52 protein-coding genes and 1 tRNA gene (2 of these 53 cut by a window edge) are annotated in these 55,983 nt (G+C 60.3%); 23 read left to right on the top strand and 30 right to left on the bottom strand.

Features of this window, described 5'->3' with window-relative positions; translation table 11 throughout:
* The 3 genes from pilB to L0Y14_RS16730 form a co-directional block, all read right to left on the bottom strand.
* Positions 1-148: the 5' end (the start) of a type IV-A pilus assembly ATPase PilB gene (pilB, locus tag L0Y14_RS14230; RefSeq protein ID WP_005960806.1), read on the bottom strand. Its footprint begins 1,565 nt before the window's first position; 148 of the gene's 1,713 nt are visible here — the first part of the coding sequence; it begins with the start codon at positions 146-148; its stop codon lies off the left edge, out of view.
* A 202-nt stretch (positions 149-350) separates the two neighbouring features.
* The gene (locus tag L0Y14_RS16410; RefSeq protein ID WP_006474484.1) at positions 351-788 is read right to left on the bottom strand and encodes a type IV pilin protein; all 438 of its coding nucleotides are present in this window, start codon (positions 786-788) and stop codon (positions 351-353) included.
* Between the two features lie 161 nt (positions 789-949).
* Positions 950-1,423: a prepilin-type N-terminal cleavage/methylation domain-containing protein gene (locus tag L0Y14_RS16730; protein WP_006474483.1), complete on the bottom strand. Its 474-nt coding sequence runs from the start codon at positions 1,421-1,423 to the stop codon at positions 950-952.
* Between the two features lie 476 nt (positions 1,424-1,899).
* Here L0Y14_RS16730 and L0Y14_RS14215 point away from each other — a divergent pair, with 476 nt between their 5' ends.
* On the top strand, positions 1,900-4,065 hold the full coding sequence (locus L0Y14_RS14215; protein WP_139042075.1) for a sulfatase-like hydrolase/transferase: 2,166 nt from the start codon (positions 1,900-1,902) through the stop codon (positions 4,063-4,065).
* A gap of 27 nt (positions 4,066-4,092) precedes the next feature.
* Here L0Y14_RS14215 and L0Y14_RS14210 read toward each other — a convergent pair whose 3' ends face one another.
* The 3 genes from L0Y14_RS14210 to L0Y14_RS14200 are packed head-to-tail and all read right to left on the bottom strand — an operon-like array spanning position 4,093 to position 7,335.
* Positions 4,093-5,439, bottom strand: coding sequence for a sigma-54-dependent transcriptional regulator (locus L0Y14_RS14210; protein WP_005960802.1), 1,347 nt, complete (start codon positions 5,437-5,439; stop codon positions 4,093-4,095).
* Complete coding sequence (locus tag L0Y14_RS14205; RefSeq protein ID WP_005960801.1) at positions 5,440-7,080, bottom strand: sensor histidine kinase; 1,641 nt, start codon at positions 7,078-7,080, stop codon at positions 5,440-5,442.
* 21 nt (positions 7,081-7,101) lie between these two features.
* The gene (locus L0Y14_RS14200) at positions 7,102-7,335 is read right to left on the bottom strand and encodes a PP0621 family protein (protein WP_005960800.1); all 234 of its coding nucleotides are present in this window, start codon (positions 7,333-7,335) and stop codon (positions 7,102-7,104) included.
* 102 nt (positions 7,336-7,437) lie between these two features.
* On the opposite strand from L0Y14_RS14200, the gene L0Y14_RS14195 reads away from it, so the two are divergent.
* Both L0Y14_RS14195 and L0Y14_RS14190 read left to right on the top strand, forming a co-directional pair.
* A complete protein-coding gene (locus L0Y14_RS14195; protein WP_240991623.1) occupies positions 7,438-9,066 on the top strand; it encodes an NAD+ synthase in 1,629 nt (542 codons plus the stop codon).
* Between the two features lie 94 nt (positions 9,067-9,160).
* The gene (locus L0Y14_RS14190) at positions 9,161-9,499 is read left to right on the top strand and encodes a P-II family nitrogen regulator (protein WP_005960798.1); all 339 of its coding nucleotides are present in this window, start codon (positions 9,161-9,163) and stop codon (positions 9,497-9,499) included.
* 46 nt (positions 9,500-9,545) lie between these two features.
* Here L0Y14_RS14190 and L0Y14_RS14185 read toward each other — a convergent pair whose 3' ends face one another.
* Positions 9,546-10,361 carry an outer membrane protein assembly factor BamD gene (locus tag L0Y14_RS14185; RefSeq protein WP_005960797.1) on the bottom strand — a complete coding sequence of 272 codons (816 nt, stop codon included), beginning with the start codon at positions 10,359-10,361 and terminating at the stop codon, positions 9,546-9,548.
* Between the two features lie 97 nt (positions 10,362-10,458).
* Between L0Y14_RS14185 and rluD the strand changes: the two genes are divergently transcribed.
* From rluD to L0Y14_RS14150, 7 genes are all read left to right on the top strand, one after another.
* A complete protein-coding gene (rluD, locus tag L0Y14_RS14180) occupies positions 10,459-11,415 on the top strand; it encodes a 23S rRNA pseudouridine(1911/1915/1917) synthase RluD (RefSeq protein ID WP_006474478.1) in 957 nt (318 codons plus the stop codon).
* On the top strand, positions 11,412-12,158 hold the full coding sequence (gene pgeF, locus L0Y14_RS14175; protein WP_005960795.1) for a peptidoglycan editing factor PgeF: 747 nt from the start codon (positions 11,412-11,414) through the stop codon (positions 12,156-12,158). Before rluD ends, pgeF begins: the two co-directional genes overlap by 4 nt.
* Complete coding sequence (locus tag L0Y14_RS14170) at positions 12,158-12,670, top strand: glycine cleavage system transcriptional repressor (protein ID WP_005960794.1); 513 nt, start codon at positions 12,158-12,160, stop codon at positions 12,668-12,670. Before pgeF ends, L0Y14_RS14170 begins: the two co-directional genes overlap by 1 nt.
* 3 nt (positions 12,671-12,673) lie before the next feature.
* On the top strand, positions 12,674-13,204 hold the full coding sequence (def, locus tag L0Y14_RS14165) for a peptide deformylase (RefSeq protein ID WP_005960793.1): 531 nt from the start codon (positions 12,674-12,676) through the stop codon (positions 13,202-13,204).
* A 36-nt stretch (positions 13,205-13,240) separates the two neighbouring features.
* Positions 13,241-13,921: a lysophospholipid acyltransferase family protein gene (locus tag L0Y14_RS14160; protein ID WP_005960792.1), complete on the top strand. Its 681-nt coding sequence runs from the start codon at positions 13,241-13,243 to the stop codon at positions 13,919-13,921.
* Positions 13,922-14,123: 202 nt separating this feature from the next.
* Positions 14,124-15,005, top strand: a complete 882-nt coding sequence (locus L0Y14_RS14155; RefSeq protein WP_040819369.1) for an Ig-like domain-containing protein — start codon at positions 14,124-14,126, stop codon at positions 15,003-15,005.
* Complete coding sequence (locus L0Y14_RS14150) at positions 14,915-16,636, top strand: Ig-like domain-containing protein (protein ID WP_240991622.1); 1,722 nt, start codon at positions 14,915-14,917, stop codon at positions 16,634-16,636. Before L0Y14_RS14155 ends, L0Y14_RS14150 begins: the two co-directional genes overlap by 91 nt.
* A 250-nt stretch (positions 16,637-16,886) precedes the next feature.
* Here L0Y14_RS14150 and L0Y14_RS14145 read toward each other — a convergent pair whose 3' ends face one another.
* The 3 genes from L0Y14_RS14145 to ispB form a co-directional block, all read right to left on the bottom strand.
* Positions 16,887-18,209 (bottom strand): glycoside hydrolase family 16 protein, encoded by a 1,323-nt coding sequence (locus tag L0Y14_RS14145; protein WP_006474472.1) that lies wholly within the window; start codon positions 18,207-18,209, stop codon positions 16,887-16,889.
* 583 nt (positions 18,210-18,792) lie between these two features.
* Positions 18,793-18,869: transfer RNA gene (locus tag L0Y14_RS14140), tRNA-Pro, on the bottom strand.
* 90 nt (positions 18,870-18,959) lie between these two features.
* Positions 18,960-19,928 (bottom strand): octaprenyl diphosphate synthase, encoded by a 969-nt coding sequence (gene ispB / locus L0Y14_RS14135; protein ID WP_005960787.1) that lies wholly within the window; start codon positions 19,926-19,928, stop codon positions 18,960-18,962.
* A 329-nt stretch (positions 19,929-20,257) separates the two neighbouring features.
* On the opposite strand from ispB, the gene L0Y14_RS14130 reads away from it, so the two are divergent.
* Positions 20,258-21,991 carry a hypothetical protein gene (locus L0Y14_RS14130; protein ID WP_006474471.1) on the top strand — a complete coding sequence of 578 codons (1,734 nt, stop codon included), beginning with the start codon at positions 20,258-20,260 and terminating at the stop codon, positions 21,989-21,991.
* Between the two features lie 272 nt (positions 21,992-22,263).
* Here L0Y14_RS14130 and mutM read toward each other — a convergent pair whose 3' ends face one another.
* The 5 genes from mutM to L0Y14_RS14105 are packed head-to-tail and all read right to left on the bottom strand — an operon-like array spanning position 22,264 to position 26,515.
* Entirely contained in the window at positions 22,264-23,076 is an 813-nt protein-coding gene (gene mutM, locus L0Y14_RS14125) for a bifunctional DNA-formamidopyrimidine glycosylase/DNA-(apurinic or apyrimidinic site) lyase (RefSeq protein ID WP_006474470.1), read from the bottom strand.
* A gap of 2 nt (positions 23,077-23,078) precedes the next feature.
* Positions 23,079-23,549, bottom strand: a complete 471-nt coding sequence (locus L0Y14_RS14120; protein ID WP_006474469.1) for a hypothetical protein — start codon at positions 23,547-23,549, stop codon at positions 23,079-23,081.
* Between the two features lies 1 nt (position 23,550).
* Positions 23,551-24,873 carry a GldG family protein gene (locus L0Y14_RS14115; protein ID WP_006474468.1) on the bottom strand — a complete coding sequence of 441 codons (1,323 nt, stop codon included), beginning with the start codon at positions 24,871-24,873 and terminating at the stop codon, positions 23,551-23,553.
* Between the two features lie 2 nt (positions 24,874-24,875).
* Entirely contained in the window at positions 24,876-25,592 is a 717-nt protein-coding gene (locus L0Y14_RS14110; protein WP_006474467.1) for an ABC transporter permease, read from the bottom strand.
* Positions 25,589-26,515 (bottom strand): ABC transporter ATP-binding protein, encoded by a 927-nt coding sequence (locus L0Y14_RS14105; RefSeq protein WP_039959709.1) that lies wholly within the window; start codon positions 26,513-26,515, stop codon positions 25,589-25,591. Before L0Y14_RS14105 ends, L0Y14_RS14110 begins: the two co-directional genes overlap by 4 nt.
* A gap of 110 nt (positions 26,516-26,625) precedes the next feature.
* Between L0Y14_RS14105 and L0Y14_RS14100 the strand changes: the two genes are divergently transcribed.
* Positions 26,626-28,590: a hydantoinase/oxoprolinase family protein gene (locus tag L0Y14_RS14100; RefSeq protein WP_251859303.1), complete on the top strand. Its 1,965-nt coding sequence runs from the start codon at positions 26,626-26,628 to the stop codon at positions 28,588-28,590.
* Between the two features lie 8 nt (positions 28,591-28,598).
* Here L0Y14_RS14100 and L0Y14_RS14095 read toward each other — a convergent pair whose 3' ends face one another.
* From L0Y14_RS14095 to radC, 4 genes are all read right to left on the bottom strand, one after another.
* Positions 28,599-29,819: an EAL and HDOD domain-containing protein gene (locus tag L0Y14_RS14095; protein ID WP_006474735.1), complete on the bottom strand. Its 1,221-nt coding sequence runs from the start codon at positions 29,817-29,819 to the stop codon at positions 28,599-28,601.
* Between the two features lie 175 nt (positions 29,820-29,994).
* On the bottom strand, positions 29,995-30,150 hold the full coding sequence (gene rpmG / locus L0Y14_RS14090; RefSeq protein WP_005959882.1) for a 50S ribosomal protein L33: 156 nt from the start codon (positions 30,148-30,150) through the stop codon (positions 29,995-29,997).
* Between the two features lie 14 nt (positions 30,151-30,164).
* Complete coding sequence (gene rpmB, locus L0Y14_RS14085) at positions 30,165-30,401, bottom strand: 50S ribosomal protein L28 (RefSeq protein ID WP_005959883.1); 237 nt, start codon at positions 30,399-30,401, stop codon at positions 30,165-30,167.
* A gap of 101 nt (positions 30,402-30,502) precedes the next feature.
* Positions 30,503-31,177 (bottom strand): RadC family protein, encoded by a 675-nt coding sequence (gene radC, locus L0Y14_RS14080; RefSeq protein WP_005959884.1) that lies wholly within the window; start codon positions 31,175-31,177, stop codon positions 30,503-30,505.
* 172 nt (positions 31,178-31,349) lie between these two features.
* Here radC and coaBC point away from each other — a divergent pair, with 172 nt between their 5' ends.
* From coaBC to slmA, 4 genes are all read left to right on the top strand, one after another.
* A complete protein-coding gene (gene coaBC, locus L0Y14_RS14075) occupies positions 31,350-32,567 on the top strand; it encodes a bifunctional phosphopantothenoylcysteine decarboxylase/phosphopantothenate--cysteine ligase CoaBC (RefSeq protein WP_005959885.1) in 1,218 nt (405 codons plus the stop codon).
* Positions 32,568-32,682: 115 nt separating this feature from the next.
* Positions 32,683-35,229, top strand: a complete 2,547-nt coding sequence (locus L0Y14_RS14070; RefSeq protein WP_005959886.1) for a phosphomannomutase/phosphoglucomutase — start codon at positions 32,683-32,685, stop codon at positions 35,227-35,229.
* A gap of 48 nt (positions 35,230-35,277) precedes the next feature.
* Entirely contained in the window at positions 35,278-36,174 is an 897-nt protein-coding gene (gene argB / locus L0Y14_RS14065; protein WP_005959887.1) for an acetylglutamate kinase, read from the top strand.
* Positions 36,174-36,767: a nucleoid occlusion factor SlmA gene (gene slmA, locus L0Y14_RS14060; RefSeq protein WP_005959888.1), complete on the top strand. Its 594-nt coding sequence runs from the start codon at positions 36,174-36,176 to the stop codon at positions 36,765-36,767. The genes argB and slmA overlap by 1 nt, the downstream gene beginning before the upstream one ends.
* Positions 36,768-36,802: 35 nt before the next feature.
* Here slmA and L0Y14_RS14055 read toward each other — a convergent pair whose 3' ends face one another.
* Entirely contained in the window at positions 36,803-37,789 is a 987-nt protein-coding gene (locus L0Y14_RS14055) for a DUF4124 domain-containing protein (protein ID WP_240991643.1), read from the bottom strand.
* 211 nt (positions 37,790-38,000) lie between these two features.
* Between L0Y14_RS14055 and L0Y14_RS14050 the strand changes: the two genes are divergently transcribed.
* Positions 38,001-38,747: a sulfite exporter TauE/SafE family protein gene (locus tag L0Y14_RS14050; protein WP_005959890.1), complete on the top strand. Its 747-nt coding sequence runs from the start codon at positions 38,001-38,003 to the stop codon at positions 38,745-38,747.
* Positions 38,748-38,763: 16 nt separating this feature from the next.
* Here the strand turns inward: L0Y14_RS14050 and pyrE are convergent, their stop codons facing one another.
* A complete protein-coding gene (gene pyrE, locus L0Y14_RS14045; protein ID WP_005959891.1) occupies positions 38,764-39,405 on the bottom strand; it encodes an orotate phosphoribosyltransferase in 642 nt (213 codons plus the stop codon).
* Positions 39,406-39,552: 147 nt separating this feature from the next.
* Between pyrE and L0Y14_RS14040 the strand changes: the two genes are divergently transcribed.
* Together L0Y14_RS14040 and L0Y14_RS14035 are read left to right on the top strand one after the other, a co-directional pair.
* On the top strand, positions 39,553-40,947 hold the full coding sequence (locus L0Y14_RS14040) for an AmpG family muropeptide MFS transporter (protein ID WP_005959892.1): 1,395 nt from the start codon (positions 39,553-39,555) through the stop codon (positions 40,945-40,947).
* Complete coding sequence (locus L0Y14_RS14035; RefSeq protein ID WP_006474737.1) at positions 40,940-41,620, top strand: sulfite exporter TauE/SafE family protein; 681 nt, start codon at positions 40,940-40,942, stop codon at positions 41,618-41,620. Before L0Y14_RS14040 ends, L0Y14_RS14035 begins: the two co-directional genes overlap by 8 nt.
* Before the next feature lie 24 nt (positions 41,621-41,644).
* On the opposite strand, the gene L0Y14_RS14030 is transcribed toward L0Y14_RS14035, so the two are convergent.
* The 6 genes from L0Y14_RS14030 to L0Y14_RS14005 all read right to left on the bottom strand — a co-directional run bounded on the left by L0Y14_RS14030 (position 41,645) and on the right by L0Y14_RS14005 (position 46,794).
* A complete protein-coding gene (locus tag L0Y14_RS14030; protein WP_005959894.1) occupies positions 41,645-42,088 on the bottom strand; it encodes a DUF4426 domain-containing protein in 444 nt (147 codons plus the stop codon).
* A 125-nt stretch (positions 42,089-42,213) separates the two neighbouring features.
* Positions 42,214-44,193 (bottom strand): dynamin family protein, encoded by a 1,980-nt coding sequence (locus L0Y14_RS14025; RefSeq protein ID WP_006474738.1) that lies wholly within the window; start codon positions 44,191-44,193, stop codon positions 42,214-42,216.
* A 104-nt stretch (positions 44,194-44,297) separates the two neighbouring features.
* A complete protein-coding gene (locus tag L0Y14_RS14020; RefSeq protein ID WP_005959896.1) occupies positions 44,298-44,588 on the bottom strand; it encodes a DUF167 family protein in 291 nt (96 codons plus the stop codon).
* Positions 44,588-45,163, bottom strand: coding sequence for a YggT family protein (locus tag L0Y14_RS14015; RefSeq protein ID WP_240991652.1), 576 nt, complete (start codon positions 45,161-45,163; stop codon positions 44,588-44,590). Before L0Y14_RS14015 ends, L0Y14_RS14020 begins: the two co-directional genes overlap by 1 nt.
* On the bottom strand, positions 45,163-45,990 hold the full coding sequence (proC, locus tag L0Y14_RS14010; protein ID WP_039959707.1) for a pyrroline-5-carboxylate reductase: 828 nt from the start codon (positions 45,988-45,990) through the stop codon (positions 45,163-45,165). Before proC ends, L0Y14_RS14015 begins: the two co-directional genes overlap by 1 nt.
* Before the next feature lie 114 nt (positions 45,991-46,104).
* Complete coding sequence (locus L0Y14_RS14005; RefSeq protein ID WP_005959899.1) at positions 46,105-46,794, bottom strand: YggS family pyridoxal phosphate-dependent enzyme; 690 nt, start codon at positions 46,792-46,794, stop codon at positions 46,105-46,107.
* Positions 46,795-46,957: 163 nt separating this feature from the next.
* Here L0Y14_RS14005 and L0Y14_RS14000 point away from each other — a divergent pair, with 163 nt between their 5' ends.
* The gene (locus tag L0Y14_RS14000; RefSeq protein WP_005959900.1) at positions 46,958-47,992 is read left to right on the top strand and encodes a type IV pilus twitching motility protein PilT; all 1,035 of its coding nucleotides are present in this window, start codon (positions 46,958-46,960) and stop codon (positions 47,990-47,992) included.
* A gap of 100 nt (positions 47,993-48,092) precedes the next feature.
* Complete coding sequence (locus L0Y14_RS13995) at positions 48,093-49,220, top strand: PilT/PilU family type 4a pilus ATPase (RefSeq protein ID WP_006474740.1); 1,128 nt, start codon at positions 48,093-48,095, stop codon at positions 49,218-49,220.
* Between the two features lie 16 nt (positions 49,221-49,236).
* Here the strand turns inward: L0Y14_RS13995 and L0Y14_RS13990 are convergent, their stop codons facing one another.
* The 3 genes from L0Y14_RS13990 to L0Y14_RS13980 all read right to left on the bottom strand — a co-directional run bounded on the left by L0Y14_RS13990 (position 49,237) and on the right by L0Y14_RS13980 (position 50,779).
* Positions 49,237-49,695: a hypothetical protein gene (locus L0Y14_RS13990; RefSeq protein WP_006474741.1), complete on the bottom strand. Its 459-nt coding sequence runs from the start codon at positions 49,693-49,695 to the stop codon at positions 49,237-49,239.
* Between the two features lie 105 nt (positions 49,696-49,800).
* A complete protein-coding gene (locus L0Y14_RS13985; protein WP_006474742.1) occupies positions 49,801-50,358 on the bottom strand; it encodes an ankyrin repeat domain-containing protein in 558 nt (185 codons plus the stop codon).
* A 91-nt stretch (positions 50,359-50,449) separates the two neighbouring features.
* On the bottom strand, positions 50,450-50,779 hold the full coding sequence (locus L0Y14_RS13980) for a DUF1820 family protein (protein ID WP_006474743.1): 330 nt from the start codon (positions 50,777-50,779) through the stop codon (positions 50,450-50,452).
* Between the two features lie 96 nt (positions 50,780-50,875).
* Between L0Y14_RS13980 and recC the strand changes: the two genes are divergently transcribed.
* Positions 50,876-54,109 carry an exodeoxyribonuclease V subunit gamma gene (gene recC / locus L0Y14_RS13975; RefSeq protein WP_251859218.1) on the top strand — a complete coding sequence of 1,078 codons (3,234 nt, stop codon included), beginning with the start codon at positions 50,876-50,878 and terminating at the stop codon, positions 54,107-54,109.
* Position 54,110: 1 nt separating this feature from the next.
* Positions 54,111-55,983: the 5' portion of an exodeoxyribonuclease V subunit beta gene (gene recB, locus L0Y14_RS13970; protein ID WP_006474746.1), read on the top strand. 1,664 nt of this gene lie beyond the right edge of the window; the window shows 1,873 of its 3,537 coding nt (coding positions 1-1,873); the start codon lies at positions 54,111-54,113; its stop codon lies off the right edge, out of view.

Here is a 55,983-nt window from a genome sequence, read left to right as displayed (position 1 = left end):
GGTTTTCGACCAGGTAAGTGGCAAATGGGATGCTCTGAGAGAGGGCATCCTCAAATGCGGCGGAGGCATTTTCCTCGGAAATCAGGTTGTCCTGGATAATACAACGGGCCAGGCCGCTGAGGTTTGCTTTGGGTTTGGTGCTGGCCATCCTGTCGATATCTTCCGCGCTGGTGGAGAGGTTGGGGGCGGTCGGGCCAGTTCAACCCATGAGGCGGGCTGAGTTTGGAAATGGTGTTCAATAACCGCCGCAACCAACTGATCTTATTGCCCCAATATAGCCCCTGCCGGGGGTGATATCAATTTGCCCAGGGTGTGCGCCATCACGCTTTTTAGCGTCGAATGGGTGGAAGTCAGCTGCCGGTGTTTGTTGCACACCTAAAGGTGCCTGCGGTCTGGTTCCGGGTGCATTGGATGCTGGCTTCAGCGTAGTTGATGTCGGTGACGGTCAGGATGTAGCCGGTTGCGATGTCGGCGTTGAGCGCGGCCACCGAGTAGTTGTAATTGTTGCCGTCACCATCGGGGTGCCAGGCGAGGTTACCTGTCTGCAGGTCTATTGGGTTGCCATCCGCTTCCCAACTGCCAGCGATGTAGGTGTTGTTCTCCAGGAAGTAGTCTTCCAGAGCCAGGCGTAGAGGTTCGGCGTTCATGCGCGCGGCGCTGAAGCGGGCCTCTTCGATGTAGCCGTTGTAGGCGGGAATGGCGATGGCTGAGATGATGGTGATGATGGCGATGGTGATCATCAGTTCGATAAGGGAAAAGCCGTTGGAGTGGCATACCTTGGTTTTCATGTCGTTCACCGCTATTTAAAGGTACCTGGGAAGGCGTTGGAAACAGCTCAGCCATTGTTGGTCTGAGAGTAATATCACCGGATCACTCTCGCAAAAACGGGGAAGCTGGCCGTTTATGCCAGCTTCCCCAATCCCAATTTTAGCCGATCCGATGGCAGGGGTTAACTGCCTGTACGCACCGGATTGTAACTAATGGCGCCGTTGACGGTGATGGTTGCAATCTCTTGCGCTACGCCGGTGCCGTCACCTGCCGGGTCGTAGGCGGGGCGAGTCAACGTTAGGTCACTTGCGTCCGTGCCATTGCCGCCGACGACGATGACATCGCCTGCCCCATTGGCTGCCTGGGCAAACGCTGCGTCGCCACTGGGAGCGGTGCCGCCGCTGTTGTTGAGTGCGGTGATCCACTCAGCTGTTGTGTCGGTAGGAAAAGTACCGCCACGGGCGACCACAGATTGGCGTCGGGACATCTCGGAGCGAACAAAGTTGATGCCCTCTTCATAGGCGGTATTCACTCGTGTGACGTTCGCTTCAGTAATGTAGCCGTTATAGGCCGGGATGGCGATAGCGGCCAGGATGGCGATGATCGCAACTACGATCATCAGTTCGATAAGTGTGAAACCAGATTGGTTTTTCATTGCTGCATTCTCCTCAAAATACCTGTTGGGCGGTGAAGGGCTGCCCAAAACCCGGAGCGTTTGGCCGGTGGCCGTCACTGGTGATGTCTACGCAGTTTCTGTGCCACGAGGATGGAATGGCGCTTATGTTCTGATGTAATTCAAATATTTCAATTGGTTATGCACTGCGTTCAGCTCTAAGATCAGGGCGGATTACACCGGAACGCATACAAGGAATTAAAGTGAGGGCCTCAAGTGTCACTAAGTGACATTTTTTGTCACCTGTGGCTGAGGGTTCTCAGTGAATGCCAGCAAGAAAAACTGCAGAGAGCGGTCTCGCGTGACGATAACTGTGGAGATCGCGGTCGGCATGGATCTCGCTAGTGTGGTGACAGACCGATTGGGATCATAAAAGTGGAACCTAAATCCTGGCTGCTGGTTGGCTTCCCAGCCAGAATTAGGTGTTGAATGGTCACACAAACAGGCAGGGTAGAGCGTTGAAGGCAGGGGTTTCGCAAGTCAATGAGATGATGGGGCCGGACCGGAAAAGTGCGCGGCGGCTCCTTGTGTTGCTGACATCGCTGACGCTTTTCTGGATGCTTTCCCTGTTTTTGATAAGGACGGTGGGTTTTTTTGTTCGCCGTGCCGACTCCAAGGTCTTCCACTCGCTGTCGGTTGAGGAACTGCTGGCGGGAGGTCTGGGGGGTGACCTGCTGCTGTTTGCTACAGCATTGATCGGACTCTACCTGTTGGTGGGGGGCGTGGTCTGGTGGGTAACAACGCTGATTGCCCGCAAGCACCATTTGAATGGTCAAGTCTACTTGCTTGCCGGGCTATCGTTCTGGCTGCTCAGTGTGTTCTGGCTGCTGTTGTCAAACGGCCTGGAGTTTCCCCGTTCGCGTTATACCTTCATCGTGAGAGGATTGACCGGGACAGGCTATGCCGAATCTGTCTCGCTTCTGGCCGGTACACTGATTCTGGGGTTGGTGGTTTATGCTGCCCTGTTGCAGTTGCGTGGTTGGTTGCCAGCAGTGCGGAAACGCCCGACTCGAATCGGTGCGGTGGCAGTGGGGTTGGCACTGTTGCTGGCAATCCCCCTGTTTTTTCCCGCGGTGCCCCTGTCTGAGGCTGGTGCATCCAATCGTCCCAATATCATTGTGATTGGCGTCGATTCCCTGCGTCTGGATCATGTCGGATATTTCACGGCTGGAGAGGGATCGACCCCGGCAATTGATGATTTTCTAAACTTCGCTGCTGTTTTTCCTGAAACGATTACGCCATTGGCCCGGACTTTCCCAGCCTGGAGCAGCATTTTGTCCGGGCGTTATCCGAAGAGTACCGGGGCAAGATATAACCTGATCGACCCGACCCGAGTTGAGATGGATGAAAATCTGGCCTGGACACTCAAGAAGATCGATTATCAAACTATCATCGCGATGGATGAGAGGCGCTTTGCCAACTTCGATGCCAGCTATGGTTTTGAGCAGGAGGTGGGGCCGAAGATTGGCGTAGGGGATTTTGTGCTTGCCAGCATCAACGATACGCCGTTGACCAACCGTCTGCTCGATACCTGGTTGGGCCGGCTGCTTTTTCCCTACAATTATCTGAATCGAGGAGTCAGTGAGACCTATCAGCCAAAATCTTTCCTTGACCGGCTGAAGTACGTGATCACTCAGCGCGATCGGCACAAGCCGCTGTTTCTGGTCACCCATTTCTGCCTGCCTCATTGGCCCTACTACTGGTCGCAGACTTCACTTGATGCCAGCCAAACAGGTGATACGCTTTCGAACCGGATGTTCTTCTACCGGAGCGCGGTGGCCGAGGTTGATGCGCAATTCAATGATCTGATGAACGCCCTGCGGGAACAGGGTGTGTTGGAGAATGCGATTGTGGTGTTGTTGTCTGATCATGGCGAATCGCATGGTGAGACGCTGCAGGCCTATACCGAGGTTGGCGCTGGCGGGGCATCAACTAGGCAGGGTTTTGATCCGTTACGGATGATGGTTGAGCGGGAAGACTGGGGGCACGGAACCAATATCTTGAGGCGTGAACAGCATGCAGTGGTTTTGGGGATAAAAGGTTTCGGGCAACACCAATTTCCCCCTGGGAGACGCTCACAACGGGCTTCGCTGATCGATATCGCGCCCACTCTCTATTCACTGGTCGGGATTAAGCGGGGGCAAGTTGAATTTGACGGGCGCTCGCTGGTTGCTTCTTTGGAGACTCCTTCAAGAGAACCTATAGAGCGTTCTTTCTATCTTGAATCAGGTTTCTCTGTGCCAGCTATCATTTCGATCAAGCCTGACATGGAGGTCGTTATGGCGCAGGGGCTGCGCCACTATGCCGTGAATCGTGATAATGGACGCCTTGAAGTCAGCAAAAAATCGCATCACCACATCATTGAGAGCAAACAGCGCGGTGTGCTGATCGGGGATTGGCTGATGTTTGCAGTGAAAGGCAAGGGAGAGGACGACTCGCAACTGGTCGGTCTGCTCAATGAGAAAACCCGGGAGTGGACCACAGCCTTGGACTCAGAGTTTGCCCGGAAGGCCCCGCTGCGGCGTCTGCAGAAAGCCCTGGTGGATTTCTATGGCGATGAGGCGAAGTTTGACTTCGCAGGCTTACCGGAACGTCTGGCCAAGTTGGAACGCCAGCCTGAATAGCGGATTTCTCCTTGTGTACGACTGGTCTTAGTCCCTGTCCAGCCCAAGCTTGGAGAGCCGATAACGCAGCGATCTTAGGCTCATGCCGAGTTTCCTGGCTGCAGCGGTGCGGTTCCAGCGGGTCTCCTCCAGGGCTTTGATGATCGCCTGACGTTCAATATCCCCCAGCATGTCGCCAAGGGGTTTGCTGGTTCGCCTGGTGGGCTCTGTGTTGACCTCGGGAAGCTGTAGGTCGCGAGCGCTCAGCTGGTCACCCTCGCAGAGGGTGATCGCCCGTTCCAGAATGTTCTCCAGTTCACGTACGTTGCCGGGGAAAGGGTGGCGCTGCAACGCTTGCAGCGCATCCGGGCTGAGACAGGGCGACGGCAGCTCCGAGTTGCTGCAGAGGCGGGTAAAAATGCTGTCGATCAGTAGCGGGATATCCTCCGGACGCTCTCGCAGCGGCGGAAGCGGCAGCTCAATCACGTTGATGCGGTAGAAGAGGTCTTGGCGAAAGCTGCCGTTCTCCACCATCTCGCTGAGATTTTTATGGGTGGCGCTGATGATGCGCACATCCACCGAGACCTCCCGGTGGCCGCCCACCGGGCGCACTCGCTTCTCTTGGATCGCCCGCAGCAGTTTGACCTGCATCTGCAGCGGTAGATCGGCCACCTCGTCGAGAAACAGGGTGCCGCCGTCGGCGGCCTGGAACAGTCCCTGCCGGTCGCTGCTGGCGCCGGTGAAGCTCCCCTTCATATAACCAAACAGTTCGCTCTCCATCAGTTCTTGAGGGATGGCGCCGCAGTTGACCGCGACAAACTCTTGGTCGGCGCGGGGACCTTGGTCGTGGATCATGCGCGCCACCAGTTCCTTGCCGGTGCCCGATTCGCCGCTGATGTAGACCGGCGCCTGGCTGCGGGCGAGTTTCTGTACCAGCTCGCGGATCCGCTGCATCGCGCGGGAGTTGCCGAGCAGTTGCCTGCCGGCATCTGCATCAGAGGCTGTCGGCGCGGCTGTTTGGCGCTCGGGTGAGAGCTTGAGCGCCTTCTCTACCAGTTTGCGCAGGATCGCCAGATCCACCGGCTTGGAGACGAAGTCGAAGGCCCCGGCCTTCAGCGCCTCGATCGCCGACTCCATGTTGCCGTGGGCGGTGATCATCGCCACCGGCAGGGCCGGGTGGTGTTGGCTGATGTGGCGCACCAGCTCGATGCCGTTGCCGTCGGGCAGGCGCATGTCGGTGAGGCAGAGATCGAAGTGCTCGCCGGCGAGATGTTGATGGGCCTGGGCGAGGTTGAGTGCGGCACGGGTCTCTATGCCCATACGCATCAGGGTGATCTCCAGTAGTTCGCAGATGTCGGGTTCGTCATCCACGACCAGCGCCAACGGCTGCGTCATCTAACTTACCTCGTGGTTCCAGTTGTAGAAATGCAGCCGGAAGCAGCTGCCGCCGGTGGGCCCGGGAATATACTCTAGTTCGATACGATTCGCCTCGCTCAGTTCCTTGGCAATATAAAGGCCCAGGCCGGTACCTTTGTTGTGGGTAGTGTAGAAGGGTTCGAAGATCTGCCGTGCCACCTCCCGCGGGATACCGGGGCCATTATCGATGATATCGACCACCGGATCGTCGAACTCAGTCACCTTGCCGCCGATGATGCGGATCCGTAACGGTTGTTCCCTACTGGCGTGTTCGCGGGCATTGTTGCAAAGATTGGTGACGATCTGCCGCAGCTGTCCCGGGTCGGCGATGATATTGATGCTCTCCGGCTCCACCTGCAGCGAAAAGACCCCCGGCGGCAGCTCGTGATCCTGCTCCTGCTCGCTGATAAAGTCGCGCAGCCAGGCGGTGAGAGGGATGGCGCGGGGTTTGCCTGGATCGCGGCGGGAGAGTTGCAGCACATTCTCGATCACCTGATTGACCCGCTGAGAGTTGGATTGAATGATCTCGATCAGGCGCCGGTCGGCCGGGTTCAGGTTGGGGGATTCGTCAAACAGCTGGCTGGCGTGGCTCAGCGCCCCCAGCGGGTTGCGGATCTCATGGGCGATGCTGGCGGTGAGGCGCCCCAGTGAGGCGAGTTTCATCTGCTGGGCCTGGACGATCAGCCGCGAGTGGTCCTCGAGAAACACCAGCACCCGGCCGTCGGCGCCCGCCTCCAGGGCGTTGAAGCGGGGCTTCAGTTCCGGCCCGTGGGCGTTGATGCGAAATGGCGGGCATTCCCGGTTGTGATCCTGTTTCCAGCGGATCAGCATGTGCGTCAGTTCTTTCGAGGCGCGTTTCAGCGGGCTGCCGATGGCCGCATCCGGGGTACCCAACAGGCGTCGGGCAGGGGCGTTGATCAACAGGATGCGCAGGTGTTGATCCACCACCAGTACGCCGGTCTGGATATGCTGGATGACATGGTCGTTGAGGCGCGCCATATTCTCCAGTTGGCGCGCTCGCTGCTCCGCCAGCTTTTCACTCTCGCCGATCCGCCGCGAGAAGACGTGGGCGATCAGCGCCATGGTGAAGTAGAGGCTGCCGAGAAAACCGGCCTGGATGAACCGGGTCGGGTAGATGTGGGTTAGCGAGGCGTAGATCTGGTCGGTGATTACCATCAGCGAGGCGAGGGCGGCAAACAATAGCGAGGCACGCCCGCCCATCATCACGCTGCCGATGGTGATGGAGATCGCGATCAGTATTCCCAACCCGCTCTGGATGCCGCCGCTGGCGTGCATTAGCAGAGTGATTGCCAGGATGTCGATGAAGACCATCACCGCCGCCTGCTGGTCCGCCTTGGGTGAGCGCCAATACCAGAACACCGTACCGACCATCACCAGCCCCATATAGAGGGTGGCGCTGAAGGCGAACAGGCTGGCCGAGTGCTGGCCAAGAAAGTCGGGGCCGGTCTTACTGAAAAAAAAGAACAGCAGCGCCAGCGAGAGGGTGATGCGGTAGATCAGGAACAGCCGCAGGTTCTTCCAGCTGCGCAGCGATTTCAGCGCGCGCTTGCTGCTCTCCACCTGCAAAGTGTCACGCAGGGAGTCGAGCCAGCTGCGCATGATTAGATGCCGCTCACCGAGTCAGTCTTCAGGGCGATAGGCATCGTGGTGCTCTTGGCTGCAGAAGAAGTGGTTGTCCGCCTGCAGCGCCTCCTCACGGGGCAGATGCAGCCCGCAGTGAGCGCACTGCACCCCCTCCAGTGACTTCACCTGCCTGGGGGGATGGGGCTGGGTTTGGTGTCTGGACCAAAGGTGGCGGATGATCAGCAGCGCAACCCAGATAGCTGCGCCGATTAACAGATAGCGGAGGCCCATCGACGATACTCACAGGACGGGGTTTGCAAAACGATTTTGTCGGCGGAAGCGATTATTGGAATAATACCACCTTTTGCCGGCTCTGAGCCGAACGAGGTCCGTGTGACACTGCGTATCCAGATTGCCCAGCTCAACTTTCTCGTTGGGGATATCGAAGGCAACACCGAAAAGCTGCTCAGCACCGCGCGTGCTGCTCGGGGACGGGCCGATGCGGTGATCTTTCCTGAACTGACCCTGACCGGTTATCCGCCGGAAGACCTGCTGCTGCGTTCTGACTTCATCGCCCGGGTGGAGCAGGCGCTACAGCGCATCCTCGACGAGGCGCATGGGGTGCATCTGATCTTTGGTTATCCGCTGCGGCGCGACGGGCAGCTCTACAATCTGGCCGGGGTGGTCCGCGATGGCGAACTGATTGCCGAATACCGCAAACAGATGCTGCCTAACTACTCGGTGTTCGATGAGAAACGCTACTTCAGCCCCGGCAGCGAGGCGGTGCTGTTCCCCCTCAACGGGGTGCAGGTCGGGCTGAGCGTGTGTGAGGATATCTGGGAGCCGCAGCCGATGGCCCAGGCGGTGGCGACGGGTGCCGAGCTAATCCTCAATCTCAACGCCTCGCCGTTTCACACCGGCAAGGCGCCGGAGCGGGAGCAACTGGTGCAGGAGCGAGCTCGCCAGCACGGCGTGCCGGTAGTTTATGCCAACCTGGTGGGCGGGCAGGACGAGCTGGTGTTCGATGGCGGTTCCTGCGTGGCGGATGGCCAGGGCGCGCTGGTGCGGCGGCTGGCGTTCTACGAGGAGAGCATCGCACTGGTCGAATTCGAAACGGGTGATCGGCTGCGACCGCTGCCTGGCGAGGTCGCGGCAAGACTGAGCGAAGAGGAGGCGGTGTATGGCGCACTGGTGCTGGGGGTGCGCGACTATGTCTGCAAGAATGGTTTCAATGGCGCCATCCTTGGCCTCTCCGGCGGTATCGACTCGGCGCTGACCCTGGCGGTGGCGGTGGATGCGCTGGGTGCGAACCAGGTGGAGGTGGTGATGATGCCGTCGCGCTACACCGCCGATATGAGTAATGAGGATGCGGCAGAGCAGGCGAGAATCCTCGGCGTGGAGCACCGCACGATCCCCATTGAGCCCGCTTTCAAAGCCTTTCTCGGCATGCTGGAGCCGGAGTTTGCCGGGCGGCCAGCGGATGTCACCGAGGAGAATATCCAGGCGCGCTGCCGTGGTGTCATCCTGATGGCGATCAGCAACAAGAAGGGGCGCATCCTGCTCACCACCGGCAACAAGAGCGAGATGTCGGTGGGTTATGCCACCCTCTATGGCGACATGGCCGGCGGCTTTGCGCCGATCAAGGATGTGCCGAAACTGCTGGTCTACCGGCTTTGTGAATATCGCAACCGCCTCTCGCCAGTGATCCCGCAGCGGGTGATCGAGCGCCCGCCGTCGGCGGAGCTGGCGCCAGGCCAGAAGGACAGCGATTCGCTGCCCGATTATGCGGTGCTTGATCCGGTCCTGGAGCGCTATGTGGAACAGGACCAGAGTCCGACACAGATCATCGCCGCCGGATTCGAGGCGGCGTTGGTGGAGCGGGTGGTGGGGATGGTGGACCGCAACGAATACAAGCGCCGCCAGGCTCCGCCGGGAATCAAGATCACTCGCCGTGCCTATGGTCGTGACCGGCGCTACCCGCTGACCCGCGGCTATTGGACGCCGCTGGAGTCGGAGCGGTAAACTTGCCTCCGATGAGATTAGGTGCCGGTTCGCTGCACGATCCGGTCAGACGATCAGCAAAACGCCATGTCTGGCGGGAATGGAGTAAGAAACAATGAAAAAAGTCGAGGCCATCATTAAACCGTTCAAGCTGGAAGATGTGCGCGAGGCGCTCTCCGCGGAGGGAATTACCGGTCTGACCGTGACCGAGGTGAAGGGGTTTGGGCGGCAGAAGGGGCACACCGAGCTCTACCGTGGTGCCGAGTATGTTGTCGATTTTCTGCCCAAGGTGAAGATCGAGGTGGTGGTGGCTGAGGCGGCGGTGCAGTCCTGTATCGAGGCGATCACCAACGCGGCACGCACCGGCAAGATCGGTGACGGCAAGATCTTTGTCTCGCCGGTGGAAAAGGTGATCCGCATCCGTACCGGCGAACAGGATGAAGCGGCGATCTGAGTCTTCCGGCCGGCTTGGTGCCGGCCCTGCCTTGGGCTGCTAGGGGCTACTCCTTGTCTAGCCCGAGCGACTCCCAGATTCGCTCGCTCAGGCTCTCCTCATCCTGCTCTTCGGCGAACAGACCGTTCTGCCGGTTCAGCGCCAGCACCCGCTCGGCATCCGCTGCCAGATTTTTCAGACCCAGTCGGGTGTAGGCGTCCACCATGATCTGTAGTGCTTCATCCACCACTGAGGTGCGCTGAAAGTTGGCGACCACCCGGTTGGCGCGGTTGGCTGCGGCCAGATAGGCGCCGCGGCGCATGTAGTAACGGGCTACGTGGATCTGGTATTTGGCCAGGTTGTTGCGCAGGTAGATCATGCGCTGACGTGCGTCGGAGGCATATTTACTCTCCGGGAAACGGCGTACCAGCTCGGCGAAGTCGCTGAACGAGGTGAGCGCGGCGCCGGCGTCACGCTGCGAGGAGTCGGTGGGGATGAAGCGGGTGGTGATGCTATGGTTGCGGTTAAAGTTGGCCAGCCCCTTCAGGTAGTAGGCATAGTCCACATAGGGATTTTGCGGGTGCAGCCGGATGAAGCGTTCGGCGGCGGCGATGGCCGAATCGGGCTCGCTGTTTTTGTAGTGGGCATAGATGATGTCGAGCTGTGCCTGGGTGGCGTAGCGGCCGAAAGGGTAGCGTGCCTCCAGCCCTTCATAGTATTCGATGGCGCCGTCATAGTCGCCGTCCATCATCGCCGACTTGGCTTCAGAATAGAATTTGCTGGCGCTCCACCCCTTGGTCTTGTCGATCTGCTCCGGCAGCAGCGAGCAGGCGGAGATCAGCGACAGTAGCAGTGCGAGAATAAGAAAGCGAAACAAATGCATGGCCGGCAGGCAAGTTCTTGTGAGTCAGTAAAAGGCGGCATTATAACGGAAAGCCCTGGCGCGCGCATAAGGGCGGATGGGGCGGAAAAGAATCGAGATGAGTGAAGAGATAGAAACATTGATCAGTGAGGTTGGCCTCGAGCAAGCGGGACGCCGTCTTGACCAGGTGGTGGCGGAACAATTCGCTCAGTTCTCCCGCAGTCGCTTGCAGCGCTGGATCAAGGATGGTCGGTTGCTGCTCGATGGCCGGCCGGGCAAGCCGAAACAGAAGGTGCGGGGGGGGGAGCGACTGGAGCTGGTGCCGCAACTGGAGCAGGAGGTCACCTCACGGCCTCAGCCGATCCCGCTCGACATCCTGTTCGAGGATGAGAGCCTGCTGGTGGTCAACAAACCGGCTGGGCTGGTGGTGCATCCGGCGGTGGGCAACCCGGACGGCACCCTGCTCAACGCATTGCTGCACTACTTTCCCGCGATCAGCCAGGTGCCGCGGGGCGGCATTGTGCACCGCCTCGACAAGGAGACCAGCGGCCTGCTGGTGGTGGCCAAGACCCTGCAGGCGCAGACCGCGCTGGTGGCGCAGCTGCAGGCGCGCAGCATGAAGCGGGAGTACCGCGCCTTTGCCCAGGGGGTGATGGCCGCCGGTGGCAAGGTGGATGCGCCGATCGGCCGTCACCCGGTACACCGTACCCGGATGGCGGTGGTGGCGAACGGCAAACCGGCAGTGACTCACTACCGGGTAATCGAGCGCTACCGTTTTCACACCGACCTGCGGATCCAGCTGGAGACCGGTCGCACCCACCAGATCCGCGTGCATATGGCGCAGATCCGCTTTCCGCTGGTGGGCGACCCGGTCTACGGTGGGCGGTTGCGATTGCCGACCGGCATCAGTGATGCCTTGGCGGAGGGCTTGCGGGCGTTTAAGCGCCAGGCGCTACATGCCCGGCGTCTGGAGCTGGTCCACCCCGAGAGCGGCGAGCAGATGAGCTGGGAGGCGCCGCTGCCGGAGGATATGGAGCAGCTGTTGGGGCTGCTGCGGGCGGATGCCGCTGAATGATTGAGCTGATCCGCCCCGACTGGCCGGCGCCGGCGAATGTGCGCGCTGCGATCACCTGTCGGGCCGGCGGGGTCAGCTTGTCCCCCTACGCGAGCCTTAATCTGGGCGACCATGTGGGGGATGATCCGCTGGCGGTCGCTACCAACCAGCAACGGCTGGCCGTGGCGTTGAGCTTGCCGGCAGAGCCGCTCTGGCTGACCCAGGTGCATGGTTGCGCGGTGGCCGATCTGGAGGATGCCCGTCGCGGCTGTGAGGCCGACGCCGCCTTCGCTGATCGACCTGATCGAGTCTGTGCAGTGCTCACCGCCGACTGCCTGCCGCTGTTGCTTTGCGATCAGCAGGGCGAGCGGATTTGTGCGGTGCATGCAGGCTGGCGGGGTCTGGCCAGCGGGGTGATCGAGGCGGCGCTGCGGCGCATGGGGCGGCCGGGTTCGGAACTGCTGGCCTGGCTCGGTCCCGCCATCGGTCCGGAGCGTTTCGAGGTGGGGGCGGAGGTGCGGGAGGCCTTCGTCGCCCATGCCGATGAGGCAGCCATCGCCTTCCGCCCCGCAGAGCAAGGCAAGTGGCTGGCCGATATCTATCGGCTGGCACGGCAGCGTTTGGCGGCGTTTGGCGTGGGCTTTGTGGGGGGCGGTGATTACTGTACAGTGTCCGACCCAAAACGTTTCTACTCCTATCGGCGGGACGGCGTCACCGGGCGCATGGCTTCGTTGATCTGGCTCCAACAGGGAGAGCTATCCTGATGCAATGGCAGATGTTGACCCTGGTCGGTGAGGACCGGGCGGGTATCGTGGCGCAGGTCACCGATGCCTTGTTCAAGGGCGGCTGCTCGCTGGGCGAGGCCTCGATGCTGCGTCTGGGCGGCAACTTCAGTGTGATGCTGATGGTGCGCGGTGATCAGCAATCGGTGCAGGGCCTGATCGCGCCGGTGGCAGAGGCGCTGGGGCTGCGCTTTCACCTCGACCCGATCCACGGCGGGCTGCACCAGCATCGGGTGCCCAACTACCAGGTGCGGGTGGTGGGGGCCGACCGGGCCGGTATCGTGGCTCAGGTGACCGGCGCGCTGGCGGATGCGGGATTCAACATCCTCGAGCTGGAGTCGGATGTGGCCGGTAGCGAGGCCGACCCGGTCTATATCATGACCATCCAGGGCTTTGCTGAGACCACCCTGGAGCAGCTGCAGGCGGCGCTGGCCAGGCTGGGCGATGAGGCGATCGAGGTCAATATCTCCCCCATTGAGACCCTGATTGGCTGATCTATGGCAATCCTGGAGATTCTTAAGTTGCCGGACCCCCGGCTGAAGCAGCCTTCTGAGCTGGTGGAACAGTTCGACGACGCGCTGCGCGCCTTCATCGACGACCTGGAGGAGACCCGCGTCAACGGCCCGGCTGCGGTGGGCATCGCCGCGCCGCAGGTGGGCGATTTCCGGCGGGTTATCATCATTGATTGCTCACAAACCCGCAAACCGGTGCCGAACCATGGCCGGCTGGTGCTGGTGAATCCTGAGATCAGCAAGTGGGACGGCTTCGAGCTGGGGCGCGAGGGGTGCCTGTCGGTGCCTGACTATACCGGTAACGTGATCCGTGCCGAACGCATCAAACTTACCGCCCAGGATCCCTACGGCGAGCCGCTCGAGTTTGATATGGAGGGCTATGAAGCGCGCGCCCTACAGCACGAGGTGGACCACCTGGACGGCATCCTGTTTGTTGATCGGTTGGTAAGTCGGCGTACCGACCTGTTCCAGCGCAAGGTTTACCAGAAGGGTGGCAAGAAGAAGCAGGGAAAATAACGGAAGGCGGCGTCAGCTTGCCGTGGCATAACCGAAATGGACAACACCACACTCATCGCCATCCTTCTCATGCTGTTGTTGGGGGTGGTCCTCTATCGTCTGCAACGGCTCTGTCTGCAGGCCAGTCGTGCCGACTGGGGTAGCGGCCTGATGAATCGCATTGATGGTCTTAACCGGCTCTTCTGCCGCTACTACCATCGCCTGCCGCCGGTCGAGCTGGAGATCCCGCCAGAGGGGCCTGCGGTGGTGGTCGCCAACCATATCTCCGGTCTTGATCCGCTGTTGATGGCGGCGGCCAGTCGCCGCTCGCTGCACTTCATGATCGCCCGGGAGCAGTATGAGCGGTTCGGCCTGAAGTGGCTATTCCGCATGGCGGGGTGTATTCCTGTCGATCGGGAGCGGGCGCCGGAGAAGGCGCTGCGAGCCGCCTTTCGCGCGCTGCGTGAGGGGCATGTGGTGGCGCTGTTTCCGCATGGCACGATGCATCTGGATACGGAACCTTCCCGCCGAGTGAAGCCGGGCGCGGCGCGACTCGCCATGATGACAGGGGCGCCGTTGGTGGCGATGCGGATCAGCGGGGTACAAAAGCCTGGGAATGTATTTCTTCCGGTGTTGCTGCGGGCGGAGGCGAGAATCGAGTCGCGCGGAGTGGTGAGGCATGAGGGGCTGGACAGGCAGGCGTTTTTGGCGGTGATTCAGCGGGCGATTGAGCCCTGACAAAGGCCGAGGGTCTCTTGTGGGTGGTGGCGGAACCCCTCGGACCGCTGCGGTGGTGCCCATCTTTTGATCAGATTCATGTTTCACGCAAAGAAGTTGAGTTAGGAGACTTACGCTCTCTGAAAGTGTGATTTGTTGACTACAGACTGGTCGCCTAATCCCGTTAACTTGGGGCGATAGGATATTTCTTTAGGCGGCCATCATGGATATTCCCGGCAAGACCCTCAGCGCCCTTTTGTGTCTTGGCCTGTTGAGCGGCTGTGGCGGCAGTGGCTCAGAGAGCAGCGAAGAGACCACTCGGACGGGCTCGGAATCTGCTTCACAGACGATTACGCTTCAGCCCACTGAGGGCACAGGAGGGAGTGACTCGAGTTCAGGCTCGGGATTGGCAGGAGAGCAGTTGGTGCCCGCTGTCGGCGCGGGGGGTGGTAGTCAGTCGCCAGCTGCGCAGCCGGCCCATACCGCGCGGGATGATAGCTTTGATGTCACCATCAACTCGGCCCGCACCCTGGATGTACTGGCCAACGACAGCCTCGACAGCGGAGCTGCGATGATCCTGTCGATTGAGAGCAGCAGTCAGCTGGGCGGCACTGTGCGCATCGTCGCCGCCAATCTGCTCAACTATACGCCACCGTCTGGTCAGGCCAGCTCTGCAACCGATCGTTTCAGCTACACGCTTGGCGACACGAATGGCGCCAGCTCATCGGCAACGGTGACCCTCTCCCTAACTCTGCCAAGCACGTCGGCCCACACCGCCAACGACGACAGCGTCATGGCCAGCCATAACAGCAGTCAGAGCATCGACATCCTGGCCAACGACCAGGTCGATTCCAGCACCACGCAGCTGGGCGGCAGTGTGGTGATTGCCGGCGATAACAGTGTGACCTACACTCCGCCGGGCAATATCACCAGTTCTACCACCGATAGTTTTGGTTACACCCTGGCCGATAGTTTTGGGCTGACTTCAGCGGCAATCGTCAGCGTCCCCTGGAGGTGCCGGCCCAGCCGACCACACCGCCAAGCGTTACCCTCAGTGCCAATGAAGATGAGTTTGGTGCGACGGCGAACACCAGCCGCAGCATGAATGTGCTGGCAAACGACACCTTCGATGCCAGCGCCAGTCTGACCCTCACTGTCGCGAGCAGCAGTCAGTTCGGTGGCAGTGTGAGTGTGGCGAGGGACAATACCATCAACTACACACCGCCGGCCTCGGTGACAGATGTCGGTACCGACCGTTTCGACTACACCCTCAGTGATGGCGCAAACAGCTCGACCGCCACCGTCACCGTCAATATCAACGCCCTCTGTGCTCGCACGGACATCCACTGCGTCGGGGATGGCGAAGAGTTTGATACCAATGTGCAGAACCCGAGTGAGGCGTTCCAGGCGGCGGTCGATGCATCAGGCCCCGGTGACACGGTGAAGATCCGCGGCGGCACCTACACCCACAGCGCATCTTCGAAGATCTTTCTGAATGTGAATGTCTCCGGCAGCCAGGGTTCGCCGATCACCATCGAGGCCTTCGATGGCGAGCATGTGCACATCACCGGCTTTGGTTTTGCCGAGAGTTCAGCGAATCCAACCCGCGAGCGTGAGGTGCTGATCCGGGTGGCGGGCGACTACATCGTGATGCGCAACCTGGAGCTGAGCTACGCCACCCGCTACAACCTGCAGGTGGAGGGCAGCTTCGGTCTCTATGAGGAACTGGTGCTGCGGGATGCTTGGCTGAACAACCTGATGGTTGGTAATGAAGATACCCGCGTCGAAGGCAATCTCTTCCGCTATATTGAGGCGGCCCGAGCACGCCACCACAGCGGCATCATCCTGTGGCGCTACGGCACCAGTAAGTTGTTGGCCAACAACCGCTTCGAAAACTGCCTGGGCTATGACAATGGCTACCAGCCAGACGGCCAGAAGGTGCCCGGTGGCCCGGACGGGGATACCTACGGTGGTGAGAACTCAGATGCGTTCGAGTCCTTTAAGGGATGCCATGACGATGCCACTGGCAGCGTCGACAACCTCTGTCCCGGCAATGTGGTGGATGGTTTTGTCGCCTTTCACAACGCAGATGACGGCATCGACAACTCCTTTGGTAGCGACTCCTACGTGATGAATAGCCTCTCCTTCAGCAATGGCCCGGAGGGGCGGCGTGGTTTCAAAAGCCTGCGTTACGCCAAGGGTGGGGTCCACTACATCGGCAACATCTCGTTCTCCAACGATGAGCGGGGCTTTGAGCCGCGCATGCAGGGCAGCGGCAGTGTTCATCACAACCTTGCCATCGATAATCCATCCCGGGGCGTGCATCTGAACGCCAGCAACCCTGATCCTGCCCGCTTCAAGGCCTACAACAACCTGGCCCTGAACAATGGTGATACCGACTTCTCCATCCCCTCGGGTGTCGATGCGAAGAATAACTGGTCTGGGGATTCGGATGGTGATCCGCGGATCGCCAACAGCGGCTTTAGCGCCAGCGATATCGATACCCACTTCAGTGCCGGCATGAGCGTTGCCGAAAAGGTGGCTTATGTGAAGGATCAGGTAAAGAATGCACTGAAGCCGCAGAGCGACAGTCCGCTGATCGATACCGCTACCTGGATCGCCGGTGTGCACTGCGCCAGCGCGGATGACGATCCATCGAATCCGATGGATGTCGATGCTGATTGCCGGCATTGGCTCGGGGTCGCGCCGGATATCGGTCCTTACGAGATCAAATAGCGGTCTACTTGCTGGGGCGGGACCAGTTTCGCCAAGGCAACCTACGAAGCCAGCCTTCAAAGAAGGCTGGCTTTATTAGTGGGAGTTTCGTTTGAATAAGAGCGAATTAACAAGGATCAGTTTTGCAGTCGGCTTTACCCTCGATTGTCATCAAGGCGGCCTCTGTCTGAATCAATTTGTTAAGGAAGCTCGGAATAAGTCGACCCTTTTAGGGATCGTCGAATCTACCTGCACAATTCCATAAAGAGCCTTATTTGTTGGCACAATAACCGACGGTGGTTGATGCCAATGGGTTGAGTTTTTCGTTCCAATTCACCCCGCTGACTTGAATTTGGTTGTCAGTCTGTGACATGTTGGAGCTCCAATGGTTTTTAAGTGAGCCTGTGATTGGCAAGCTGATTTGCCAGATGCCAATGGCGTCATTGGGATTGGTGATTTGTATGTCTTCGCAATATCCCGTTCCCCAGTCTGTGGTCACTTTGCGAGTAATAATCAGGTCGCTATTGGACATGGCGCGTTTAGGACTGTTTATGCAATAACCAAAAGATGTGGTGGCGTTGCCAGCTAGAGTCGAGTTCTGAGCATTAAGCAGGCCTTCTTCAAGCATGCTGACTTGTGCGTTCCATGCATGGCTCAGTGTGCCATTGATGATCAACTCAATAGACCAGTCACGAGTGCGGCTGTCCGGGTTATGAATTCTTACGTTTTCACAATAGCCGGTATTCCATCTGGAGATGATGTCGCGTGATATTTCCAATGGCGCCAAAGGGCTGCTGGTGCTGTTATCTGAGATGCGACTGACTTTAATGTAGTCAATGTCGTAATGAAATTGCTGGTTGTTGGCGAAATCTGGCGTGGCGGCCAAATCTGCACTGTAAGCATTCTGCCAGTCGTTATTAGCTGCCCAGAAGTTGCTGCGTATTGATAGAGCTAGATTGGGTACAGGGTTGTTTTGCTGTTTAACTAGCTTGCCATTGAGATACCATTCTATGCGTTCAGGGTACCAGCGTATGCTATAAGTTTGCCAGTTTTGGTAATCATAGTCTGCCAGGCTCAACAATGAACCCGCATGATGTATGCCGTCTCCGTAATTACTGTCAGGGTGTCCCCAGTCGTTCCAGCTGGTTGCAAGAAAAGTATTGTTAGGTTGGGCGGTAAGTATCTCAATGTCGATTTCATCTGCAAAGCCTTGTTGGTCTTGTGCATAGGCAAATAAGGATGCGATCAATCCGGCGGGCATGGCGGAGGCGCGTAGTCGAGCTTCGATTTCCAATCCTGTGCCGACATCAAACTTATCCAGACTGTATATCTCGCTACCATATAAAGTTTGTCCTGGTTCATTCGGGTTGTAGCTATCCAGTTTTAATGAGAGATAGCTGGTTTCACCATCATTGTCGAAACTTGGTTGATTGCCCAGTTGAGTGCGACCAAGATGCCAACTTCCTTGATTCCAGACCTGAGTGTTCAGGCTATTGTTATCAAAATCATCAAACAGTAAAACCTCTGCTGGTGACATAGAACTGATAAGTAATAGGCTGCCAGAAAGTCCGAGGCGAAGAGTGTTTGTGGGCATGCAGGCGATCCCTTTTTTTGTATAAGCGAGTGAGATAATCAGCGGCCGAATCTTGTATAGTGATCAAGGTTTCCAACTCAGTCCAGTAAACTGAGCCTCAGCCACAGGATGAGAATAGTAGGGTGACTTCCGGTAGATCGGAGCTGGGAGGATAAGCCAAAAATCTTGCGAGAATCAACCTGACAAATGGAAAAAACGGCCGTCGCAGACTCGCCCTCCCTAGCGCTGAATTGGCGTCAGGGGTAACGTACTCTAGACAGCTGGCAGGTGTTCTGGCACGAAAAAGACTCGAGGACTTGGTCGATCAAACGCTGCTTTGCGAGCGTTTGCTGGTGGGCTGGTATCGAGGATTCGCTTATCCACGATCTACGCACATATTTGTGCCAGTCTTGGCTGGTTTCGCGGATGTAACGCTGACCGCAGTTCAGGATCTGCTGGGCCACGGTTCGGTTAAGATGACCGAGCGTTATGCTCGTCTGGTGAGGGAAAGCGTACGTGCCGCAGTCGCCCTTCTTTAAGGGTGCTGAGCAGCGCTGGCGAAAGATGAGGAAGTAACCATACGGAAGTAGGTTATCGATTTGATTGGTCGGGGTGAGAGGATTCGAACCTCCGGCCCCTGCCTCCCGAAGACAGTGCTCTACCAGGCTGAGCTACACCCCGAGTTCGTCCCGGCATAGACCGGCTGGATGGCGGTAGGTCGGGAGCCGACCGCAAACGAGCGCGCAATGATAATGGAATTCGCTAGATGGTTCAATGCGTTCTGGCGACAGAGAAGTCGGCCAGTGCCATCAGCGCCTCGCGGAACGGAGAGTTGGGAATCAGCGACAGCGCTGTCTTGGCGCGCTCCGCCTCCTCGTGCGCCAGTGTCTCTGTGTAGGTAATGGCGTCGCTAGCCTGGACCTGCTGCATCACGAATTCGATCTCATCCAGGCCACCCTTCTCGATGATCTTTGCCAAGCGCTTCCGGTCAGCTTCAGAGCACTGCTTCATCGTCTGGATCAGCGGCAGGGTTGGTTTGCCCTCGGCCAGGTCGTCACCGATATTTTTACCGATATCCTGGTTGGAGGAGTTGTAGTCGAGCGCGTCATCCACCAGCTGGAAGGCGATGCCCAGGTGCAGCCCGTAGTCGGCCAGCGCCTGCTCCTGTTGCGGATCGACACCGCTGATCACGCCGCCGAGGCGGGTGCCAGCCTCAAACAGGGTGGCGGTCTTACGTTTGATCACCTCCATGTAGTCGGCCTCGCTGGTCTCCGGATTGTGCACATTGAGCAGCTGCAGTACCTCACCTTCGGCGATGCGGTTGGTGGCGTGGGAGAGGATATCCATCACCCGCATCTGCTCCACCGCGACCATCATCTCGAAGGAGCGGGAGTAGAGAAAGTCGCCCACCAGCACACTCGCCTCATTGCCCCAGACTGCATTCGCGGTCTCCTGGTTGCGGCGCAGCTCGGAGCCGTCTACCACATCGTCGTGCAGCAGGGTGGCGGTATGGATGAACTCGATGATCGCCGCCAGATTGATGTGGCGTTTGCCTTGATAGTCGCAGGCGCGGGCCGCTAGCAGTACCAGCATTGGCCGCAGCCGTTTGCCGCCACTGTTGACGATATAGGCGCCGATCTGGTTGATCAGCACCACGTCGGATCGCAGCTGTTCGATGATCAGTCGGTTGACCGCCTGCATGTCGTCCGCGATCAGCTCGCGAATGGCGTCGATATTCATTGGACCTACTGCACAGAAATCAAAACCTTGGCATGCTAGGCGGGGGGGCGGGTAGAGTCAAGAAAAAAGGCTGGTATGTGAAGAGCTGGTTCTCCCCCCTCTTCTCGCAACAGGCCGGAGCGCCGTTATTATTAGCCCGACCATTACATACATCGCTCTGTAGGACCGCTTGCAGACAGACCTGCCCGGCTAAAGTCGGGCCTACAGGCGATCTGTTTGATGGTCAGCTTAAAAATTTGCGACCTCCTTCCTTGATCTGGCTTTATGTCGCAGAATAGATTCTCATTCCCATTTAAACCGGTTGTTTGACCACTCAGGAAAAACCATTGATGAATCCACTCAAAACGTTGAGCGTGGCCCTCTCCTGCGCCCTTCTACTGACTGCCTGTGGCGGTGAAAGTACTAGTACCGACAACGGGGTGCCTGTTGTCAGCGGCAGCCATAGGGTGCTCGCCTTTAATGATCTAGGTATGCATTGTGCCGACTTGGATTACTCTAATTTTGTTGTTCTGCCCCCTTTCAATGTGGTGCATAGTCAAGTGATCGAGCGGGGCGCCACGCCACGCCTCCTCGATAATAGTGAGGTTGTTGTTACCTATAAGGCACAACTGGATGCGAATGGATCGATCACTACGACTAGCCAGAATCCTCCGAGCGGGAGTTTTACTAAGAGTAATTTTTGGGACATCAATCCAGCGACGGGCAATACGTATGTCTTTGACCTGTTTGGCATAAATCCGCAACCTGATGAGGGACTCACTCAGCAAGAAATGCCGGGTATCCTGACCCCCTATTCGGCCAATGACGCCCAGGTTTTCAATGGATTCAATAGTGCAAAAAGCTGGTTCTCTGCCGAGGGTATACCCATACTGCCCGTTGATGACTCGGGCGGTACTCAAGCCTATCCCTTAATGCGAGTGAATGCTGCAGCCCCTTCCTCTGGGGAGGATCTGGCGAGCGTTGATGTCGTGTTGCCGGTCGCATCGGAAGCCGATTGCCAGAATTGCCACGCGGTAGGAGAGGTTGGAGCAAGGGATTCTTCCATCGCCTTTGTCTTTCCTGACGATATTACCGATCCCAACAGCGTATTGCAGGCGGCGAAGGAGAACATTCTACTACTGCATGACAAGAAGCACGGCACCAATTTGCACAACCAACGCCCGGTACTTTGTGCTCGCTGTCACTACTCGGCAGCACTTGACTTGGCTGGCAATGGGGGGCCAACCGGAGACCAGATTGGCCATGACATGATGTCCCAGGTCATGCACGGTTACCATGGGCGTTTGAAAGACCCGGACACTGGGGCCGACCTGTTTCCAGCAGATGGCACCCTGGAGGAAACCTGTTACCAATGCCATCCGGGCAAGATTACCAAATGCCTGCGGGGCGCTATGGGTAACGCAGGTATCGTCTGTCAGAACTGCCACGGTGACATGCTAGCAATCGGCGGTGTTTTTCCTCTGCCCGATGGTTCTACGCGCCGCCCCTGGATCGACGAACCACGCTGTGAATCCTGTCATACCGGTGATGCGCTCGATCATCTGGGTGCCGACATCCGTCTCACCCAAGCCTGGGATAGCAGTGACAGTTCAGCGGCCCCCAGGTCTGTCAACAACCTACGGTTTGCCGGAAATAGCGCAGAGCTGTACCGCAACAGCCTGGGGCATGGTGGTGTTGCCTGCGAGGGCTGCCACGGCTCGACCCATGCGATCTGGCCGAATGCTCAGAACAGCTCCAATGACAATGTGGCCGCCACTCAGATCCAGGGGCACACCGGCACGATCGCTGAGTGCGCCACCTGCCACACCAGTCTGCCCAATACCCTGGATGGCCCCCATGGTATGCACAATGTTAACAGCAGCAGTTGGGATCTTGGACATGAAGACTTCTATCGCCGCAATCCCAATGCCTGTAAGGCCTGCCATGGCAATGACCTGAATGGCACTGTTCTCTCTCGTGCTGCGGCTGATCGGGATTACCAAAGCGATGATGATGGTGGTCGCACAGTCCATGTTAGTAAAGGGACGGAGATCGGTTGCACGCTCTGTCACGCACGTCCATGACGGGGTGATTGAGTCCTGTTGGATTATCGGCTGTTGTTGCAGCAGGGGCGCCGGGTAAGCGGCGTCCCTGTGCGTGATGACTAATTCTCTCTGGAGCCAGTGTGCAGTGATGTAGAAAATCAGTTGAGAGTCGTTAAAAAATGAGCCTTGTCATGTAGTTAGAGAACTGCCGTCCAGGCCAGGTATCGGAGATGCGTTCAATGTTTGCTGAACGTGTGCTCAAAAATCGCTGGCCTTGTAATGTTTTTTGTTACAGAAAGCCGGTCGGGTGTTCAGCGCTGGCAGAGCGGGCAGTAGAAGCTGGAGCGCTGCCCCAGGGTTTTTAGGCGGATCGGCTCAGCACAGATCGGGCAGGGCTCGCCGGTTCGGCCATAGACCTGCAACTGCTGGGCGAAGTAACCGGGGGAGCCATCCTCCTGCTGAAAGTCACGCAGGGTGGTGCCGCCCTGTGCGATCGCCGCATTGAGTACCTCGACGATCGCAGCGGCAAGCCGCTGGTAGCGTGCCAGGGCGATGCGGTTGGCGGCCCGTTGTGGGTGGATGCCGGCGCGGAACAGCGACTCATTGGCGTAGATGTTGCCGACTCCTACCACCACGCGACTCTCCATGATCAGCTGCTTGATGGCGACGCTGCGTGATTGGCCGATCTGATGCAGATAGTCGCCATCGAACCCCTCACGCAGTGGTTCGAGGCCTAGCCTGGCTAGCAGTTCATGGCACTCGCCGGTCGGCTGCCAGAGCACGGCGCCGAAGCGCCGTGGATCACGCAGGCGCAGCAGTGAATTGTTGTCGAACTCCAGGTCGAAGTGGTCGTGGCGCTGGGGCGGCGTACCGTTCGGCAGCACCCGCAGACTGCCCGACATGCCGAGGTGCAGGAGCAGGCTGCCTGGGGCGAAGTTGAGCAGCAGATATTTACCCCGCCGTCCCACCGAATTGAGCCGCTGGCCATTTAGCAGTGGACTCAGATTTTCTGGCACAGGCCAGCGCAACCGCGGCTGGCGCACGACAATCCCACTGACAGCGGCGCCCTCAAGGTGTGGCGCGATGCCGCGGCGGGTGGTCTCTACTTCTGGCAGTTCAGGCATATTTACTCCAGAAATGCCGCTGCCGGCGCGCTCAGGTGGTGACGAAAGCCATCGCCGATCAGATGGACCTGATCACCGATCTGCAGATAGCGCTGGCCGCTGAGCGGTTCTGTGGTGCCAAAACGTAGCTCGGTCTGGTCGAGCCAGAGGATCGTTTCAGGTGGCTGCAGGCCGAACGCAGCGAGGCGCCCCTGCGGCAGTGGAAAGTGCGCCAGACTAGGGGTTGTGGCGATGCCCAGTAGTTGCGCCACCCGTTGCTGATCGGCCCGTGCCTCGCCCAACCACCAGACCCCATTGTGCCGCTGCAGCTCGATCGTCTGTCCCGCACGGATCAGTCGGATCTGTTGGATCCTGGCTGGGCTAAGTCGGGTCAGCGGCGGCGGCATGTCGCTGGATTGCAGCCACCAGGCCGCCCCACCCAGCAGGGCGACCAGCAGCAGTAAGATCAGATTGACCCGGCTGAGCGTGCGCATCTCAGGCCCGGTTGCGTCGCCAGCCGAGTAGCCCACCGATGCTGAACAGTAGCAACGGCAGGCCGAACAGTGCGCCCAGCCCGATGATCCCTTTGGTCAGCGGTGAGAGCTGCAGCTCTCGGTCGAGGATCGGTCGTGGTGGGATGCCGATCAGCTGCTCAGCGCCGGCCAGCCAACCAACCAGGGCCAGTCCCAGATCAAGATTGCCGGCATTGGCCAGATAGCTGTTGGAGAGAAAATCGCCGTCGCCGATCACCACCACCCGCTGTTCGCGCTCGCCCCGCTGGCGGGTGAGGGCGAGGCCGATGGTGAGTGGCCCGGCCTGTTCGCCAAGTTCAGGATTGCGTTCCACCTCGCCGTGGATCGGGCCGGTCTCGTTCCAGCTCTGTGGCAGGGTGCGCAGCAGCCCGGTGACCTGCCAATCGCGGGTCTGATCCGCCTGCAGCGCCAGGCTCTCCGGAAACAGCGTGAGCAGATCGAAACCGGCGGTGGCGGGAAACTCTGGATATTCGGAGACCAGTGCCACTGTTGGGTTGTCGATGCCGAGGCGGCGCACATTGGCGTCTACCAGAGTGCCGGGCAGGGCTTCGATGTCGAGTTGCTGTAGCAGCGGCTGCAGGCTCTCGCGGCTGGATGGGTCTGTCAGCAGCAGCAGATTACCGCCTTGCTGCAGGTAGGCCTCAATCAACGCCAGCTCGCCCTCCAGCAGGGCAGTGGTGGGGGAGGCGATCAGCAGCAGAGCGGTGTTGTCTGGCGGCACAGTGGCAGGGGTCAGAGCGACCAGCTGGTAGCCTTTCTGCTGCAGGGATTGGCCAAACGCCCCCAGGTCGTGGTTGGCCTTGCCGTGCAGATCCCGTTCGCCGTGGCCGGTGAGCGCGGCAATCCAGTGGTGCTGTTGCTGGCTGAGGCGCTGCAGGGCATTACTGAAGTGAAGCTCGCTGAGCCGCTGCAGACGCTCCTCCCGCCCCTGGTAGCGCAGGACCAGCTCACCGGAGAGGGAGATCCCCTGGCGGCGGCTGGCGTCGGGGTTGCGGATCGGGTCGACAAATGTCAACTGCAGGTCGGGCTTGAAGCGTTGGTAGCGTTCGATGAAACGCTCCACCTGCTGTTGCAGCGTCGAGGCGCGGGGAGTGAAGATGGTCACCTGCAGTGGGCCCTCGAGGCGCTGCAACAGTGCGATGCTGGTCTCGCTAAGGGTGTGGCTGCCGTTACGGGTCCAGTCCCACTGCCACTGGTAGCGGTTGCTGAACCAGGCGAGCAGCAACAGCAGCGCCAGGCTCAGCAGCGGGAAGATCAGCTGGTGGATTTGTTTGCCAATGTTCATGCTCAGCTCTCCCGGCGCAGCTGTAGGCGGTGCAGCGCCAGGCCGAGGAAAAACAGACTCAACAGCAGGAAATAGGCGATGTCGCTGCTGCGCACCCAACCCAGTTGCAGGTTGAGGAAGTGAGGTGGCCAGCCAAACCAGCTGAGTAGGCCGCTGCTGTCGGCAGAGGCGTATTGGCTGATGATGGAGAGCAGCAGCAGCAGGCCGTAGCTGCCCGCAGCCGCGGCCCCCGGGGTGCGGCTCAGGCTGGAAACATAGAGGCTGATGGCGGCGAAGCAGCTGCCCAGCAGTAACAGACCGAGACTGGCGGTGGCCAACAGTCCCCAGTCGGGTTGGGTGCCGACCGCCAGTGGTATCGACAGCCCCAGTGGCAACAGCGCAACCAGCGCGATGACCCCCAGCAGGGCGAGGTACTGGCCGAGTAGGATCTCCCGGAGACGTAGCGGTGCGGTGCTCAACAGGCTGTTGCTGCTGTCTGACAGGCGCATCGTCAGCAGCGGCGTGATAAACAGGATCAGCACTGCCGTCAGGCCAAACAGCTCCAGCCCCAGATGGCGGCTCAGGCCAAACAGACGCCCGACCGCCGGGGTGCTGCTGAAGGCATCTAGGGTCTGTAGCAGCTGCCAGCCCAGCAGCAGACTGGCCAGCGCCAGCACTATCCAGGCGAACGGGGTGCGCATCAGCCGCCGCCACTCAATCCAGGCCAGCCGCCAGCTCATTCAGAGGCCCCTTGGCTGGTCCTGCCGCTGGTCGCCTCGAGGTAGATCTGCTCCAGGCTGAGGCGTTCCTCACTGAGTTGCCGAAGTCCCCAGCCCTGCTGCACAATCTGCGCTGCCAGTTCGGGGGCGGTGGCTTTGGGGGACAGTTGCACCCGGAAGTAGTCGGTGTGGAGGCGTTCGACAGAGGCGATCTGCGGCAGCTGTGTGAGGGCTTCATTCCCCGGGTTCTGCTGCAGCTGGAGCCGCAGCAGCGGAGTCTGGGCTGGCTCGATTGCACCCTGGTAGATGGCGCGTCCCTGCTGCAAGATTGTCACTCGGTCGGCGCAGGCCTCCACCTCGCTGAGGATGTGGCTGGAGAGCAGCACCGCACTCTGCTCGGCCAGCTCACGGATCAGCTCGCGCACCTCGCGGATCTGTGCCGGGTCGAGCCCCTCGGTGGGCTCGTCGAAGATGATTAGGTCGGGGGCGTGGATGATCGCTTGGGCGATGCCGGCCCGCTGCTGGTAGCCCTTCGAGAGGTTGCGGATCAGGCGTCTGCCAACGCTCTCCAGGCCGCAGCGGCGTTTGCTGTTGCCGAGAGCCTCGCGGGCTGCCTGAGGCGTCAGCCCCCTGAGCCGGGCGCAGTCGTAGAGATACTCATCGACCCGCTGCTCGGGATGCAGCGGTGGGCGTTCCGGCAGATAGCCGAGCCGGCGTTTCGCCTCGATCGGCTGCTGCTGCATGTCAAATCCGGCCACCGTGACACGACCGTGGCTGGGCGCCAGAGCGCCGCTGATCAGCCGCATCGCGGTGGATTTGCCAGCCCCGTTGGGCCCCAGCAGGCCGACTACCTCACCGCGTTGCAGCTGCAAGTTGAGTCTCTGCAGGGCGCGTTTTTGGCCAAACTCGCGGCTCAGCTTGTGGGTGGTCAGCAGGGTTTCCATCTGGCGCAAGATAAGGAATTTGCTGCCGACCCACAAGCGGCTTTTTGCATGGGGCGGCTTTGTCTTTGCGGAGGTGGAGGGTATCTTTGCCTCTCACTGTTTCGATGGGGATGATCTTGAAATATCTGGGTGTTGATACCGGCGGTACTTTTACCGACTTCGTGCTATTCGATGCTGCCGGGTTGCGCATCCACAAGGTGCTGTCGACACCGGACGCGCCGGAGCGGGCGATCCTGCAGGGCATCGCCGAGATGGGGCTCGACCCGGCGCAGCTGCGGGTGGTGCACGGCTCCACCGTGGCCACCAATGCGGCGCTAGAGGGGAAGGGCGTGCGCACCCTCTATATCGGCAATCGGGGGCTGAAGGATCTGCTCACCATCGGCCGTCAGGCGAGGCGCGAACTCTACAACCTGCAGCCGGAGCCGATCGCGCCGCCGGTGCCTGAGGGGCTTTGCCTGGAGACCGGCGGGCGGCTGGCGGCGGACGGCTCACTGATCGAAGATCTGACTGAGGCCGATCTGCAGATTCTGGTCGAGGCGGTGTCTGAACTCAAACCCCGCGCGGTGGCGATCAACCTGCTCTACGCCTACCTGGATGACTGTTTCGAGCGGGAGATCGAGGCAGTGTTGCCGGAGGCGGTGTTTGTCTCCCGTTCCTCGGCGGTGCTGCCGGAGGCAGGTGAATATGAGCGCGGTATCGCCACCTGGCTAAATGGTTGGGTGGGGCCGCTGGTGGAGGGCTACATTGGTCGGCTGCAGGCGGGGTTGCCGGGGGCTCGGGTGTCGGTGATGCAGAGCTCCGGCGAGGCGATTGCGGCGCAGCAGGCGGCGCATCAGGCGGTGCGGATGCTGCTCTCGGGGCCGGCGGGCGGTCTGGTGGGGGCGCGCTTCGTGGCGGCGGCCTCCGGACATGAGCGGCTGCTTTCGTTTGATATGGGCGGTACCTCCACCGATGTGGCGCTGCTCGACGGTGCGCCGCGACTGACCCGCGAAGGGCGCATTGGTCCTTGGCCGGTGGCGGTGCCGATGGTCGACATGCATACCATCGGCGCAGGCGGTGGTTCCATCGCCTACCTCGACGACGGCGGCATGCTGCAGGTGGGGCCGGAGTCAGCGGGGGCCGCACCTGGTCCCGCCTGCTACGGCGCCGGGGGGGAGCGGCCAACGGTCACCGACGCCAATCTGGTGTTGGGGCGGCTGCGTGCCGACGCCTTTCTCGGCGGCCGGATGCGGCTCGATCTGGCTGCGGCGCGGCGTGCCGTGGGCGGGCTTGCCGAGGCGATGGGTTTGTCGCCGGAGCAGGCCGCCGAGGGGATTGTCCGCATCGCCAACGAGCACATGGCGCGGGCGCTGCGGGTGATCTCGGTGCAGCGCGGGGTCGACCCGCGTGGCTTTACCCTCGTCTCGTTTGGTGGCGCAGGCGGGCTGCATGTTTGTGCCCTGGCAGAGGCTTTGGGGATGACTCAGGCGATGGTGCCGGTGCAGGCTGGAGTGCTGTCGGCGCTGGGCATGTTGGCGAGCCGGCCGGGGCGGCAGCTGGCGCGCACCCGGCTCGGTCTGCTGAAGGAGTTGAGCGAGGATTTGATTCGACGGGAGCTGGATGCGCTGGCTGAGTCCGGTCTGCAAGCATTGCTGGCGGAGGGAGTTGCGAGAGCGCAGGTTGAGCGGCGCGATTCGCTCGATCTGCGTTACCGTGGGCAGTCCTATACGCTCAATTTGCCTTGGGAGGGGCTTGATCAAATGGCGGAGCAGTTTCATGCACGGCATCAGGTCCGCTTCGGCCACCGCATGGAGGCCCCGGTGGAGCTGGTCAATCTGCGAGTTGGGTTGCAGGGGCCAAGCCCGCAGGTGGCGCTGAAGGCTGTGCCTGCGGCTGCTGCGCTGGCTGAGTGGGAGTCGATACGGGTTACCGGAGTCGAGGCTGAGGTGCCCTGTTACGAGCGTGCTGAGCTACTGGCGGGGCGTGAGATCGTTGGTCCGGCGCTGGTGACCGAGCAGGTCTCAACCAGCTGGATCGCCCCCGGTTGGCGCTGTCGAGTCGATGGGGTGGGGAACCTGCTGTTGTCGCAGACGTAGTCGGGTGTTTAGGCTTCGCCCAGCGCCTGGGCCTCGGCGAAGGCGGTCTTGGAGGCGTTGAGAAAGATCTCGGTCAATTCACCCAGATCGAGCTCAAAACGGTCGTCAGGTTGGATATTGCCAGATTCGTAATTGAGGGTGCAGACCAGGGCGCGGCCGGCGGGGCCAGCGTGATCGAGCAGGGCGGTGTTCAGTTCGTCGGAGAGGCCCAGTTCGCCAATGATCTCCGCCAGCGGACGTTCCATCAGCAGGTCGAGGATGGAGAGTAGGCCGACGCTGAATCCCATCTCGGCGGAGCAGTTGGAGCCGCTTTTGCTGAGCAGGCGCTGGCACATGTGGGCGCGTACCAGGGCGGTGGTGAAGTAGTCTTGGGGTTTGTTTGCCACCCGCGACAGCACCAGCAGACTGGCCCAGGCGCGGATCCGTGTTAGCCCCATGAAGACCACAGCCTGGTGGATCGACTCGACGCGGCGCGGCATGCCGACGGCGGCGGAGTTGATGAAGCGTAGGATCTTGTAGCTGAGGCTGGCGTCCTGGGCGATCAGATGCTCCAGGTCTCTGATCTCCACCTGCGGATCGTTGAGCCGGGAGACCAGCTGCATGATCACCATCTGGTTCTCCTCTAGCCGCTTATCCTCCACCACCTTGGGGCGGGAGAAGTGGTAGCCCTGAAAGAGATCGAAGCCCAACTCGAGGCACTGCTGGAACTCCTCTTCGGTCTCGATCTTCTCCGCCAGCAGCAAGAGCTTATGTTGGCGCAGCTTTGGCAGGCCGGCCTGCAGCTGCTCGGGGGTGAGGGCGGGGATCTCTACCTTGATAATGTGGGCGTGGGGCAGCAGTGGGTCCCACTTCTCCTCGAAGGCGTAGTCGTCGAGGGCGATGGTGTAGCCCTGTTCGGCCAGCTCACGCACCCGCGTCACCAGGGGCTCGTCCACCGGGATATCTTCGAGTATCTCCATAACCACCCGTTCTTTGTCGAATGCCAGTTGCGGGTGGTCGAGCAGCAGGTTGCGGGTCAGGTTAATGAAGGCGCGGTGGGGGCCGACGATGCGTTCCAGGCCGATCTCGACAAAGCAGTTGAGGAGTACTTCTGAGGAGGCAAAGTCGCCGTTTGTCAACTGGTTGACGTTGCTGCCATCCTGATTGCCCTGGCGGAATAGCAGCTCATAGGCATAGACTTCCAGGGAACGGTCATAGATCGCCTGCCTGCCGACGTAGATATCCTTCATTAGTACTGGTTTCCCTATTATCCCGGGGTGCGGTGGTCTCCTGCTAAGTCGGCAGGTGAGGGAAAATGTTTACCGCTTCTGGCGCCATTTATAGGGTTCTGTTGGGGCTCCGAGAAAAAGAAAGCCCGTCTCAGGGACGGGCTTTCAGGATGCCGCAGGGTCGCAGGGAAGCGGCTTATTTGATCTTCGCTTCCTTGTACATGACATACTTGCGGATGGTGGGGTCAAACTTTTTGATCTCCATCTTGCCGGGCATGTTGCGCTTGTTCTTGGTGGTGGTGTAGAAGTGGCCGGTGCCGGCGCTGGATACCAGTCGAATCTTGTCACGCATGATGGTTTCCTCTGTTAGACCTTTTCACCACGGGCGCGGATCTCGCCCAGCACTGTGTCGATGCCTTTTTTGTCGATGATGCGCATACCGTTGGAGGTGACGCGCAGACGAACCCAGCGGTTCTCGCTCTCAACCCAGAAGCGATGGTAGTGCAGGTTGGGCAGAAAACGGCGTTTGGTTTTGTTATGAGCGTGGGAGACGTTGTTCCCGCTGACCGGGCGCTTGCCGGTGACCTGGCAGACTTTTGACATGGTCCAAACCTCTAAAAACTGTTAACCCTGGGGCGAAAGGCGCGTATTTATAGCAGAGAGCGGGAGGGAGCGCAAGCTGTCTGGGTCCGTGGCGGCTGATTTTAGATCAGGCCCTGCTCGGCGAACGAGTAGGGTCGACCATCGCCAATCACGAAATGGTCGAGCACGCGGATCTCCACCAGCTCTAGGGCTTGTTGCAGACGCAGGGTGATGCGCCGGTCCGCATCGCTGGGTTCGGCGATCCCGGAGGGATGGTTGTGAGCCAGGATTACCGCTGCCGCATTATGATGCAGGGCCCGTTTCACGACTTCCCGGGGGTGGACACTGGCGCCATCGATGGTGCCGCGAAACAACTCCTCGAAGATGATGACGCGGTGGCGGTTGTCGAGAAACAGGCAGGCGAAGACCTCGTGCGGATGGTGGCGCAGTTGTGCGCTTAGGTAGTGGCGGGTCTGCTCCGGGCGGGTGAGCGGGCTGCCGCGGTTCAGATCCTCGCCAAGATAACGCCGCCCCATCTCGAGCACTGCCTGCAACTGGGCGTACTTGGCGTTGCCCAGGCCTTTGCCGTGACAGAAGACCTGGCGGTCGGCGGTGAGCAGCGGCCGCAGCCCCTGGAACTCGGTGAGCAGGTCGCGGGCCAGATCCACTGCGGTGCGGCCGGCCACCCCGGTACGCAGAAAGATCGCCAGCAGTTCGGCGTCGGTGAGGCTAGACGCCCCCTGTTTGAGCAGTTTCTCCCGCGGGCGCTCGTCTAACGGCCAGTCGGTAATCGGCATATGACCTCCCTGTCATGCTGCTATGTTGGTTGTCTGGAGCTAAATCTAGCCTGTTTCGGCGGGTTCTGCCGATGTTAGTACTCACTCAGAGTGTTAACACTGTCACTTTGAGGTTTTGGCACCTTAAGGTACCCTCTATAACCGATTTTTGTTCAGGATGGTCTAACGACTCATGTCGGCTCTAGCCAACCAAAAGATCCTGTTGGGCGTAACCGGGGGCATCGCCGCATATAAAAGTGCGATGCTGCTGCGTGCACTTATCGAGGCCGGCGCTGAGGTGCGGGTAGCGATGACTGCCGCTGCCCAGACCTTTGTCACCCCACTTACCTTCCAGGCACTCTCCGGTCGGCCGGTCCATACTGAACTGCTTGATCCCGCAGCAGAGGCGGCGATGGGGCATATCGAGCTGGCCCGCTGGGCGGATCTGATCCTGATTGCTCCCGTCTCTGCCGATTTCATGGCCCGACTGAGCGTCGGCATGGCGAATGATCTGCTGAGCGCCATCTGTCTGGCCACCACAGCCCCTATCGCGCTGGCGCCGGCGATGAATCGGCAGATGTGGCTCAATCCGGCGACCCAGGAGAATGTACAGCGGCTCACTGCTCGTGGCCTGCTGATCTGGGGGCCGGCGGAGGGCGTGCAGGCGTGTGGTGAGAGCGGGCCGGGACGCATACTGGAGCCGGAGGCACTGCTGGATCAAGTCAGTGCCCATTTTGTAGGTGGGACGCTGGCTGGAGTCAAAGTGGTGCTGACCGCTGGTTCGACCCGTGAGCCGATCGATCCGGTGCGTTTCATCAGTAACCGCAGTTCCGGCAAGATGGGTTTTGCCCTGGCGGCGGCGTTGCGTCGGCTTGGCGCCGAGGTGGTGCTGGTGGCTGGACCGGTCGCACTGGCAACCCCTGCGGGGGTGCAGCGCATCGATGTGGAGACAGCCCAGGAGATGCAGCTGGCGGTGTCGGAGCAGTTGGCGGGGTGCGATATTTTTGTCGGAGTGGCTGCGGTGGCGGACTATCGCCCCCGCGAGATGGCGCAGCAGAAGATCAAAAAGCAGCAGACGGTCATGACGCTGGAGCTGGAGCGCAATCCCGATATCCTGGCAGATGTCGCGGCTGCTGAAGATCCGCCCTTTACTGTTGGCTTTGCCGCCGAGACCCAGAACGTGAAGGCCTATGCGGAGGAGAAGCGCAGGGCTAAGAGAATCGATCTGATTGCCGCCAATCGTGTCGCTGCCGCAGAGGGTGGCTTTGAACGGGATGAGAATGCCCTGACCCTGCTGTGGGAAGGGGGGGGCGAATCGCTGCCGATGATGCTAAAGAGTGAATTGGCAGCACGGCTCGCCGCTCGCATCGCGGAGCGATATCATGCGCGGACCCAGCAGGAAAACAGTTGATGCAGCAGATCGCTCCAGGTTGCGGGTGTGTGGCGAATGCCTTAGGCAGTGGTGGTTTGGAATGCCTGCCCCCAGGCATTTGCAGGATCGGAAGGAGCTTTGAGATAGCGAGCTTATGAGTAAGAGAAGTAAGCGGAAAGAAAAAACGGGCACCAGGCAGAGCCCGACCGGCAGAGGGATCCGCTGGTATTGGTCGATAGCGGCTGCGGTAGTGGTGGTGCTGTTTCTTCTGGTGAGCGCGATCCTCTACCTGCAGGCCAGCCTGAAGGATGCGGCGGCAGTTGAGCGCGAGGCGCGGCTGGTTGCCTCCGGTGTGGCGGAGCGCGTCGCCGTTACTACCCAGGCACGCATGCAGATGTTGCTCGGGATAGCGCAGGATCCGCAGCTGGCCGACTATTTCAGCACTGATAATCGAGCGGAGCTTGATGGCTACGCAGAGCAGCTGAACCGGCTGCTGCCAGGGGTGCTGCGATTGCGTCTGCTGGCTGCCGGTCAGCGCGAACCAGAAAACAGCGCGATGCCTCATCTTGGCTACGCCTCCCTGGAGCTGATCCGACTTGCGGAGGAGCAGCCAGGAGTACCTCCGGCCCAGGTGCACAAGTTTGGCGGGGCGCAGCAGCATATCGCAATAGCGGTGGCGGTGCGAAACAGCAAACAAGGCCCCGCGCTGGGGGTGATACATGCGGCCTTCCCTGTGGCCCTGTTGCAGGATGTGGTTGAGCGCAGCCGCCTGAATGGTCGTGTCGAGGTGCGCCAACTGGTGCAGAGAGCTGCGCCGCTGGTGCTGGCCGCAGGTGGGAGCGGCAGGGCGGCTGGCGAGCCGGATGGACGTTTTGAGGTCGACGGAACCATCTGGGAGGTGGCCTATTGGTCGGGGCAGGTGAGCACACCTCTGCTGGAGCAGATCTATCTGCTGGCGCCGGGTGGGATAGCGGCACTACTGGCAGTGGCGCTGATGGGGCTGCTGGCGCTGCAGATGCAGCGGGCGCTGAAGGGGGATCAGTACAGCCTGCTGGAGTTGGCCGAGGTGTTGATGGCGGGCAAGTCGCCGAAGCGCCAACAGGCAAAGCTGCTCGATATGCAGTCAACCTTGGAGATCATTGAACATCAGGCTCGCGAGTTCGCCAATGCGCGCAAGCAGCGCCGTGAGCGGCGCAAGCGTGGCAGCGCCTCAGCCACTGAAGGGATTATGGTGGAGGAGGATATCTTCGCAGTGCCGAAAACCGATCAGCCGGGTGCTGACAGGCGTGCGAGGCAGGCCGAGGCGCTGGAGAACGCCGATGCACTCGCAGCGGTGCCGGCCAGCATCTTTCGTGCTTACGACATCCGCGGTCTGGTCGGCGAAACCCTGACCGAGAATGTGGCCTACACCATCGGCCAGGCGATCGGCAGCGAGGGCTATGAGCAGGGCTTCCAGTCGATCGTGGTGGCCAGGGATGGACGCAACTCCAGTGAGGCGCTGCAGGAGGCCCTGATCAATGGGCTATTGTCGAGCGGGCGCGATGTTATTGACATCGGCATGCTACCGACACCACTGCTCTACTATGCGGTGCATGAACTCAATGTGGGGTGTGGCTGTATCGTCACCGGCAGCCACAATCCGATCGAATATAACGGCATCAAGGTGGTGCTGGGTGAAAAGAGTCTCTCCCCCGAGCAGATCCAGGGACTCTACCGCCGGATCGCGGATGGCCGCCTGATGAAGGGGCAGGGGCAGCGGAATATACGCGAGATTACCGAAGACTATATCGAACGGGTGATCAACGATGTGCGCCTGGCGCGCTCCCTGAAGGTGGTGGTTGACTGCGGTAACGGCGTGGCGGGTATGGTGGCGCCAGAGCTGTTTAGACGCCTTGGTTGTGATGTGGTGGAGCTGTTCTGTGAGGTGGATGGCAGCTTTCCCAACCACCATCCCGACCCGAGTCGGCCCGAGAATCTGGAGGCCCTGAAGCAGGCGGTGGTCGAAAACCAGGCCGATGTGGGGCTCGCCTTCGATGGGGATGGGGATCGCCTAGGAGTGATCGACTCCTCCGGCAAGTTGATCTGGCCCGATCGGGTGTTGATGTATCTCGCCATCGATGTGCTGGCCCGCCTGCCAGGCGGTGACATTGTCTATGACGTCAAGTGCTCCCGGCATCTGGCCAATGTGGTGCTCTCCAACGGCGGTCGACCGCTGATGTGGAAGAGTGGCCACTCGCTGTTGAAGGCGAAGCTGCAGGAGACTGGTGCCCTGCTCGCTGGTGAGTTCAGCGGACACATCATGTTTGCGGAACGCTGGTATGGCTTCGACGATGCGCTCTATGCTGGTGCACGCCTGCTGGAGATCCTGGCGCTTGAGCAGCTGTCTAGTGCCGAAGTCTTCACCGGTCTGCCCGAGGGTGAGTCGACACCGGAGTATCAGGTGCAGCTTGAAGAGGGGCAGGGAGACAAGATCATGGATGCCCTGGAGCAGCAGCCGGAGATCCCTGGTGCTCGCATGGTCTGGATCGACGGACTGCGTGCCGAGTTCGAGCGGGGCTGGGGTCTGGTACGGGCCTCCAACACTACCCCGTCGTTGGTGTTCCGCTTTGAGGCGGATGATGCCCAGGCGCTGAAGGTGGTACAGGATGTCTTCCGCACGCTGATGCAGAAAGTCGCACCCGAGCTGGAGATGCCGTTTTAACCGGTCATCCGACCTTTCAATTCTATTTAGAACCTTTGTAATAACACTATGTCTTTGACTCCGGAACAGGCCCATAACATTGCCCATGTATTGACCGCCGCGCTGCCCTACATCCAGCGTTTCAGCGGCAAGACCATCGTCATCAAGTATGGTGGCAACGCGATGGTTGACGAAGATCTCAAGAGCAGCTTTGCCCGCGATATCGTGTTGATGAAGCTGGTTGGCATCAACCCGGTGGTGGTGCATGGCGGTGGGCCACAGATCGGCTCCCTGCTGGAGCGCCTCGGCAAGGATTCAGAATTCATCCAGGGCATGCGTGTTACCGACACCGAGACCATGGATGTGGTGGAGATGGTGCTGGGTGGGCTGGTCAACAAAGATATCGTCAACCTGCTGAACCGCGCCGGTGCCAGGGCGGTCGGTTTGACCGGCAAGGATGGTGACCTGATCCGTGCTCGCAAGCTGCTGGTGGAGTGGAAGGGACCGGAGCTGGAGGCCCCGGAGATCATCGATATCGGCCATGTGGGGGAGGTGGAGAGCATCGACACCAGCGTGGTGGAGATGTTGCTGCATGGCAATTTTATCCCAGTGATCGCGCCGATTGGTGTCGGCGAGGATGGTCGCTCCTACAATATCAACGCCGATCTGGTGGCGGGCAAGGTGGCAGAGGTGCTGCAGGCGGAGAAGCTGATTCTGCTGACCAATACCAAGGGGTTGCTTGATCAAGAGGGTGGCCTGTTGACCGGCCTCACCAGCGAGCGGGTCAACGAGCTGATCGCAGACGGCACCATCCATGGCGGCATGCTGCCAAAGATCGGCTGCGCGCTGGATGCGGTGACCGGCGGAGTCAACTCAGTCCATATCATCGATGGTCGTCTGCAGCATGCGGTGTTGCTGGAGTTGTTTACCGACGAGGGTGTCGGCACCCTGATCCGGCGGCGCTGATGAGTGGCAAGGTCTCCCGCAAACAGCTGATCCTCGAAGCCTTGGCAACAGAACTGGAGCGTAACCCCCGCGGGCGGATTACCACGGCTTCGTTGGCAAGGGCGGTGGGGGTGTCGGAGGCGGCGCTCTATCGCCACTTTGCCAGCAAGGCGAAGATGTTCGAAGGGTTGATCGACTTTGCCGAGGAGAGCATCTTTGTGCGGGTCAATCAGATCCTGGAAGAGGAACAGGATGCGCGGGTGCGTTGCGGGCGGCTACTCTATCTACTGCTGGCCTTTGCTGACCGTAATCCCGGTATCTCGCGGGTGCTGCTGGGCGATGCGTTGGTGGGGGAAACGGAACGTCTGCTGATGCGAGTTGGGCAGTTTTTTGCGCGCCTGGAGACCCAGTTGCGGCAGATCCTGCGCGAAGGGACGATGCGTGATCAGGGCTATGCTGGGATCGATGCGCGGGTCGGAGCCAATCTGCTGTTGGCGGTGGTGGAGGGGCGCATGCACCAGCATCTGCGGAGTGGGTTTGCCGACTCCCCGCTGGCGGAGTGGGATGCGCAGTGGCGCATCCTTGAGGGGGCTTTGCGGCAGATGCAGAGCTAGGCGTTATCGTACAGGCCCTGGCCCCGCTGCTTGCCTCACTGTTTGTCAGGTGAAGTAGGGTGTTCCGAGAGGGCCTCGATAAAGCCTCGCTTGACCCCAGTTATCTTTTTGCTGTTACAGAATGCGTTACCCGCCGGGGAGTCTTTGCACTGCAGATCCATGAAGATCACAGTGCCCCTTTTATCTGGATTGCGGATGCGGGAGATGGTGATGCTGATATCGTGATCATCCACCGGTGGTCCGGTCATCACGATATTGGTGGCGAGCATTTTGACGGGGGTGGTGGCATGGTTGCGCAGAAAGCGTTTGGCTCTGGACCAGGCGCTATTGCAGCTGTCGTTGCCAGAGCACTCGAAGACATTGTTCAATGGGCGCTCTTGCGTGCCGCCTGTCTTGTCGGTTCCGGCTTCCCCATCTTTGCTCTGACTTGCGCTTAGGTGCTTGAGTTCGCGGAAGCGGGCTTGGTCGCGGGCAAACGCGGTGCGAATACGGTTTTTGTCCTGTTCCCGTTTGACAATCGACTGGTAGGCCGCCTTCAGCGCCTGGCGTTTGCGATCGATCTGCGCGAGATAATCGGGTGAGGGGGTTTCACCGCTCAGTTCCAGAGCGGCAGCGTTTTGCTGCATCTCCAGCAGGCTGTTCTTGATCCGTTTGATGTTGGTCTGGGTCATCAGGATCGTTAAATCCACCGCCCTGAGCTGGCCATCGCGGGCCATGATGATGTCGTCTTCACTGCGAAAGGTGCGCAGCAACACCCGATCCGCGGCTTTTTGCTGATCGATCAGCGCCTGTTGTTCCTGCTGAAGACGCCGTTGGATCGCCTCCAGCTGCAACTGCTGTTTGGTCTTGGCGGCATCGATCCGGTCGACGACGATGCCCCGTTCATCCAGCTTGCTATGTTCCTGTTTGACGTATTCCGGAGGGATGCTGTCAGCGTAGTGGATCCGGCCCTCTTCGTCGGTCCACTTGTAGAGCCGGCCTGCACTGCTTTGCGCTGGCAGCGCCAGTGCCAGCGCTACCATTAGCAGAGATCCAGTTTTGAAAAAGATGTTCAGTTTGGCCATAATCTTTACTTCGCTCCGCTTCGTCTACAGAACCTAGCGGCTGGCTGTTTGAATTCCTTATTATCGTTGTCTTTGGCTGGAATTCCCTTCTCCCCCACTCTATTAGAATGTTTCTCCCACCATTCCTCAAATGGTATCGATTGCCTATTTTCGCTGAGATCACCCATCCGTGGAACAGTTCACTCTTTTTCTGATCTCGCTACTGGCCAATCTCTTTTCGGCGTTTTCCGGTGGCGGCGCTGGCTTGGTGCAGTTGCCGGCATTGATTTTTCTGGGGTTGCCGTTCGGTGTGGCGTTGGCGACTCACAAGGTCGCTTCGGTCGCTTTGGGGGTGGGGGCGACGATACGCCACCTGCATGAAGGTGGACTGGAGTGGTGGTTCTCGCTGTTTCTGCTGTTGTCGGGTATCCCCGGCGTAATCCTTGGTGCCAGCCTGATCTTGCGGGTCCCGGACCGGGTTGCCGAGGTGGCGCTGGGCATCTTGACCCTTGGGCTGGGAGTCTACTCGCTGTTGAAGCGCTCATTGGGCCAGGAGTACTGCCCGGCTCATCGTGACCTGCCGGGATATCTGCTTGGCGGATTGGGACTATTCTGTATTGGCTTTCTCAACGGTTCTTTGACCTCAGGGACAGGGCTGTTCGTGACCCTCTGGCTGGTGCGCTGGTTTGGCATGGATTACCGCACGGCGGTGGCGCATACCCTGGTGCTGGTCGGCATGTTCTGGAATGGCTCTGGCGCACTGACCCTGAGCCTGCTCGGAGAGATCCAGTGGGAGTGGCTGCCGGTGCTGCTGGCAGGGTCACTGCTGGGCGGCTATCTGGGGGCGCATCTCTCCATCACCAAGGGCAACCGTTGGATCAAGCGAGGCTTTGAGGTGGTCACCCTGGCGGTGGGGACGAAGCTGGTGATTGGCTGAGCCGCTCCTGCTCCACTCAGATGCCGTAGCGCTCCCGGTAGTCGCGGATCTGCTGCAGTGATTCAGCGGAATCGGGGCTCGCCTGCAGATACTCGATCAGCTGCTCCAGCTGCACGATGGAGCTGACCGGCATGCCGTAGTCGTTCTGCACCTCCTGAATTGCCGAACGCTCACCCTGGCCGCGCTCCTGGCGGTCGAGGGCGATTACCACTCCGGCCGGGGTGGCCCCCAGGTCGCGGATGATCTCCACCGATTCGCGTACCGAGGTGCCGGCTGAGATCACATCGTCGATGATCAGGATGCGCCCCTCCAGGGCGTGACCGACGACTATGCCGCCCTCGCCGTGATCCTTTGCCTCCTTGCGGTTGAAGGCGTAGGGGATGTCGATCTGGTGCTGGTCATAGAGCGAGGCGGCAGTCACCGCCGCCAGCGGGATGCCTTTGTAGGCGGGGCCATAGAGTAGATCGAACTCGATGCCGGAGTCGACGATAGTTTGGGCGTAGTAGCGCCCCAATCGCGCCAGAGCTGCGCCAGTGTTGAACAGGCCAGCATTGAAGAAGTAGGGGCTGATGCGTCCTGACTTGAGGGTGAATTCGCCAAAGCGGAGCACGCCTACATCGAGGGCGAAGTCGAGAAATTCGCGTTGATAATCCTGCATTTTTCGGCATCCTGGTTAAAAAGACGGGGCATTTTAACCTGCTGTTGCGTTTCTGGGGGAAATGATTTTGCCAGCTGCTTATAATAGCCGGGTTTTGCCGTTGTCCAGGCTGGGGCTGCGTCTTCTATCTGTTTCTGGAGGGTTCGCTTGCCCAATCCAATCCATAGTTTCTTTATCGGCTGGCTAGAGGCGCTGGAGGTCTATACCCAGCCTCGGGTTCGGGGGATGCTGTTTCTGGGTTTCTCTGCCGGCCTGCCGCTGCTGCTGGTGTTCGGCACCCTCTCGTTCTGGTTGCGTGAGGCAGGTATTGAACGCAGTACCATCGGTTTCATCAGCTGGGTGGCGCTCGCCTACAGCCTGAAGTGGCTGTGGGCACCGCTGGTGGATCGTCTGCCGCTGCCTGGTTTGACCGCTCGCTTGGGGCGACGGCGCAGTTGGATGTTGTTGGCGCAGCTGACGATCCTGGCCGGGCTGGTCGGCATGGCGTTGTTCGACCCGCGTGAGGAGCTGACGCTGTTTGTCGCCCTGGCGTTGCTGGTGGCCTTTGCTTCCGCCACTCAGGATATTGCTATTGATGCCTACCGCATCGAAAGTGTCAGTCGCGATCTGCAGGGTGCCATGGCGGCGACCTACATGCTCGGCTACCGGCTGGCGATGATTGTTGCCGGGGCTGGCGCGCTGGCGATTGCAGCGCTGTTCGAAGCGGATTCGTCGATCTACCAGCAGTCGGCCTGGAGTGCCGCCTATCTGTCGATGGCGGGGTTGATGCTGGTGGGGATGGTGACCACCCTGCTGATCAGTGAACCCGAGGTGGATGCGAATGGTGAGACGCGCCGCCGCGAGTCGGAGGGGATCGAGCTGCTGGAGCAGCAGGGCTGGCTGCCACGCCCGCTGCGACGGTTTAGCGAATGGTTTTATGCGGCGGCGATCAGCCCATTTGTCGACTTTATCGTCCGCTACCGTTGGCATGCCCTGTTGATCCTGACACTGATCGCCAGCTACCGGATCTCCGATGTGGTGCTGGGGGTGATCTCCAACGTCTTTTATGTGGATATGGGATACAGCAAGGCGGAAGTGGCGACCATCACCAAGGTCTACGGGGTGATTATGACCCTGGTCGGGGCAGGCTTGGGTGGCCTATTGATGGTGCGTATTGGGGTGATGCGGGTATTGTTGATCGGCGGTCTGCTGGCTGCCGCGACCAATCTGCTGTTTGTCTGGCTGGCCGGGCTGGGACACGATTTGGGGATGCTGACGCTGGTGATCTCGGTTGATAACCTTTCGGGGGGGCTGGCTTCGGCCGCCTTTATCGCCTACCTGTCGAGCTTGACCAATGTCTCCTATTCGGCAACCCAGTATGCGCTGTTCAGCTCGGTGATGCTGCTACTGCCTAAGCTTGTCGGCGGTTTTTCCGGGGTGATGGTTGATTCGATCGGCTACGCCAGTTTTTTTATTACTACCACCCTGATGGGGGTGCCAGTGTTGTTGCTGATCCTGTTGGCGATGCGCTATGTGCCGGCAGAGGAGAATCAGCATGGTTGAGCCGATGAGCTATCTGACGGCGTTTGTCGTCGGACTTTCGGGCGGGGTGCACTGTATTGGCATGTGCGGCGGGATCATCGGTGCGCTGACCTTCGGGCTACCTGAGAAGCTGCGCGGCAGCCTGGTTGATACCCTACCCTATCAGCTGGGTTACAACCTGGGGCGGATCAGCAGTTATGTGATCGCCGGCGGCATCATGGGCGGGCTGGGTATGTTGCTGGCGGAGCTGGTGCCGGTCTATCTGGCGCAGCGGGTATTGCTCGGGGTGGCCGGTCTCTTCATGCTCTTTCTTGGCCTCTATCTGGGAGGCTGGTGGCTTGGGCTGGCTCGCATCGAGGCACTGGGTGGCGCGCTGTGGCGGCGCATAGAGCCCATCGCTCGCCATCTGCTGCCGGTGCACACGCCGGGGCAGGCCTGGGTGCTGGGGCTAATCTGGGGCTGGATCCCCTGTGGTCTCGTCTATAGCACCCTGGCCTGGAGTGTTTCGGCCGGCAGTGTGCTGGAGGGGGCGGGGTTGATGCTTGCGTTTGGCCTGGGCACTCTGCCAAATCTGTTTGCGATGGGGCTGCTAGGCAGCGGGATCGCCCGCTGGGCCAAGGATATCCGGGTGCGCCGCGCGGCGGGGCTGATGGTGATCGGCTTTGGGTTGGTGACAGTATGGCGGGCGTTGTGAGCCCGCCGCACTGTGCAGAGTCCCTCAGTCGATAAAAAACTGCTGTTTCAGCTGGGCCTTGTAGAAGCGGGGCTCTCCCTGGGGCTTGACCTTGATGGAAAAGTTGAGTGTCTCCCGGTCAGTGATGCGGAACTCACCCAGGTAGTAGATGGCGCCTGTCTCCTTGACCTCCCGCATCGGGATGTCGATGCGCTGACCAAGGATATTGGTGGCGTAGGCCTGGACTATGGCGTGGGCCGGGGAACCGGTGGTTCCGGCCTGGGTTTTAATCACACTCACATTTAGCAGGCCCCGGTATTTGCTGCGCTGAATCTGGTACGCTTTGGCAACCTCGCTGTCGAGTGCCGCGGTCGGTAGGGCATTGTGGTGGATCTTGTAGCCGGGGATGGTGGTGCTGTTCTCCGCCAGCAGATTGGCGGAAAAGAGATAGAGCAGGGCTAGTGCGATCTGCGCGATCTTGGTTTTCATGATGATACTCCTCCTCTCCTGGTGCCGTTGTGCGCTGCAGGGTCGCCGGGGCCAGACTCTGGCCGACGACCGCAGGGTAAGGATAGCGCAACTGTCGCAGCCGGGAGAGGGCCCTGTGCAGTAATTCAGGAGGCTTTGCGTTTCCTCACCAGCTTCGGGTAGGGGCGTTCGCCCGGTCTGAGTGGCTGACGGCTGTTGATACGGTTGGACATGTTGCGCAACGCAGTGAGCTGCTTGGCTACATCGGTGTACTGTTCCTGCAGTTCGGCGATTCGGAATTCCAGGGTGGTACGGGAGCGGCCGATTTTCTGCAGGTTGGTGAGACGTTTCTCCATCATCTCCTTGTGATCGCGGATCTGCAGCACCAGGGGCTCGAGGGCGGAGCCGAGCCAGACATCGATCTCTTTGCTGGCGCGGGAGAAGATCTCTCCAGCACGGTAGACCAGTGCGCTGAAGAAGCGTTTGACCACAAAGCTCTGCTCCATCATCGTGGTGATCGGGCTGTTGCGGAATACCTCCACCTCCTGATGCAGCAGCTCGAGTTCGACGCGGAATTTGACGATGGAGAACATGCGCGGCTGCACCACCGCAAAGCCGTGTTCGTTCTGGAATTTGCGATAGATGCCGCGGATCAGCTTGCGGGTCTGATCGCTCTGCACCACCACTGAGTGCATGTTGCGGCGGATCTCCTCGAACAGCTGCTTCATCACCGACTTCATGCCGTGGGTGGTCCAGCTGGAGGACATCTCCTTGCGGCTGCGGGCGATGATTTCGTTGAGGGTATCCAGATCGAGGGCGGCACGCAGCTTCTCAATCTGCTCTTTCAGCTGCAGGCGGCTCTGCTGGAAGCTCTCCACATCGGCCATGTACTGGGACTGTTCCTGACGGGTCTTCTCCATCAGGTTATTGATGATGTCGTCGCTCTTGCCGCTCAGCTCTTCCAACTCCTCAAGCTGGCGCTTGGCGTTGTTCAGCTTGCTGGAGAGCACGCTGCGGCTGTTGTCGAGCATCTGCCCCACATCGGAGCCGATGGTGTCGAGGATGATCTGCTGTTTGATACCGAGTACGTCATCGGCTAAGTAGCTCTCAAGGTCGAGCAGTGAGCTGCGTTCCAGCAGTTCGGTATCGTTTTTGATCTTTGCCAGCAGCCCCTTCTGTGCTGAGACCGGGAATACCGCGCGCTCCTTCAGGCCAAGCAGTTTTGCCGCCTCAGCACGCTGCAGATGGATTGCCTCCTCTACCTCGTGTTGGTCGCGCAGATCGTCCCAAAGGGTGTCGATCTTGTTGAGTACCACCATCAGGCCGTGCTGGCGGCCACTCTGAAAGCCCTTGATGTGGTGCTGCCAGATCTCCATGTCGCTGCGGGTGACGCCAGTGTCGGCACCCAGTACGAATAGCACACCCTGGGCGGAGGGGAGCATGTTAAGGGTTAGCTCCGGCTCGGTGCCGAGTGCGTTGAGTCCGGGGGTGTCAAGGATCGTTAGTCCTTTATTGAGTAGCTCATGGGGGAAGCTGATCAGAGCGTGACGCCACTTGGGGATCTCAATGGTCTTGGGGGCGCGCTTCTGATGCGGGTGCAGGTCGGCGCTGTAGAGCCCCAGGTGCATTGCCTCTTCAGTGGTGACCTGTTTGGTCTGCATCACCTCTTTGAGAGCCGCCTCCATCTGTTCGGCGGAGCCTACCTCCAACGGATAGTGGACCCACTGCTTGGTGTCTTTGCGCAGCTGCGAGAGGGTAGTGTCCTGCAGTCGGGTCTCGATCGGCAACAGGCGTACATAGGGCTCGTTGCGCTCCGAATCATAGAAGATCTCGGTGGGGCACATGGTGGTGCGCCCGGCCTCGGAGGGCAGCAGGCGGCGGCCATAGTCGGCAAAGAAGATGGCGTTGATCAGCTCGGTCTTGCCGCGGGAGAATTCGGCGACGAAGGCGATGGTGAGACGGTCGTTTTTCAGGGTCTCCAGGGTGTTCTGGATGCGTGCCTGGACCTCCGGGGTCGACATGTTGTTCGCTTCAAGCCAAGGACCATACTCTTCGATGGTATGGATGATGTTGCTCTTCCACTGCTCGAAGGCCTGAAGTTGCTGCTGAAATCGCATCTTGTCCATCGTATTGCCTTTGCGCCCTGACTGAAAATCAGTCAATAAACCGTGTTTGTCTCATTATAAACAAGAAGATTATGAATCTCTTTCTCCTGAGGAGAAAAAGTTGTTCAACTTGTGGGACGCTTCACGGGGATGGGTAGGGTCTGGGGATTTTTGATCCTGACCCGCTTGCTGCGGGAGCTCTCGCCGGCGATTAGCAGAACCTGTTTTTTCGATACGCCAAAGGCCTTTGCCAACATCTTAAGCAGATGCGCATTTGCCTTGCCATCCACTGGCGGTGCGGTGATGCGTAGCTTGAATTCGTCCCCGTGGGGGCCGATAAACTCGTTTCGGCTCGCCTTGGGTTGAATCCGCAGTTGCAGTTCCAACTCATCACCCAGCCAGCGGTACCAGCTCATCAGAAGGGGCTGGCGGTGATCATGCGCAGTGGCGGCAGCAGCAACATCTTAAGCAGCACCAGGCCGATCATCACCAGCATCGGCGAGAGGTCGAGGCCGGAGATCGGTGGCAGCAGCTTGCGTGCCGGGCGCATCACCGGTTCGGTGAGACTGTAGAGCAGGGCGGAGGCCGGGTTGTAGCTGCCCGGACTGACCCAGCTGAGGATCACCTGGATCAGTATCGCGAACAGGAAGATATTGATGAAGAGTTCGATCAATTCCGGGATCGCCCACAGCAGCGGGCCGATGGGGTTGGTGCTGAGCCCGCTGAAGGCCACCACCAGCATCAATTCGGCATATTTCAGGGCCCACGCCAGCAGCAGTGAGGAGAGGTCGATGCCGCCCAGGCCGGGGATGAAACGACGCAGGATGCGCAACGGTGGAGCGGTGATTTTGACCAGAAACTGTGACACCGGGTTGTAGAAGTCGGCGCGCAGCAATTGCAGCAGAAAACGCAGCAGCAGTGCCAGGATGTAGAGGCCGAACAGGGTCTGGATCAGGAAGATCACTGGGCTTGTCAGGTAGTTGCTATCCATCATGTCTTGGCTAGGATCTTGGAGAGTTCTTCAGAACGGGTCTTGGCACCGAGTAGTGCATCTTTGAACAGGTCGCGCAGACCACCCTCTTCGAGGATGCCCAGTGCCTTCTCGGTGGTGCCGCCAGGGGAGGTGACTTTTTGCCGCAGGGTGGCGGGGGCGTCTCGGCTCTCGATTGCCATGCGGGCGGCCCCCAGAGCGGTCTGCAGGGTCAGCAGGCGGGCGCTCTCGGAGTCGAGTCCAAGCTCCACTGCCGCCGCCTCCATCGCCTCCATCACCAGGAAGAAGTAGGCTGGACCGCTGCCGGAGAGGGCGGTAACCGCATCTATCTGTGCCTCATCCTCGACCCAGCGGGTCAGCCCGACCGCACGCAGGATGCTCTCCGCCTGATTGCGCTGCGCGTCGTTGACGCCGGCGCTGGCATGCAGGCCAGTGGCGCCAGCCTGGATCATCGCCGGAGTGTTGGGCATGCTGCGCACCAGCGCGATGCCCTCGCCGATCCAGTCGAGCAGGGCCGCCTCACGCACCCCGGCGGCGATCGAGATAACCAGTGGCCGGCTGGCCTGCAGCGCCTCGGCCAGATCCCGTGCAACCGCCTCCAGCACCTGGGGCTTGACCGCCAGTACCACCACCTCAGCGGCCTCTACCGCGGATTGGTTGTCGGCAGCGGCATGGATCCGGTAGCGGGCGGCCAGTTGTGAGAGTTGTTCTTTGTCGGGGTCGCTGACAAAGATCCGGGTGGGGTCAAAACCGTCGGCGATCAGGCCGCCGATCAGGCTAGCGGCCATGTTGCCGCCGCCAATGAAGGTGATGCTGTTGGGTCTCATGCTGCGGTCTGTTAAACGTGCTGTATTGCTGTCCATTATATTCTCAATCACACCGCCGCTTGCGGCGGTGGTTTCGGCTTTGGTTGTTCGCGAGGTTCGCATATCTCGCGCTATCTATACAGTTTGTCTGGGTCCAAAAATGGCGGTGCCGATGCGCACGATGGTTGAGCCTTCGGCAATCGCCGCTTCCAGGTCGGCCGACATCCCGATGGAGAGGGTCTCCAGCGGTAGGTCGTTGCAGCGCAGCCGGTCACGCAGTTCTCTCAGCTGACGAAACGGCTTCCGCTGTGCCTCCAGGCTATCGGCTGGGGCCGGCAGGGTCATCAGTCCGGCTATCTGAATGCGTGGCAGTTCCATATAAGCCGGCAGTAGCTCGAGCAGTTCATCCGGGCTGTGCCCTCCCTTGCTGGCCTCTCCGCTGGTGTTGATCTGGATGCATGCCTTCAGCGGCGCAAGCCCCGGCGGGCGCTGCTGGTTGAGGCGACGGGCGTGCTTCAGACTGCCCAGACTGTGAACCCAATCAAACCACTCTGCGATGGGTTTTGTTTTATTACCCTGGATCCGGCCGATGAAATGCCATTCGAGGGGGAGATCCTGCAACTGCCTGTGCTTGTCCAGCGCTTCCTGCAGATAGCTCTCACCGAAGGCGCGCTGGCCGGCCGCCACTGCCTCTCTGATTTCGTCAGCGGTTCGTGTCTTGCTCACTGCCAATAGCCGGGTGCTGCCCGGTGGTCTATTGTACAGCTCTTCTGCTGCCTTGATGCGTCGATTTACCCTATCGAGGCGCTGTGCGATTTCGTTCATAGGGGGATTTTACAGAATTTAGGCGGTGCAACAGAGGAATAGTTCGTGATAGCGTTGGAAACATTCCAGTAGGTAGTGCCAGAACGGATGGAGAGAGGGCCTGGATTCCTGCCGGGTGATACGGACTTGCGGCGCTGCTGCGCAGCCGCTTTGAGGAGAGAGAATGGATATAGCTGAATTGCTGGCTTTCAGTGTCAAACATAGCGCGTCGGATCTGCATCTGTCAGCCGGATTGCCGCCAATGATCCGGGTCGACGGCGATATTCGCCGCATCAACGTCCCAGCGTTGGAACACAAGATGGTTCACGGGCTTGTCTACGACATTATGAACGACAAGCAGCGCAAGGACTTTGAAGAGTTTCTCGAGACCGATTTCTCGTTCGAGATTCCCGGTCTGGCGCGTTTTCGTGTCAACGCCTTCAACCAGGCGCGTGGCGCCTCCGCGGTGTTTCGTACCATCCCGTCGAAGGTGCTGACGTTGGAGGATCTGGGCTGTCCGGGGATCTTCAAGGATATCGTCGATGTACCGCGCGGCCTGGTGTTGGTGACCGGCCCCACTGGTTCAGGTAAGTCGACCACCCTGGCGGGCATGATCGACTACAAAAACGACAACGACTATGCGCATATCCTCACCATCGAGGATCCAATTGAGTTTGTCCACGCCAGCAAGAAGTGCCTGATTAACCAGCGCGAGGTGCACCGTGACACCCTCGGCTTCAGCGAGGCGCTGCGCTCGGCGCTGCGTGAAGATCCGGATATCATCCTGGTCGGTGAGCTGCGTGACCTGGAGACCATCCGCCTAGCGTTGACCGCTGCCGAGACCGGTCATCTGGTATTTGGCACCCTGCACACCAGTTCTGCCGCCAAGACTATTGACCGCGTGATCGATGTGTTTCCCGCCGGTGAGAAGGCGATGGTGCGCTCGATGCTGTCGGAGTCGCTGCGCGCAGTTATCGCCCAGACCCTGCTGAAGAAGATCGGTGGCGGCCGTACCGCCGCCTGGGAGATCATGGTCGGCACCTCGGCGATTCGTAACCTGATCCGCGAAGATAAGGTGGCGCAGATGTACTCGGCGATCCAGACTGGCCAGGCGGCTGGTATGCAGACCATGGACCAGGCCCTCAAGGAGCTGGTTGAGAAGGGCGTGATCAGTCGCCTCGATGCCAAGGCCAAGGCGCAGAACAAGGATCTGTTCTGAATTTGATAACGGGTGGGGAACCACTCTGCAGCAAAGGGATGTCGCTCAATCCAGCCGACATCGCCAACAGGAGGCTACGGTAGATAACCGGAGGGGAAAAGTGGATCTTAATATATTGTTGACCATGATGGTTCAGAAGAAGGCGTCGGACCTCTTCATCACCGCGGGTCGCGCGCCCTCGATCAAGGTGGATGGGCGCATTCTGCAAGTGAGCAAGGCACCACTGACGATGCAGCAGTCGCGCCAGTACGTGATGAGCGTCATGAGCGATGTCCAGCAGAAAGAGTTTGAGTCGACCCGGGAGTGCAACTTTGCGATCAACGCCAAGGGCATTGGTCGCTTCCGCGTCAGTGCCTTTGTGCAGCGGGATGCGGTGGGTATGGTGATGCGTCGCATCGAGACCCGCATCCCGACCATGGAAGAGCTCAGGCTGCCCACTGTGCTGCAGGATCTAGCTCTCTCCAAACGTGGTCTGGTGATCTTTGTCGGTGCCACTGGTACCGGTAAATCGACCTCACTGGCGGCGATGATCGGCTTTCGCAACCGCAAGACCTCGGGCCACATCATCAGCATCGAAGATCCGGTGGAATTTATCCACAGCCATGAGGGCTGCATCATCACCCAGCGTGAGGTCGGTATCGATACCGACTCCTACGATGTGGCGCTGAAGAACACCTTGCGCCAGGCGCCGGATGTGATCCTGATCGGTGAGATTCGTAGTCGCGAGACTATGCAGCATGCGTTGACCTTTGCTGAGACCGGCCATCTCTGTCTCAGTACCCTGCACGCCAATAACGCCAATCAGGCTCTCGACCGGATCATCCACTTCTTTCCTGAAGATCAGCGTGAGCAGGTCTTCATGGACCTCTCACTCAACTTGCGCGCTGTTGTTGCGCAGCAGTTGATTCGGCGTGCCGATGGTAAGGGACGGCGTGCCTGTATAGAGGTGTTGCTCAACTCCCCCTATGCCTCGGAGCTGATCCGTAAGGGCGAGATTCCCAAGCTGAAAGAGCTAATGAAGCGTTCCACCGAGCAGGGCATGATGACCTTCGATCAGAATCTGGTTGCTCTCTATCAGCAGGGTGAGATCACGCATGAAGATGCGCTGGCTTACGCTGATTCGGAGAACGATGTGCGTCTGGCAATCAGAATGGCGCAGACCCGCACCAGTGATCCAATTCTTGGCGGCGACTTGGATGACGCCATGGCCCTGAGCGAGCATCACTAGGCGGGAGGAAGTCGCTTTACTCCGCTAGAAAGGCTTCAGTCAAGACATACTGGCGCTGCGCCTCATTGTCCAGTTCGCCCTGGTCGTTGAGGATCATCTCGCAGTTTTTCGCCATGCGCGCCTGCATCGCCGCCTTCCATGCCAGACTGTGTTTGTCGCCGAGTTGCTTCTCCGGCAGCAGCGCGGCAAGCGCTGCGGCAGCGACGAAGTGCTCAGCCTGGCTGGCCCAGTCCGCATCCCGGCCGCAGGCGGTGAAGGTCTGCACTGAGTAGGCCTTCACCGCCCGGTAGGCCTCCTCCATCTCTTCGGGGGAACATTCCGGCGTAGCGGCGGCCTCAACCGCACGTTTGACCCTGCCGTCCTTCGAAAGGTGGAGTAGATTGCCGACAAAGCGGGCGGCGAGTATCCGTTGTGATGCCACCGGCAGTGCGTCCAGGGCTCGTTTCAGGGCCTCGTCGTTGTTGATTTTCGCCATGCTGCTCTCCTCGGTTGACGTGATCAACATCTTCATAATAGGCGTCACCAGTCGACCCGATGCTGATTCAAATCAATCCTTGCGTCTCTCTGCCATCTGTTTGGGTCAGCCACTACTGAGCAGCGCGACGATCCGCTCATGACCTTCTGTGCGGGCCCAGCTGAGCGCCGTACGCCCCTGGAAATCCTTGAGATCCTCTCTGGCAGCGTGCTGCAGCAGCAGCTCGACTGTCGCCTCGTGACCCCGCTTGGCGGCCCAGATCAGTGCGCTCCAGCCGCTGGTTTGCTCCTGACGGTCGATCCAGGCGCCGGCCTCGAGCAGCAGTGCGACTACCTCGGTGTGGTTGTTCGAGGCGGCCAGCAGCAGCGCCGAATAGCCTCCCTTGTCGGTGAGGTCGGCCGCCGCGCCGCTCTGTAGCAGTCGGCGCACCGCCTCGGTGTGGCCATTGAGTGCCGCCTTCATCAACGGGGTCCAGCGGCAGGCGTCACGGATGTCCAGGCTGGATGATTGCGCCAGCAGCGCGTCGAGCGTGCCGAGATCGCCTTGCTCAGCGGCTAGCAGCAGTGGTGCAGGCTCATCGGTATCGCTGTGTTGCAGCGGTTCGTCGTTGCAGGCGCTGATCAGGAGTGAGAGCAGGATTGGCAGAACAGGGCTTGGACGCATGTCGGGACTCGCGATTGGCTGCGGAGCCAAGATTGTCGCGGCACTGCCCGATGCGCCGCAATGCGGATTCGCAACCCCAGAACGCGGTCGGTCAATCGTCCTCGTTTTTGCTCGGAGAGATAAAAGGCGTGGGGAAGGGAGTGATGTTGGTGGTGTTGTCGAGCTCGGTGATCTTGCCCGGCCCCTCCTTCTCCACCTCGTCGATGCGGATCACCGCATGGATCGGTACCAGGGTGCGGCTGACGCCTGCGAACTCCTCCTGCAGGCGCTCTGTCGACGGATCGATCAGCAGCGAGTTGCCGCGTTCGAAGATCAGGTCTTCCAGCTCAACAAATCCATACAGCTCGCCCTGGTGTATGCTGCGCGCATAGATCTCGTAGAGCTTGCCCTGATTGAGGAAGATGACTTTGAATATACGCATGTCCGGTTCGTCTATTGCAACTACCAAGCAGACTCTTATTATCCGGTTGGACTCTTCCACTAATCAAGCTGCAGGCCGGGAACTGGATCCAGCGGAATGATCCTCAGCTATCACAGCAACCGCATGGAGCGGTTGCTCGACCATCTCCTTGAGCAGCTCTCCACGCCGCTCGGCAGCCCTCTCGGCCGTGAGACCATCGTGGTGCAGAATCCCGGCATGGCGCGCTGGCTGTCACAGCAGCTCGCACTGCGCAGCGGCGTGGCAGCCAATCTTGAGTTCCCGCTGCCAGTCAGCTTTACCTGGAACATCTATCAGGCCTGGCTCGGCGAGATGCCGGCCGAGAGCGGTTTTGACCGCGAAAGCCTGCACTGGTGCATCATGGGGCTGCTGCCGGGGCTGCTGGAACAGCCTGCGTTTGCGGCGTTGCAGCGCTACTTGGAAGGTGACAGTGGTGAGCTGCGGCGCTATCAGTTGAGTGGACGCATCGCCGACCTGTTCGACCAGTACCTTGTCTACCGCCCGCAGATGGTGCTCGCCTGGGAAAACAGTGCGATAGAAACAGGCACGCAGGATGAACCCTGGCAGGCGGCATTGTGGCGCGCCATCGTCGCGCAGACCCAGGGAGAGCATCGCGCGGCACTCTTTGATCGCTTCCAGAGGATGGTGGCGCGGGGGGATGCGCCGCGCGGCCCACTGCCTGAACGGGTCAGCCTGTTTGGCCTCAGCACCTTGGCGCCACTGCATCTGCATGCCCTGCAGGCGCTCTCGCAGCAGACCGAGGTGCATCTCTACCTGTTCAACCCCTGCCGTGAATACTGGGCCGATATCACCGATGAAAAGGGTTTGGCACGGCGGCGTGCGCGTTGGCGGCAGTCGGGCAAGACTGATATTAGCGCCTTGCTGGATGTGGGCAATCCCTTGCTCGCCTCGATGGGGCAGGTGGGGCAGGGTTTTATCGACCAGCTGCTGGAGCTGGAGGTGATCGAGACGGAGCTGTTCGAGATGCCCGCTGAAACGAGTCTGCTGGGCCGGTTGCAGCAGGACATCCTGGAGTTGGCGGACCGGCGTAGCGCCGACCTGGTCGAGCGTACCCCGCTTGAACAGATGGATGAATCGATCCAGCTGCACGCCTGTCACAGCCCGTTGCGTGAGGTGCAGGTACTACACGATCGGCTGCGCCAGATGTTCGACCGGCTGAGCGGGCTGGAGCCGCGTCAGGTGGTGGTGATGGCGCCGAATATCGCTACTTACGCCCCCTATGTGCAGGCGGTGTTTGGCGCGGCGGAGGGGGCGCGGCATATCCCCTGGTCGGTGGCCGACCTGAGTGCCGAGGAGAGCTCGCCGCTGCTGCAAACGCTGTCGAGCCTGCTGGATCTGAGCAGCTTCCGCTTTGCCGCTTCGCAGGTGGTCTCGCTGCTGGAGGTGCCGGCGTTGGCGCGCCGCTTTGCGATCGATGACGAGGGGGTGGAGCGGATTCGCCGTTGGGTTCGGGAGAGCGGTATTCGTTGGGGTGCCGACGCGCAGATGCGGGGTGAGCTGGGACTGCCGGCGGAGTCTGCCAACAGCTGGGATGCGGGGCTGGAACGGCTGTTCCATGGCTATGCCCTACCGCCCGATGCGGGCTTGGCGCAGGGGGTGCTCCCCTATCCCGACATCGAGGGCAGCGATGCGTTGGATCTTGGCCGGCTGGCGGCGCTGCTGGAGCGACTGCGGCAGTGGCAGGCGCGTCTCTCCCAACCCTGTGATGCGCCGGCCTGGGCGCTGCGCATCAACGCCCTGTTGGCCGACTTCTTTCTGCCCGACAGTGAGGAGGAGGCGCTGCTGCAGGGGGTGCGCCATGCCATGGATAGCCTGACTGAGCGTTGTCTGGCGAGCGGTTTTGATGAGGCGATCCCGATCGGTGTGTTGCGCTGTGAACTGGAGCAGGCGCTGGCGGAGTCGCTGCCGGGGCGGCGTTTCCTGGTTGGCGGCGTGATCTTCTGCAACATGGTGCCGATGCGCAGCATCCCGTTTCGCGTGGTCTGTCTGCTGGGCATGAACGACAGCGACTACCCGCGTCGCGAGGTGGCCCCAGGTTTTGATCTGATGGCGGCTGCACCCCGGCCCGGCGACCGCTCGCGCCGTCTGGATGACCGCTATCTGTTCCTCGAGGCGCTGCTCTCCGCCCGTGACTGCCTCTATCTGAGCTATGTGGGGCGCAGTGTGCGCGACAACAGCGCCAGCCCCCCCTCGGTGGTGGTGAGCGAACTGATGGACTACCTTGAACAGTCGTTCCGTCTTGAGACGGATGCTGAGCTGCTTTCCCAGCTGCTGATCGAACACCCGTTGCAGCCCTTCAATCGTGGTTATTTCGATGCCAGTGACAGCCGCCTGTTTAGCTACGATGCTGGCTGGCTGGCGGCTGCCGATAGCCGGGCGCAGGCGGTGGAGAAGCCGTTTATCGATACGCAACTGCCCGAGCCGGAGACGGCGGCACGGCAGCTGGAGCTGCAGGACCTGGTCCGGTTTCTGATCAACCCGTCGGCCTGGTTTCTGCAGCATCGCCTCGGCGTGGCGCTGGCGGAGGAGGAGGCGATCCTGGAGGATACAGAACCCTTCGACCTCAACGGGCTGCCTGCCTATCTGCTGCGTGCGGAGATGTTGCAGCAGGCACTGCAGGGAGAAGAGCCCGGTGAGCTGCTGCCGCTGGCGGCGGCCCGCGGCGAGTTGCCCCATGGGGAGGCGGGAACGGCAGTGTTTAGCCGCCTGAGCGAGGAGATCCGGCAGATCGCAGAGCGGGTCAGGCGGCGAGCTGAGGAGGTGCTGGAGCCGCAGGAAGTGGATCTGCAGCTCGACGGCTTCCATCTGACCGGCTGGTTGGAGGGGGTGACGCCTGCCGGTCTGCTCAGCTACCGGCCCGGCAAACTCAAGGCAAAGGACCGCTTGCGTCTCTGGGTCAACCATTTGGCCCTTTGTGCGCTGCGTCAGCAGACGGCAGCAGAGGCGCCGCTCAGCTTGCATGTGGCGGAGGATCAGACGCTGATCCTGCACTCGGTCGAGGCGCCGGGCCAGTTGCTCGCCGATCTGCTGCAGGCGTGGTGGCAGGGGCAGTGCGCGCCTCTGCCCTTCTTTGCCGCCGCCTCTCTCAGCTTCGCGGAGAGTGGGGATCTACAGAGAGCGATCAAGGTCTGGGAGAAAGATCACGACAGTGGCGCCCCCAATTGGGCCGTTTCCACCGCCTTTCGTGGTATGCAGCCGCTGGCAGAGGAGGCGTTCAGTGGTTTGGCGACGCGTCTGGGTGGGCCGCTGCTGGCGGCCAGCGAGAGTATCAAGGCAGCCAGGGATCGATAAGATGCAACCACTCAATCCCCTCTCCTGCCCCCTCACAGGGCGTCTGCTGATCGAAGCCAGTGCCGGTACCGGCAAGACCTATACCATCGCCATCCTGTTCCTGCGGCTGCTGCTGCAGGCGCGCCTCGAAGTGGAGCAGATCCTGGTGGTGACCTTTACCGAGGCGGCCACCGCAGAGCTGCGCATGCGCATCCGGGCGCGGCTTCGCGAGGCGCTGCAGCAGCTGCGCGGTCTGGCGCAGCAGCCCCCCGATCCCCTGCTGCGGGAGCTGCTCGATGGCATCGATGGGCGTCAGGAGGCGCAGCAACGGCTCGAGGATGCCCTGGTGCGCATGGACGAGGCGTCGGTCTTCACCATCCACGGCTTCTGTGGTCGGGTGCTGCAGGAGAACGCCTTCGAGAGCGGTATGCCGTTTGAGGTGGAGCTGATCAGCGATGAGCGGGCGCTGCGCCATGAGATCATCTGTGATTTCTGGCGCAGTCGCCTGGCAGTGCTGGATCTGCCGCAAACTGTCTGGCTGCGTGAGCAATGGAAAACCCCCGAGGCCTTGCTCAGTGCGCTGCAGGGGACACTGCCCCACACCGGCCTGAGCCTGATCCCGGCGCTGGGGCTGGCGGATGCCAAGCTGGCCTGGCGTGAGGTTGAGGTCCGCTACCAGGAGCTGTGCACGGTATGGGCCGCGCAGGGGGCAGAAATAAGCGAACTGCTCACCACCAGCAAGGCGCTCAATCGGCGCTCTTACAACAAATCGGTGGTGACGAAGGCCTTGGCGGCGATGGGAGAGCTGATCGAGGCGGGGAGTTGTCCGTCCTGCTTGGCGGAGAAGCAGCTGGAGCGATTCACCCCAAGCATGCTCGAAGAGAAGACTAAAGCGGGCGAGACGCCACCCGCGCATCCGCTCTTTGATCTTGTCGCCGGCTTTATCGCGGCGCACAGCTCCGCCTTGGGGATGCGCCGTGCCGCCTGGCTGCGCGAGGCCCATGCCTATCTGCTGAGTGAACTGGCGCGCCGCAAGGAGGAGCGTCGTCAGCTCTATTTCGACGACCTGCTGCGGCGCATGCAGCAGGCGTTGCAGGGCGAGTCGGGAGGGCGCTTCGCCGCGGCGGTGCGCCGGCGCTTCCCGGTGGCGATGATCGATGAGTTCCAGGACACCGATCCGCTGCAGTATCAGATCTTTTCCGGCATCTACCCAGGCGAGGCGGACAACGCCCTGTTCATGATCGGCGATCCGAAGCAGGCGATCTACAGCTTCCGTGGCGCCGATATCTTCACCTATATGCAGGCCCGGCGCGAAACTGCATCAGCCGGGACGCAATACACTTTGGATACCAACTGGCGATCCGCCAGCGCACTGGTGAGCTGTGTCAATGCCTTGTTTGGTCACAAACGGCTGGAGTCTCCTTTCATCTACGAGCCGGATATTCAGTTCCAGCCGGTCAACGCTAGCACGACTGCCGACCAGGCGCCGCTGCGCCTCGCGGGCGAGGCGGTGCCGCCACTACAGTTCTGGCTGATGTCAGGGGAGGCGGAGCGGCCGCTTGATCTGGGGCCGGCGCGGGAGCGGGCCGCGGCCGCCAGTGCCGGGCGCATTGCTGAATTGCTCAACCAGGCGCAGCAGGGCGTAGCGCTGATCGGAGAACGACCACTGCGGGCCCGGGATATTGCGGTGCTGGTGCGCACCCATGCCGAAGGCCTGCAGATGCAACAGGCGCTGAGTGCCTGTGGGGTGAGCAGCGTAGCGATCGGGCGGGAGAGCGTCTTCGCCTCGCAGGAGGCGGCGGAACTGGCACTGCTGCTGAACGCCATTGCCGCGCCGGAGGATGAGGCTCAGCTGCGCGCGGCCCTGGTGACTTCATTATTTGGTTGCAGCCTGA

It is taken from the genome of Candidatus Endoriftia persephonae (genome assembly GCF_023733635.1).
GTDB classification, from domain to species: Bacteria; Pseudomonadota; Gammaproteobacteria; order Chromatiales; family Chromatiaceae; genus Endoriftia; species Endoriftia persephonae.
This window is presented reverse-complemented; position numbering and strand designations above follow the sequence as displayed.

What these genes read in the sequence shown, in the direction of transcription:
- L0Y14_RS14000 (WP_005959900.1), top strand. Translation starts at nt 46,958, where the DNA reads ATGGATATAGCTGAATTGCTGGCTTTCAGTGTCAAACATAGCGCGTCG.
- L0Y14_RS14120 (WP_006474469.1), bottom strand. Translation starts at nt 23,549, where the DNA reads ATGCGCACGCTCAGCCGGGTCAATCTGATCTTACTGCTGCTGGTCGCC.
- L0Y14_RS14105 (WP_039959709.1), bottom strand. Translation starts at nt 26,515, where the DNA reads ATGGAAACCCTGCTGACCACCCACAAGCTGAGCCGCGAGTTTGGCCAA.
- L0Y14_RS16730 (WP_006474483.1), bottom strand. Translation starts at nt 1,423, where the DNA reads ATGAAAAACCAATCTGGTTTCACACTTATCGAACTGATGATCGTAGTT.
- L0Y14_RS14070 (WP_005959886.1), top strand. Translation starts at nt 32,683, where the DNA reads ATGAGTAAGAGAAGTAAGCGGAAAGAAAAAACGGGCACCAGGCAGAGC.
- proC (WP_039959707.1), bottom strand. Translation starts at nt 45,990, where the DNA reads ATGAGACCCAACAGCATCACCTTCATTGGCGGCGGCAACATGGCCGCT.
- L0Y14_RS14200 (WP_005960800.1), bottom strand. Translation starts at nt 7,335, where the DNA reads ATGGGCCTCCGCTATCTGTTAATCGGCGCAGCTATCTGGGTTGCGCTG.
- L0Y14_RS14055 (WP_240991643.1), bottom strand. Translation starts at nt 37,789, where the DNA reads ATGGTAGCGCTGGCACTGGCGCTGCCAGCGCAAAGCAGTGCAGGCCGG.
- pyrE (WP_005959891.1), bottom strand. Translation starts at nt 39,405, where the DNA reads ATGCAGGATTATCAACGCGAATTTCTCGACTTCGCCCTCGATGTAGGC.
- L0Y14_RS14130 (WP_006474471.1), top strand. Translation starts at nt 20,258, where the DNA reads ATGAATCCACTCAAAACGTTGAGCGTGGCCCTCTCCTGCGCCCTTCTA.
- L0Y14_RS14095 (WP_006474735.1), bottom strand. Translation starts at nt 29,819, where the DNA reads ATGAAGGATATCTACGTCGGCAGGCAGGCGATCTATGACCGTTCCCTG.
- L0Y14_RS14005 (WP_005959899.1), bottom strand. Translation starts at nt 46,794, where the DNA reads ATGAACGAAATCGCACAGCGCCTCGATAGGGTAAATCGACGCATCAAG.
- L0Y14_RS14100 (WP_251859303.1), top strand. Translation starts at nt 26,626, where the DNA reads ATGATCTTGAAATATCTGGGTGTTGATACCGGCGGTACTTTTACCGAC.
- L0Y14_RS13985 (WP_006474742.1), bottom strand. Translation starts at nt 50,358, where the DNA reads ATGCGTCCAAGCCCTGTTCTGCCAATCCTGCTCTCACTCCTGATCAGC.
- pgeF (WP_005960795.1), top strand. Translation starts at nt 11,412, where the DNA reads ATGATTGAGCTGATCCGCCCCGACTGGCCGGCGCCGGCGAATGTGCGC.
- L0Y14_RS13990 (WP_006474741.1), bottom strand. Translation starts at nt 49,695, where the DNA reads ATGGCGAAAATCAACAACGACGAGGCCCTGAAACGAGCCCTGGACGCA.
- rpmB (WP_005959883.1), bottom strand. Translation starts at nt 30,401, where the DNA reads ATGTCAAAAGTCTGCCAGGTCACCGGCAAGCGCCCGGTCAGCGGGAAC.
- L0Y14_RS14160 (WP_005960792.1), top strand. Translation starts at nt 13,241, where the DNA reads ATGGACAACACCACACTCATCGCCATCCTTCTCATGCTGTTGTTGGGG.
- recC (WP_251859218.1), top strand. Translation starts at nt 50,876, where the DNA reads ATGATCCTCAGCTATCACAGCAACCGCATGGAGCGGTTGCTCGACCAT.
- L0Y14_RS14145 (WP_006474472.1), bottom strand. Translation starts at nt 18,209, where the DNA reads ATGCCCACAAACACTCTTCGCCTCGGACTTTCTGGCAGCCTATTACTT.
- L0Y14_RS14110 (WP_006474467.1), bottom strand. Translation starts at nt 25,592, where the DNA reads ATGAGCTGGCGGCTGGCCTGGATTGAGTGGCGGCGGCTGATGCGCACC.
- L0Y14_RS16410 (WP_006474484.1), bottom strand. Translation starts at nt 788, where the DNA reads ATGAAAACCAAGGTATGCCACTCCAACGGCTTTTCCCTTATCGAACTG.
- rluD (WP_006474478.1), top strand. Translation starts at nt 10,459, where the DNA reads ATGAGTGAAGAGATAGAAACATTGATCAGTGAGGTTGGCCTCGAGCAA.
- coaBC (WP_005959885.1), top strand. Translation starts at nt 31,350, where the DNA reads ATGTCGGCTCTAGCCAACCAAAAGATCCTGTTGGGCGTAACCGGGGGC.
- L0Y14_RS14020 (WP_005959896.1), bottom strand. Translation starts at nt 44,588, where the DNA reads ATGAGCTGGTACCGCTGGCTGGGTGATGAGTTGGAACTGCAACTGCGG.
- L0Y14_RS14210 (WP_005960802.1), bottom strand. Translation starts at nt 5,439, where the DNA reads ATGACGCAGCCGTTGGCGCTGGTCGTGGATGACGAACCCGACATCTGC.
- L0Y14_RS14025 (WP_006474738.1), bottom strand. Translation starts at nt 44,193, where the DNA reads ATGGACAAGATGCGATTTCAGCAGCAACTTCAGGCCTTCGAGCAGTGG.
- L0Y14_RS14035 (WP_006474737.1), top strand. Translation starts at nt 40,940, where the DNA reads ATGGTTGAGCCGATGAGCTATCTGACGGCGTTTGTCGTCGGACTTTCG.
- L0Y14_RS13980 (WP_006474743.1), bottom strand. Translation starts at nt 50,779, where the DNA reads ATGCGTATATTCAAAGTCATCTTCCTCAATCAGGGCAAGCTCTACGAG.
- radC (WP_005959884.1), bottom strand. Translation starts at nt 31,177, where the DNA reads ATGCCGATTACCGACTGGCCGTTAGACGAGCGCCCGCGGGAGAAACTG.
- mutM (WP_006474470.1), bottom strand. Translation starts at nt 23,076, where the DNA reads ATGCCTGAACTGCCAGAAGTAGAGACCACCCGCCGCGGCATCGCGCCA.
- L0Y14_RS14115 (WP_006474468.1), bottom strand. Translation starts at nt 24,873, where the DNA reads ATGAACATTGGCAAACAAATCCACCAGCTGATCTTCCCGCTGCTGAGC.
- L0Y14_RS14015 (WP_240991652.1), bottom strand. Translation starts at nt 45,163, where the DNA reads ATGGATAGCAACTACCTGACAAGCCCAGTGATCTTCCTGATCCAGACC.
- slmA (WP_005959888.1), top strand. Translation starts at nt 36,174, where the DNA reads ATGAGTGGCAAGGTCTCCCGCAAACAGCTGATCCTCGAAGCCTTGGCA.
- rpmG (WP_005959882.1), bottom strand. Translation starts at nt 30,150, where the DNA reads ATGCGTGACAAGATTCGACTGGTATCCAGCGCCGGCACCGGCCACTTC.
- L0Y14_RS14030 (WP_005959894.1), bottom strand. Translation starts at nt 42,088, where the DNA reads ATGAAAACCAAGATCGCGCAGATCGCACTAGCCCTGCTCTATCTCTTT.
- ispB (WP_005960787.1), bottom strand. Translation starts at nt 19,928, where the DNA reads ATGAATATCGACGCCATTCGCGAGCTGATCGCGGACGACATGCAGGCG.
- L0Y14_RS14205 (WP_005960801.1), bottom strand. Translation starts at nt 7,080, where the DNA reads ATGCGCAGCTGGCTCGACTCCCTGCGTGACACTTTGCAGGTGGAGAGC.
- L0Y14_RS14170 (WP_005960794.1), top strand. Translation starts at nt 12,158, where the DNA reads ATGCAATGGCAGATGTTGACCCTGGTCGGTGAGGACCGGGCGGGTATC.
- argB (WP_005959887.1), top strand. Translation starts at nt 35,278, where the DNA reads ATGTCTTTGACTCCGGAACAGGCCCATAACATTGCCCATGTATTGACC.
- def (WP_005960793.1), top strand. Translation starts at nt 12,674, where the DNA reads ATGGCAATCCTGGAGATTCTTAAGTTGCCGGACCCCCGGCTGAAGCAG.
- L0Y14_RS14185 (WP_005960797.1), bottom strand. Translation starts at nt 10,361, where the DNA reads ATGCATTTGTTTCGCTTTCTTATTCTCGCACTGCTACTGTCGCTGATC.
- L0Y14_RS14190 (WP_005960798.1), top strand. Translation starts at nt 9,161, where the DNA reads ATGAAAAAAGTCGAGGCCATCATTAAACCGTTCAAGCTGGAAGATGTG.
- L0Y14_RS14155 (WP_040819369.1), top strand. Translation starts at nt 14,124, where the DNA reads ATGGATATTCCCGGCAAGACCCTCAGCGCCCTTTTGTGTCTTGGCCTG.